The 57,671-nt window shown below is 72.9% G+C and carries 47 protein-coding genes (2 of these 47 running past the window's edge); 23 read left to right on the plus strand and 24 right to left on the minus strand.

Translation table 11 applies throughout. The features are described 5' to 3' along the window. The 4 genes in view from ACTEI_RS36835 to ACTEI_RS09705 are tightly spaced (at most 31 nt apart) and all read left to right on the plus strand, a layout consistent with a single transcriptional unit that may run on beyond the window. On the plus strand, positions 1-88 hold the end of the coding sequence (locus ACTEI_RS36835) for a YbaB/EbfC family nucleoid-associated protein (protein ID WP_164465890.1). 299 nt of this gene lie to the left of the window's left edge; 88 of the gene's 387 nt are visible here — the last part of the coding sequence; the start codon falls outside the window, past its left edge; it ends in the stop codon at positions 86-88. Next, complete coding sequence (locus tag ACTEI_RS36840; protein ID WP_164465891.1) at positions 82-489, plus strand: hypothetical protein; 408 nt, start codon at positions 82-84, stop codon at positions 487-489. The genes ACTEI_RS36835 and ACTEI_RS36840 overlap by 7 nt, the downstream gene beginning before the upstream one ends. Before the next feature lie 4 nt (positions 490-493). Continuing rightward, positions 494-1,477: a WXG100-like domain-containing protein gene (locus tag ACTEI_RS09700; RefSeq protein ID WP_122977343.1), complete on the plus strand. Its 984-nt coding sequence runs from the start codon at positions 494-496 to the stop codon at positions 1,475-1,477. Positions 1,478-1,508: 31 nt separating this feature from the next. Then, entirely contained in the window at positions 1,509-1,811 is a 303-nt protein-coding gene (locus ACTEI_RS09705) for a hypothetical protein (protein ID WP_122977344.1), read from the plus strand. A gap of 88 nt (positions 1,812-1,899) precedes the next feature. Here the strand turns inward: ACTEI_RS09705 and ACTEI_RS09710 are convergent, their stop codons facing one another. Both ACTEI_RS09710 and ACTEI_RS09715 read right to left on the minus strand, forming a co-directional pair. Beyond that, positions 1,900-2,892 (minus strand): radical SAM protein, encoded by a 993-nt coding sequence (locus ACTEI_RS09710; RefSeq protein WP_122977345.1) that lies wholly within the window; start codon positions 2,890-2,892, stop codon positions 1,900-1,902. 216 nt (positions 2,893-3,108) lie between these two features. Further along, positions 3,109-5,070 carry a PAS domain S-box protein gene (locus tag ACTEI_RS09715; RefSeq protein WP_239082335.1) on the minus strand — a complete coding sequence of 654 codons (1,962 nt, stop codon included), beginning with the start codon at positions 5,068-5,070 and terminating at the stop codon, positions 3,109-3,111. A gap of 185 nt (positions 5,071-5,255) precedes the next feature. On the opposite strand from ACTEI_RS09715, the gene ACTEI_RS09720 reads away from it, so the two are divergent. The 3 genes from ACTEI_RS09720 to ACTEI_RS09730 all read left to right on the plus strand — a co-directional run bounded on the left by ACTEI_RS09720 (position 5,256) and on the right by ACTEI_RS09730 (position 11,664). After that, positions 5,256-7,259, plus strand: a complete 2,004-nt coding sequence (locus ACTEI_RS09720) for an endo-1,4-beta-xylanase (protein WP_122977346.1) — start codon at positions 5,256-5,258, stop codon at positions 7,257-7,259. 164 nt (positions 7,260-7,423) lie between these two features. Continuing rightward, positions 7,424-10,420 carry a glycosyl hydrolase 115 family protein gene (locus ACTEI_RS09725; RefSeq protein ID WP_122977347.1) on the plus strand — a complete coding sequence of 999 codons (2,997 nt, stop codon included), beginning with the start codon at positions 7,424-7,426 and terminating at the stop codon, positions 10,418-10,420. Positions 10,421-10,422: 2 nt separating this feature from the next. Continuing rightward, positions 10,423-11,664 carry an SGNH/GDSL hydrolase family protein gene (locus ACTEI_RS09730; RefSeq protein WP_122977348.1) on the plus strand — a complete coding sequence of 414 codons (1,242 nt, stop codon included), beginning with the start codon at positions 10,423-10,425 and terminating at the stop codon, positions 11,662-11,664. A gap of 119 nt (positions 11,665-11,783) precedes the next feature. On the opposite strand, the gene ACTEI_RS09735 is transcribed toward ACTEI_RS09730, so the two are convergent. From ACTEI_RS09735 to ACTEI_RS09815, 17 genes are all read right to left on the minus strand, one after another. Then, positions 11,784-11,975, minus strand: a complete 192-nt coding sequence (locus tag ACTEI_RS09735) for a Flp family type IVb pilin (protein WP_122977349.1) — start codon at positions 11,973-11,975, stop codon at positions 11,784-11,786. A gap of 142 nt (positions 11,976-12,117) precedes the next feature. Continuing rightward, positions 12,118-13,299, minus strand: a complete 1,182-nt coding sequence (locus ACTEI_RS09740; RefSeq protein ID WP_122977350.1) for an MFS transporter — start codon at positions 13,297-13,299, stop codon at positions 12,118-12,120. Between the two features lie 144 nt (positions 13,300-13,443). Further along, positions 13,444-14,223 (minus strand): thioesterase domain-containing protein, encoded by a 780-nt coding sequence (locus tag ACTEI_RS09745; protein WP_122977351.1) that lies wholly within the window; start codon positions 14,221-14,223, stop codon positions 13,444-13,446. Then, positions 14,220-16,037, minus strand: coding sequence for a condensation domain-containing protein (locus ACTEI_RS09750; RefSeq protein ID WP_122977352.1), 1,818 nt, complete (start codon positions 16,035-16,037; stop codon positions 14,220-14,222). Before ACTEI_RS09750 ends, ACTEI_RS09745 begins: the two co-directional genes overlap by 4 nt. A gap of 40 nt (positions 16,038-16,077) precedes the next feature. Next, a complete protein-coding gene (locus ACTEI_RS09755) occupies positions 16,078-17,346 on the minus strand; it encodes an MFS transporter (protein ID WP_122977353.1) in 1,269 nt (422 codons plus the stop codon). Next, a complete protein-coding gene (locus ACTEI_RS09760; RefSeq protein WP_122977354.1) occupies positions 17,343-17,984 on the minus strand; it encodes a thioesterase II family protein in 642 nt (213 codons plus the stop codon). Before ACTEI_RS09760 ends, ACTEI_RS09755 begins: the two co-directional genes overlap by 4 nt. Continuing rightward, positions 17,981-19,249 (minus strand): APC family permease, encoded by a 1,269-nt coding sequence (locus ACTEI_RS09765; protein ID WP_122977355.1) that lies wholly within the window; start codon positions 19,247-19,249, stop codon positions 17,981-17,983. Before ACTEI_RS09765 ends, ACTEI_RS09760 begins: the two co-directional genes overlap by 4 nt. Further along, a complete protein-coding gene (locus tag ACTEI_RS09770) occupies positions 19,246-19,959 on the minus strand; it encodes an alpha/beta fold hydrolase (RefSeq protein ID WP_122977356.1) in 714 nt (237 codons plus the stop codon). Before ACTEI_RS09770 ends, ACTEI_RS09765 begins: the two co-directional genes overlap by 4 nt. Then, complete coding sequence (locus ACTEI_RS09775; RefSeq protein ID WP_122977357.1) at positions 19,956-21,185, minus strand: cytochrome P450; 1,230 nt, start codon at positions 21,183-21,185, stop codon at positions 19,956-19,958. The genes ACTEI_RS09770 and ACTEI_RS09775 overlap by 4 nt, the downstream gene beginning before the upstream one ends. Beyond that, positions 21,172-21,423, minus strand: a complete 252-nt coding sequence (locus ACTEI_RS09780; protein ID WP_122977358.1) for an acyl carrier protein — start codon at positions 21,421-21,423, stop codon at positions 21,172-21,174. Before ACTEI_RS09780 ends, ACTEI_RS09775 begins: the two co-directional genes overlap by 14 nt. After that, a complete protein-coding gene (locus tag ACTEI_RS09785; protein WP_122977359.1) occupies positions 21,420-22,793 on the minus strand; it encodes an AMP-binding protein in 1,374 nt (457 codons plus the stop codon). The genes ACTEI_RS09780 and ACTEI_RS09785 overlap by 4 nt, the downstream gene beginning before the upstream one ends. After that, entirely contained in the window at positions 22,790-24,565 is a 1,776-nt protein-coding gene (gene asnB, locus ACTEI_RS09790; RefSeq protein ID WP_122977360.1) for an asparagine synthase (glutamine-hydrolyzing), read from the minus strand. Before asnB ends, ACTEI_RS09785 begins: the two co-directional genes overlap by 4 nt. 2 nt (positions 24,566-24,567) lie before the next feature. Beyond that, a complete protein-coding gene (locus tag ACTEI_RS09795; RefSeq protein ID WP_203723622.1) occupies positions 24,568-26,226 on the minus strand; it encodes a non-ribosomal peptide synthetase in 1,659 nt (552 codons plus the stop codon). A gap of 37 nt (positions 26,227-26,263) precedes the next feature. Beyond that, on the minus strand, positions 26,264-27,043 hold the full coding sequence (locus ACTEI_RS09800) for an SDR family oxidoreductase (RefSeq protein WP_122977361.1): 780 nt from the start codon (positions 27,041-27,043) through the stop codon (positions 26,264-26,266). A 5-nt stretch (positions 27,044-27,048) separates the two neighbouring features. Next, positions 27,049-27,879: a fumarylacetoacetate hydrolase family protein gene (locus tag ACTEI_RS09805; RefSeq protein WP_122977362.1), complete on the minus strand. Its 831-nt coding sequence runs from the start codon at positions 27,877-27,879 to the stop codon at positions 27,049-27,051. A gap of 23 nt (positions 27,880-27,902) precedes the next feature. Continuing rightward, positions 27,903-29,054, minus strand: coding sequence for a beta/alpha barrel domain-containing protein (locus ACTEI_RS09810; protein WP_122977363.1), 1,152 nt, complete (start codon positions 29,052-29,054; stop codon positions 27,903-27,905). Between the two features lie 450 nt (positions 29,055-29,504). Next, the gene (locus tag ACTEI_RS09815) at positions 29,505-30,560 is read right to left on the minus strand and encodes a class I SAM-dependent methyltransferase (protein WP_122977364.1); all 1,056 of its coding nucleotides are present in this window, start codon (positions 30,558-30,560) and stop codon (positions 29,505-29,507) included. 317 nt (positions 30,561-30,877) lie between these two features. On the opposite strand from ACTEI_RS09815, the gene ACTEI_RS09820 reads away from it, so the two are divergent. From ACTEI_RS09820 to ACTEI_RS09845, 6 genes are all read left to right on the plus strand, one after another. Further along, entirely contained in the window at positions 30,878-31,621 is a 744-nt protein-coding gene (locus ACTEI_RS09820) for a sulfite exporter TauE/SafE family protein (protein ID WP_122977365.1), read from the plus strand. A 193-nt stretch (positions 31,622-31,814) separates the two neighbouring features. Continuing rightward, on the plus strand, positions 31,815-32,639 hold the full coding sequence (locus ACTEI_RS09825) for an arylamine N-acetyltransferase family protein (RefSeq protein WP_211344346.1): 825 nt from the start codon (positions 31,815-31,817) through the stop codon (positions 32,637-32,639). A gap of 31 nt (positions 32,640-32,670) precedes the next feature. Then, positions 32,671-33,456: a 2,3-dihydro-2,3-dihydroxybenzoate dehydrogenase gene (locus ACTEI_RS09830; RefSeq protein ID WP_122977367.1), complete on the plus strand. Its 786-nt coding sequence runs from the start codon at positions 32,671-32,673 to the stop codon at positions 33,454-33,456. Positions 33,457-33,492: 36 nt separating this feature from the next. Further along, positions 33,493-34,152, plus strand: coding sequence for an isochorismatase family protein (locus ACTEI_RS09835; RefSeq protein ID WP_187645932.1), 660 nt, complete (start codon positions 33,493-33,495; stop codon positions 34,150-34,152). Beyond that, on the plus strand, positions 34,149-36,044 hold the full coding sequence (locus ACTEI_RS09840) for an anthranilate synthase family protein (RefSeq protein WP_122977369.1): 1,896 nt from the start codon (positions 34,149-34,151) through the stop codon (positions 36,042-36,044). Before ACTEI_RS09835 ends, ACTEI_RS09840 begins: the two co-directional genes overlap by 4 nt. Then, positions 36,041-37,225: a 3-hydroxybenzoate 6-monooxygenase gene (locus tag ACTEI_RS09845; RefSeq protein ID WP_122977370.1), complete on the plus strand. Its 1,185-nt coding sequence runs from the start codon at positions 36,041-36,043 to the stop codon at positions 37,223-37,225. The genes ACTEI_RS09840 and ACTEI_RS09845 overlap by 4 nt, the downstream gene beginning before the upstream one ends. A gap of 20 nt (positions 37,226-37,245) precedes the next feature. Here ACTEI_RS09845 and ACTEI_RS09850 read toward each other — a convergent pair whose 3' ends face one another. From ACTEI_RS09850 to ACTEI_RS09865, 4 genes are all read right to left on the minus strand, one after another. Beyond that, entirely contained in the window at positions 37,246-37,578 is a 333-nt protein-coding gene (locus ACTEI_RS09850; protein ID WP_122977371.1) for an STAS domain-containing protein, read from the minus strand. A 68-nt stretch (positions 37,579-37,646) separates the two neighbouring features. Continuing rightward, the gene (locus ACTEI_RS09855; RefSeq protein ID WP_122977372.1) at positions 37,647-38,180 is read right to left on the minus strand and encodes a GNAT family N-acetyltransferase; all 534 of its coding nucleotides are present in this window, start codon (positions 38,178-38,180) and stop codon (positions 37,647-37,649) included. A gap of 41 nt (positions 38,181-38,221) precedes the next feature. Continuing rightward, complete coding sequence (locus ACTEI_RS09860; protein ID WP_164465892.1) at positions 38,222-39,664, minus strand: GGDEF domain-containing protein; 1,443 nt, start codon at positions 39,662-39,664, stop codon at positions 38,222-38,224. A gap of 92 nt (positions 39,665-39,756) precedes the next feature. After that, the gene (locus ACTEI_RS09865) at positions 39,757-40,506 is read right to left on the minus strand and encodes a M23 family metallopeptidase (protein WP_122977374.1); all 750 of its coding nucleotides are present in this window, start codon (positions 40,504-40,506) and stop codon (positions 39,757-39,759) included. Between the two features lie 278 nt (positions 40,507-40,784). Between ACTEI_RS09865 and ACTEI_RS09870 the strand changes: the two genes are divergently transcribed. The 4 genes from ACTEI_RS09870 (at position 40,785) to ACTEI_RS09885 (ending at position 46,061) form a co-directional block, all read left to right on the plus strand. Next, positions 40,785-42,992, plus strand: a complete 2,208-nt coding sequence (locus ACTEI_RS09870; RefSeq protein WP_122977375.1) for a molybdopterin oxidoreductase family protein — start codon at positions 40,785-40,787, stop codon at positions 42,990-42,992. 76 nt (positions 42,993-43,068) lie between these two features. Continuing rightward, a complete protein-coding gene (locus ACTEI_RS09875; protein WP_122982033.1) occupies positions 43,069-43,617 on the plus strand; it encodes a PadR family transcriptional regulator in 549 nt (182 codons plus the stop codon). A 3-nt stretch (positions 43,618-43,620) separates the two neighbouring features. Then, complete coding sequence (locus ACTEI_RS09880; protein ID WP_122977376.1) at positions 43,621-45,303, plus strand: acyl-CoA dehydrogenase family protein; 1,683 nt, start codon at positions 43,621-43,623, stop codon at positions 45,301-45,303. Between the two features lie 80 nt (positions 45,304-45,383). Beyond that, positions 45,384-46,061: a DUF4232 domain-containing protein gene (locus tag ACTEI_RS09885; RefSeq protein ID WP_203723621.1), complete on the plus strand. Its 678-nt coding sequence runs from the start codon at positions 45,384-45,386 to the stop codon at positions 46,059-46,061. A gap of 96 nt (positions 46,062-46,157) precedes the next feature. Here ACTEI_RS09885 and ACTEI_RS09890 read toward each other — a convergent pair whose 3' ends face one another. After that, positions 46,158-51,608, minus strand: a complete 5,451-nt coding sequence (locus ACTEI_RS09890; RefSeq protein WP_122977377.1) for an ATP-binding protein — start codon at positions 51,606-51,608, stop codon at positions 46,158-46,160. Between the two features lie 383 nt (positions 51,609-51,991). Here ACTEI_RS09890 and ACTEI_RS09895 point away from each other — a divergent pair, with 383 nt between their 5' ends. The 6 genes from ACTEI_RS09895 to ACTEI_RS09920 form a co-directional block, all read left to right on the plus strand. Continuing rightward, positions 51,992-54,295: a sensor histidine kinase gene (locus ACTEI_RS09895; RefSeq protein WP_122977378.1), complete on the plus strand. Its 2,304-nt coding sequence runs from the start codon at positions 51,992-51,994 to the stop codon at positions 54,293-54,295. Beyond that, positions 54,295-54,723, plus strand: a complete 429-nt coding sequence (locus ACTEI_RS09900) for a roadblock/LC7 domain-containing protein (RefSeq protein WP_122977379.1) — start codon at positions 54,295-54,297, stop codon at positions 54,721-54,723. Before ACTEI_RS09895 ends, ACTEI_RS09900 begins: the two co-directional genes overlap by 1 nt. Next, the gene (locus tag ACTEI_RS09905; RefSeq protein WP_122977380.1) at positions 54,720-55,070 is read left to right on the plus strand and encodes a DUF742 domain-containing protein; all 351 of its coding nucleotides are present in this window, start codon (positions 54,720-54,722) and stop codon (positions 55,068-55,070) included. Before ACTEI_RS09900 ends, ACTEI_RS09905 begins: the two co-directional genes overlap by 4 nt. Beyond that, a complete protein-coding gene (locus ACTEI_RS09910) occupies positions 55,054-55,647 on the plus strand; it encodes a GTP-binding protein (RefSeq protein ID WP_122977381.1) in 594 nt (197 codons plus the stop codon). Before ACTEI_RS09905 ends, ACTEI_RS09910 begins: the two co-directional genes overlap by 17 nt. 574 nt (positions 55,648-56,221) lie before the next feature. Beyond that, complete coding sequence (locus ACTEI_RS09915; protein WP_164465893.1) at positions 56,222-57,523, plus strand: YcaO-like family protein; 1,302 nt, start codon at positions 56,222-56,224, stop codon at positions 57,521-57,523. A gap of 19 nt (positions 57,524-57,542) precedes the next feature. Beyond that, positions 57,543-57,671 carry the start of a TOMM precursor leader peptide-binding protein gene (locus ACTEI_RS09920; RefSeq protein WP_122977383.1) on the plus strand. It continues 516 nt past the right edge of the window, so only the first 129 of its 645 coding nucleotides appear in the window; it begins with the start codon at positions 57,543-57,545; the stop codon falls past the right edge of the window.

Here is a 57,671-nt window from a genome sequence, read left to right on the forward strand (position 1 = left end):
CGAGGCGTCGGAGACCGCGGAACGCCGGTTCGCCGAGGTGTGCACCGCCCTGTCCGACCTGAACCGCAGGGCGGCCCGGCCGTGGTGACCGGGGGGTCGCTGCCCGGTCCGGGGCAGCTGCGACTCGACCCGGACAGCGTCGCCGCGGCCGGGCGTGACCTGGCCGCGGTCGCGCAGCGGCTGGCCGACGACGTGGCCGGGTTGCAGAGCGCGGTGGGCGCCTCCGACCCGTTCGGCACGGGGGAGAGCACGCTCGTGGTGGCGGCGGCGTACCGGGCGGTGGTGGAGACCGCGCTGGACGCGCTCGGCTCGTACACCGAACAGCTCGGCTTCGCCGCGGCGACGCTGGTGATGCAGGCGCGGTCGGTCGCGGCGGCGGACGCCGACGGCGCCGCCGCGCTGTCCGCCGCGGCCGCCGGGGCCGCCGGGGCCGTGAGTCTCCCGGGCGGGGTGGCCGGGACCGGCGGATCCGCGGGTGGCGGGGAGTAGTCCGATGACCATCACGCTGCCCGCCGAGCTCGCCGAGCCGCTGAGCTGGATCGGCCTGGAGTGGCCGGAGGCCGACGAGGACCGCCTCCAGGCCGACGGCCAGGTGTGGATCGACCACGCCACCCGGTTGCGGGCGCACGCCGAGCGGTCCACCGCGACCGCCCGCCGGGTGTGGCTGGACAACGAGGGCGCCACCGTCGAGGCCTTCGAGCGCTGGTGGAACGGCGCCGACGGTCCCGGCCGTCACCTCCAGGAGGCGGCCACCGCCGCGGAACTCGTCGGCGGCGCCCTGATCGCCATGGCCGGCGTCACCATCGGCCTGAAGGCGGCGCTGATCGCCCAGCTCACCGCCCTGGCCGTGGAGGTCGGCCAGGCGATCGCCACGGCGACGGTCACCGCGGGGGCGACCCTCGCCGAGATCCCGGTCTGGATCGCGCTGGCCCGCACGGCCTGCCGCAAGCTGATCCACGAGGCGATGGCGCTGATCGAGCGGGAGATCGCCGCCATGCTCCGCCGGGCCGCCACCATGCTGGAGCGGGCCGGTGCCCGCAGGTTCGCGGAGACCACCGTCCGGGGCAGCCAGCGGACCGCGTTCAAGGGCCTGATGCACGAGGTGGAGACGGCCGACGTGCGCAGCCCGGTCGATGGAGCCACCTTCTACTCCGGCAGGCAACCCGACGACGAGAAGATGCGGACGTACGCCGAGAAGCAGGTCGACGGGGTTGCTTCGGTCACGCTGGAGATGACGCCGGGCGGCAGGAGGTTCGATGACATGAGACTCTTCGAAGCGGGGTCACCGGTCAGCCGGGTACAGGCGAACGGTGTCTGGGAGCGGCTGTCCGAGCGTTACGCGCAGGCTGCGTCGGGCGAAGCCACGGCGTGGACACACAATCCCTGGTCGGAGAGTGTCTGGTCGAGGAAGGAGCGGCCCGCGTTGCAGGTGAACCCCAACGTCACCAAGATCACCGAGATCGATCCGTTCTGGTGACCGGCGTCGAGTCGCTGAGGAGGTCCTCCGCATGACGGTGCAGGAGTTGCTGTCGCAGAAGGCATTGCACGTCGAGAGTGGTGTGACGCTGGCCGGCGCGGGCCGTGAGGACATGCTCCTTCAGCTCGGCGAGCACACGCTGATGATCCCGGTGGACCCCGGGCTGAAGCGGATGCGCTTCACGCTTCCGTCCGATCCGCGCTGGGACGACAACGGCGAGCCGCTTCCGCGTGAGGTGGCCGAGAATCTGCGGGCGATCATCACCGAGATCGCCTTGTTCTGGGACCTGGAGCCGGAATTCCAGATCGTCGGTCCGGGTCGCCGAAACAGTTGACCGAGACGGCCCGGCGGGTGTGCCGCCGGCGGCCATCACGCACGCGTAGTCCTGGGTGCCGCGTGGCGGTCCGGTCGGTCCGGTGCGGTCAGAAGGTGTGGCGGTAGAGCGAGCAGCCCCGGCAGACCTCCGGCGGGTCGGCGCTGTCCAGGCGGCGACGGAAGTCCCGGTACGCCGGCCCGTGCCAGATCTCGGCGAAGCTCGACGCGCCCAGGTCACCGAGGTTCACCCGGTCGTCGCCCATCACCATGCAGCACGGCTGGACCAGCCCGGCGCTGGTCACGTACGCCGCGTCCCACGGCCACGTGCAGTTGCCGCCGCCCTCGTCGGCCAGGCTCGGCAGCCGCAACCGCAGGTCGCTGTCCCGGGCGGCCCGGGTGGCGGCCGTGAACGCCGCCCGCGCCCGGTCCCGGTCGGCGCCGGTCCACAGCGCCTGCCCCGCGGTGAACTCCCGGATCTCCGCGTAGCCGTCGGCCGGCCCGGTGTCGTCGAAGCTGTGCGACAGGTTCTGCACCCGCAGCTCGTTCACGCCGATCCCGGAGAGGAGCCGGACCAGCGCGGGCAGCTCGGTGACGTTGTCGCGCATCGCCACGAACACCACCCGGATCCACGGGGTCGCGCTGCCCGCCGCCTGTTTCGCGGCGACCAGCCCGGCCAGGTTGCCCAGCACGGTGTCGAAGCGCGCGCCCTCGCGGATCGACTCGTACACCGCGGGCCCGGCGCCGTCCAGCGACACGTGCAGCCAGTCCACCCGGCTGGCCACGAGTTCCTCGGCACGGCGCCGGGTGAGCAGGGTGGCGTTGGTGTTGAAACCGACCCGCACCCGGCGGTCCACCGCCGCCGCGATCATCGCCGGAAGGTACGGCGACAGCAGCGGCTCCCCGAGCCCCTGCAGGGTGAGCTGGCGCAGCGGCAGCTCCGCGACGAGCCGGTGGAACAGTTCCGGTCGCATCGCCCCGGCCAGCTTGTTGACCGGCGGCCGATACCGGACGAGACACATCGTGCAGCGCAGGTTGCACGCCGAGGTCACTTCCAGTTGCAGATGGCTCGGCAGGGGCGGGTCCTCCACGAAAGCGGACATGCGCGCCGGATTCCCGCTCGCCCCGGTGGCAAACCCACGCCCACCGGCGGGGAACCGTCCACGGCGACCGGCGTCACCGGCCCGGACACCACGCACCCTCCGCCGCCGTCCGGCACCCCGGCCCGCACGCTCCGCGCCAGCCCGCCACCGGACGCGCTGTCGCGGTAGGGGTGGACGGTCAGCCGGGACGGCGACGTGCCGGCGGGCAGCGTCGCGTCAGCTGACCGGGGCGGCGCGGCGCGCGTCGGCCACCTTGCGCAGCAGGTCCGCCGCGGTGAACGGCTTCTCGATGAAGGCGATGTCGCCGTCCAGCACATGGGTGCTGCCGAGCAGGCCGTTGCTGTACCCCGACATGTAGAGCACCGGCAGGCCGGGCTGGCGCTCGGTGAGCAGCTCGGCCAGCCGGGGCCCGGACATCTCCGGCATGATCACGTCGGTCAGCAGCAGGTCGCAGCCGTGCTGCTCGTACAGGGCGAGCGCGTGCCGGCCGTCGGCGGCGACCACCACGTGGTACCCGTTCTCGGTCAGGATCCGGGTGATGATCCGGGCCAGGGCCACCTCGTCCTCGACGACCAGCACCGTGCTGCCGTCGCCGCGGGGCGGGGCGGCCGGCCGGGTGGCGTCGTCCGCCCCGTCCACCGGCGTCTCGACCAGCGGCAGGTAGATCCGGAAGGTGGTGCCGATGCCGGCCTCCGAGTACAGGTTGATGCTGCCGCCGGCCTCGGTCACGATGCCGTAGACGGTCGCCAGGCCCAGCCCGGTGCCCTTGCCCCGGGGCTTGGTGGTGAAGAACGGCTCGAAGACCCGGGCGGCGACCTCCGGGGGCATTCCCTCACCGGTGTCGCTGATCAGCAGCCGGGCGTACCGGCCGGCCGGCAGCGGCGGCTGCATGTTCAGCTCGTCGCCGTCGAGCTCGGCGGTGCCCGCCTCCAGGACCAGGGTGCCGCCGTCCGGCATCGCGTCGCGCGCGTTGATCGCCAGGTTGAGCAGCACCTGCTGGAGCTGGCCCGGGTCGGCGCGGACCGTCAGCGGTGTCGGCGAGGGCCGGGTGACCAGCCGGATGTGCTCACCGATGGTGCGTTCCAGCATCGCCTGGACCTCGGCCAGCGCCGCGTTGAGCGCGACGTTGCGCGGCTGGATCGTGTCGCCGCGGGTGAAGGTGAGCAGCTGCCGGGTCAGGTTCGCGGCGCGCTCCGTGGCGGCGCGCACCTGGATCAGGTCCGCCCGTACGTCCGGCCGGTCGGCGGTCTCCTCGATCGCGAACTCGGTGTAGTTCGCGATGATCGCCAGAATGTTGTTGAAGTCGTGCGCCACGCCGCCGGCCAGGTTGCCCAGGCTCTCCATCCGCTGCGCCTGCTGGGTGCGCTCCTGGATGGCGCGCTGGCGTTCGGCGTTCTCCTTGGCGGCGGTGATGTCCCGGGCGACCGCGGAGATGCCGGTGACCGTGCCGGTGCGGTCGCGGATCGGCGTGACCACCATGGAGACGTCCACCGGCGTGCCGTCCTTGCGCAGCCGCCGGGCCTCGTAGGCGAGGTGATGCGCGCCGTCGCGGATCCGGGCCAGCACGTCCTCCTGCTGGTTCACGGCCGCCTCGTTGCCGGTCAGGATGGCGGCCGGCTGTCCCAGGACCTCGGCCGCGGTGTACCCGAAGAGCCGCTCGGCGCCACCGTTCCAGGCGGTGATCCGGCCGTCCGGGCTCAGGCCGGCGACCGCGTCGTCGCTGTGCTCGACCACCGTCGCCAGGGTGATGCGGTGCGCCTCGGCCAGGTCGCGGGCGGCGCGTTCGCGGGCGTCCGCCTCGTCGAGCCGGTTGCGGCTCCACGGGTCGACGTAGATGGCGCCCTTGCCGAGCAGCACGCCGTAGCTGCGGCGCAGGGTCCAGTAGTAGACCGCCACGGTGGCGGTCAGCGTGTCCCAGAGCGCCGAGGTCCAGATCCAGTCCGGGTTGGCGAGGTGTTCCAGGTGCCCGACGCTCGCCCGGGTGGCCGCGAACAGCGCGGCCAGCGCGTGCAGACCGTGCCCGACCGAGCAGCTGAAGAAGATCAGGGCGGTGGCGGTGGCCAGCTTGTTGCTGCGCAGCTGCCCGGCCCGGATCACCGGCACCATGATGGCCGCGGTGATCGCGGCATAGGCGACCATGATCACGAGATTGCCCAGCAGGAAGATCTGGTCCGGCACGTTCGTCCTATCGGACGGGCGTGGGCTCACCTGAGCCTCTTGCCGGCAATGCGGCGGTCACACCGTTGTAATGGGAGCGCTCCCATGCAACGATGTCCATCACTGTTCCGGCTCGGCGTCCGGGACGGCCTCCGCAACCCGCCCCGGGCGCCGGGCCGGCCTCCCCGGCCCCCGAAGGAACGCAGATGCGCGCATTCGCACGGCTGGCCGTGGCCACCCTGGTGGCCGCCGCCCCGCTCACCGGCGTGATGGCCGCCCAGGCGGCCGACGACCCCACCCCGGTCACGGTGCTGACCAGCGACTTCGAGGACGCGACGGTGCAGGGCTGGACCGGCCGCTCGGCCGAGACCCTGGCGGTGAGCACCGCCGTCGCGCACGGCGGGACGCACAGCCTGGCGGTCAGCGGCCGTACCGCCGGCTGGCAGGGGCCGTCGCTCAGCGTGCTCGGCACGTTCGAGAAGGGCATCTCGTACACCGTCTCGGCGTGGGTCCGGCTGGCCGAGGGCTCGGACCTCGCCCGGCTCAGCGTGGAACGGCGCGCCGGCGGGACGGCGAGCTACGAGACCGTGGTCGGCGACACCGCGGTCAGCGCCACCGGCTGGGTCAATCTGACCGGCCGGTACACCCTCTCCGCCGACGCCGAGTCCCTCAGCGTCTACGTCGAGACGGCGTCCACCACCGGCGGCCTCTACCTCGACGACGTGACCGCGAGCTACGTGCCCACGCTGCCGATCCAGACCGGGATCCCGGCGGTCAAGGACGTGGTCACCGAGTTCCCGGTCGGTGCGGCGATCACCGGCGCCGAGATCACCGGTACGCACGGCGACCTGCTGGCCCGGCACTTCACCTCGGTCACCCCGGGCAACGCGCTGAAGTGGGACGCGACCGAGCCGACCGAGAACGCCTTCAGCTACGCCCAGGCGGACCCGCTGATCGCATTCGCCCGCTCGCACGGGATGCGGGTGCGCGGGCACACCCTGGTCTGGCACAACCAGACCCCGGCCTGGGTCTTCCAGGACGCCGACCGGGAGACGCTGCTGGCCCGGCTGGAGAACCACATCCGTAACGTCGCGGCGCACTACGGCGACACCGTCGGCACCTGGGACGTGGTCAACGAGGTGATCGACGAGAGCCAGCCGGACGGGATGCGGCGCAGCGCCTGGTACACGCTGACCGGGCTGGACTACATCCGCACCGCGTTCCGGGTGGCCCGCGAGGCGGCGCCGGCCGCGCGGCTGTGCATCAACGACTACAACACCAACGTGGCCGCCAAGCGGGACGCGCTGTACGCCCTGGTGGTCAAGCTGCGCGGCGAGGGCGTGCCGATCGACTGCGTGGGCCACCAGATGCACGTCAACGTCAGCTGGCCGTCGATCGCGGAGACCGAGGCGATGCTGAAGAAGTTCCAGGGGATCGGGGTGCAGCAGCAGATCACCGAGATGGACGTGAGCATCTACACCTCCAGCGGGGAGTCGTACCCCACGCCGCCCGCCGAGCGGCTGCTGGCCCAGGCGTACGCGTACCGGGACATGTTCGCGCTGTTCCGCCGGTACGCGGCCGACCTCGGCTCGGTGACGCTGTGGGGCCTGGCCGACGACAACACCTGGCTGGACACGTTCCCGGTGACCCGCAAGGACGCGCCGCTGCTGTTCGACACCCGGCTGCAGGCCAAGAGCGCCTACTGGGGCGTCGTCGACCCGTCGCGGATCTCCTCGCCGAGCGCCTCCACCTCGCCGAGCGCCTCCACCTCGCCGAGCGCCTCCACCTCGCCGAGCGCCTCCACCTCGCCGAGCGCCTCCACCTCGCCGAGCGCCTCCGCGTCGCCGAGCGCCTCCACGTCGCCGAGCGCCTCCACCTCGCCCGGCAAGTCGTCCTGCGCGGTGAGTTACCGGGTGACCGGCAGCTGGCCGGGCGGCTTCCAGGCGGACGTCCGGATCGTCAACACCGGGTCGGCGCCGCTCCGCGGGTGGAAGCTGACCTGGCAGTTCACCGGGGGGCAGACGATCGCCCAGCTGTGGAACGGCTCGGTGACCCAGTCCGGCGGCGCGGTCACCGTGACCGCCGCCTCGTGGAACGGCACGGTCGCGCCGGGCGCGGCGGCCTCGGTCGGCTTCCTCGGCGCATCCACCGGCGGCAACCCGGCCCCGGCGGCGTTCGCCGTCAACGGGGCCACCTGCGACATCGTGTGAGGCCGGGGCGCGCGGGCGGGGCGGCTCCGAAACTTCCGGAATCCCGGTCATGATGATGGCGGGTCACGGCCATTGACTCGATAGATACATGGCTATACGTTTCCGGTACCGAATCGGCATGTTTCCGAAAGTTTCGGAGCGCTTCGTCCACCGGAGGCGTACCCATGCGAAGTCACCTCGCGGCCGCGCTGGCCGCGCTGGCCGTCCTCACCGCGACCCCGGCCCCCGCCGCGGCGGTCGGCAGCGCGGCCGGCAAGGCCGCCGGCCGGGCCGCCGCGGACCACGGCTACCTGTCCACCCGGCCCGGCCCGGGCCGGTTCCCGCTGGTCGCCCGAGGCGCCGCCGCACCGATCGTGACCAGCGGCGACGACCACCCCGGCGTGCTGCGCGTCGCCGGCGACCTGAGCTCCGACCTCGGCGCCGCGACCGGCGTCACGCCGGGGCTGAGCCGCGACACCATCCCGGCCGGGCGGGACCCGATCATCGTCGGCACCATCGGCCGCTCCGCGCTGATCGACCGGATGGTGGCGGCCGGCCGGCTCGACACCCGAGGCGTCGCCGGGCGGTGGGAGACCTCGCTGCAGCAGATCGTCGAGCACCCGCTGCCGGGTGTGCGCCGGGCCTTCGTGATCGCCGGCAGCGACCAGCGCGGCACCATCTACGGCGTCTACGACGTGTCCCGGCGGATCGGCGTGTCACCCTGGCACTTCTTCGACGACGTGCCGGTTCCGCACGCGGACGCGCTCTACGCCCTGCCCGGCCGGCACAGCCAGGGCACCCCGAAAGTGAAGTACCGCGGCTTCTTCATCAACGACGAGAACCCGGCCACCGGCACCTGGGCGCCCGGCTTCTTCGGTCCGGGCAAGGCCCCCGGCCACCCGGGCGGGCTCAACGCCGAGTACTACGCCAAGGTCTTCGAGACCATGCTGCGGCTCAGGGCGAACTACCTGTGGCCGGCGGTCTGGGGGCGGGCGTTCGCCGAGGACGACCCGGCCAACCACGCCACCGCGAGCTACTACGGCGTGGTCATGGGCACCTCGCACGAGGCGCCGATGATGCGCGGCATCGAGGAGTGGAACCGGCACCCGGCCGGGACCGGGGAGTGGAGCTTCCGGCGCAACCCCGAGGCGGTCAAGGCGTACTGGCGGGCCGGTGTCGAACGGATGCGCGAGCAGAACATCGAGGGCGTGGTCACCCTCGGGATGCGCGGTAACGGCGACGTCAGCCTGCCCGACGGCGACGGCATCGACCTGATGAGCTCCATCATCGAGACCCAGCGGCAGATCCTCGGCGAGGCCGGGATGCTCGGCGCGCCCCAGGTGCAAACCCTCTACAAGGAGGTGCAGCGTTACTGGGACGCCGGTTACCGGCCGCCGGACGACGTGACCGTGGTGTTCTGCGACGACAACTGGGGCAACATGCGCAAGCTGCCCGACCCGTCGCTGCCGGCGCGCAGCGGCGGCTACGGCCTCTACTACCACTTCGACTACGTCGGCGACGGCCGCAACTACAAGTGGGTGGACACCGCCAACCTCACCAACACCTGGGAGCAGCTGCACCGCGCCTACACCTCCGGTGTGGACCGGCTCTGGGTGGCCAACGTCGGCGACCTGAAGAACGAGGAGGAGCCCACCCAGTTCTTCCTGGACTACGCGTGGAACCCGGACGCGATCCCGCTGAGCGGCATCGACGACTGGGAGCGCCGGTACGCGGCGGAGAACTTCGGCGGGCCGCTGTCCGCGGAGATCGCCGAGGTGCTCGCCACGTACGGCGTCCTGCAGTCGCGCCGCAAGCCCGAACTGCTCAACCGCCGGATCACCGTGGACCCGGCCAAGGATGTGCGGACCGACCCGAGCGCGGTGGTCTACGACGATCAGGGCAACCCGTTCAGCCTCACCGACTACCGGGAGATGGACCGGGTGGTCGCGCAGTGGCAGGCGCTCGCCGCGCGCGCCGAGCGGATCAAGCGGCGGGTGCCGGACGCCTGGCAGGACGCCTACTTCCAGCTCGTGTACTACCAGGTCGCCGCGACCGCGAACCTGTACGAGCTGCGCCGCGCCGAGTTCACCAACATCATGTACGCCGCGCAGGGCCGGGCCGCCACCAACGACCTGGCCGCCGAGGCGGAGGCCCGGTTCGCGCGTGACCAGGCGCTCAACGCGTACTACAACACCGCCCTGGCCGGCGGGAAGTGGAAGGACTGGCAGCTCCAGCCCAAGATCGGGTACGGGAACGTGGCCCGTTACGGCTCGAACGCCGGCTGGCAGCAACCCGAGCTGAACAACGTGGCGCTGCCCGACGAGATCTACCCGTACCTGAAGCGGATCGAGGTGCCGGCGGGCGCGGCGATGGGTGTCGCCCTCGACGGCGGGGACGCCTCGACGCTGCCGGAGTTCAGCCCCTGGCAGGCCCAGCCGCAGCAGTACCTGGAGGTCTACAACCGCGGCGCCACGCCGTTCCGCTACACGATCACCCCCGGCCGGCCGTGGGTGCACGTCACCCCGGCGGCCGGGACGGTCGGCAAGCAGGTGCGCGCCACCGTGTCGGTGGACTGGCGGCGGGCGCCGGCCGGGGTCACCGACGTGCCGATCCGGATCGAGGGCGCGGGCCGCACCGTCGTGGTGCACGCGCCGATCCGCAAGCCGGAGGTCACCCCGCGCGGGTACGCCGAGGCCAACGGGTACGTGTCGATCCCGGCCACCGGATCCGACCGCAGGACCGGCGACTGGCAGGTGCTGCCCGGCATCGGCAAGGCCGGGGACGGGGTGACGCCGCTGCGCGCCGCCGGGGCCCGGCTCGACTACCGGGTGACGCTGACCAGCACCGGGCCGGTGCGGATCGCCGCGCTGGTGTCGCCGCGCAACAACGTGCTGCCCACCCCCGGGCTGCGGTACGCGATCTCGGTGGACGGCGCCGAGCCGCAGATCGTCGACGTGATCGCGGCGACCGGCGCCAACGACACCACGATGAACCGCCAGTGGGCGCGCAACACCTCGGACAACATCAACGTCACCACCACCACGCACCGCATCGACCGGCCCGGCACGCACACCGTGACGTTCTGGGCGGTCGACCCGACGGTGATCCTGCAACGGTTGATCGTGGACACCGGCGGGGTCCGATACAGCTATCTCGGCCCGCCGACCAGCCGGAGGTTCTGATCATGAAACGGCGTGCTCTGCTGGCCGGCTCGGCCGGCGTCGTGGGCGCGGGCCTGGTCGCGTCGCCGGCCCCCGCCACCGCCCCCCGCTCCTCGTGGGTGCACACCTGGACCGCGATGCCCCAGCTCACCGAGCCGGGGAACATGCCGCCGGCGCCGTTCACCGGCAACGACGCGGTGCTCGTGGACACCACGATCCGGCAGACCGTGCACCTCTCGATCGGCGGGCCGCGGCTGCGGGTGCGGTTCTCCAACGCGTTCGGGACCACCGACCTGCCGCTGACCGCGGCCGCGGTGGCGCTGCCCCGAAACGGCGCGGCCGGCACCGGCGCCATCGTGCCGGGCAGCTCACGCCCGCTGACCTTCGGCGGGCAGCCGTCCGTGGTGGTGCCGGCCGGGGCGCAGATCGTTTCCGACCCGGTTCCGATGACCGTCGCGCCCCGCTCGAACCTGACCGTCTCGGCCTACCTCGCCGACGGCCAGGCCGGGCTGAACCTGACCTCCCACCCCGGCTCCCGGACGACGTCGTGGCTCATCCGCGGGGACCGGCACGCCGATGCGGAGGTGGCCGGGACCCCGGTCGACCACTGGTACCTGCTCAGCGGCGTGGAGGTGACCGCCACCGGCGCGGCCGGGCTGGTGATCCTCGGCGACTCGCTGACCGACGGGCGGGGATCCACCACCAACGGCAACGACCGCTGGCCGGACCAGCTGGCGGCCCGGCTGCGCGACCCACGGCTGGCCGTGCTGAACCAGGCGGCCGGCGGCAACCGGGTGTTGCACGACGGGCTCGGGCCGAACGTGCTGGCCCGCTTCGACCGGGACGTGCTCGGCGTCAGCGGGGCCGCGTGGGTGCTGGTCTTCGAAGGGGTCAACGACATCGGCACCGCCGAGGCGACCGAGGCCGGGCAGCGGCAGGTGATCGCCGCGCTGACCGGGGCGTACCGGCAGATCGTGCAGCGCGCGCACGCGCAGGACCTGCGGGTGTACGGGGCGACGATCACCCCGTTCGGCGGCCACACCGGCTACGACGACCCGGGTGGGCTGCGGGAACGGGCCCGGATCGCGGTGAACGGGGTGATCCGGGGCGGGGTCTTCGACGGGTACCTGGACTTCGCCGCCGCCGTCGCCGACCCGGCCGCCCCGGCCCGCCTCGCGCCGGCCTTCGACGTCGGCGACCACCTGCACCTGAACCCGGCGGGCTATGCGGCGCTGGCCCGCGCCGTCGCGCGCACGCTCTTCTAGAGCGGCGACCGTCCGGGCGGGAGGTCGCCGCGGTGTTCGGTCCCGGCCGGGCATCCGCCGGTCCGGCAGGTGGTCGTCCGGTGAGGACACCCGCCGGACCGGGACCGCCGGCCAGCGGCCTACCAGGCGGCGATCCGGTCGGCCAGACCGGACAGCACCGGGACGGCGTGACCGCCGAGCAGCGACACGGCGGCCAGGCACAGGCCCAGGACGAGGGCGGCCAGCAGGCAGTACTCGACGACCGTGGCGCCCTGGTCGGCGCCCGGGCGGCGGGCGTGCAGGCGCGCCACGATCATCTGCAGCCGGTCCATGACGGGGCTCCTCGGTCGGCGGGCCGCCGGAGGTGGCGGCGGGGAACATCCCTGTGATCGGACCTTTCCGGGTGCCGGTGAAGGCGTGTTCGGGTGCAGAACGGGATCGCCGGGTGTGGGATCGCGGCCGGCGTGGCAGCGGTCACCGTGACCCGGCCGGGCGGGCCGCCGCGGGCTGCCGGGCGGCCGCCGCCGCGGCCAGCCCCAGCAGGCACAGCGCGGCCAGGCCGAGGAAGCCGGCCCGGAACGAGCCGGTGGCGTCCTTCACCGCGCCCAGCAGGTAGACGAACGCGAAGCCGCCCAGGTTGGCGCAGAAGTTGCCGAATCCGCTGAGCAGCCCGGCCCGCCGGGCGCCAAGCACGCTGATCGGCAGGGCGAACAGCGGCCCGAAGTAGACCTGTACGACCACCGAGATCAGCGCGACCACCAGCAGCACCGCCGGCATCCCCGGCACGTAGGTGAGCAGCGACAGGCCGGCGGCCAGGACGGCCAGCGAGCCGCCGATCACCAGCAGCGGACGCCCGATCCGGTCGGAGAGGTACCCGCCGAGGTAGTTGGCCGGCGCGGTGACCGCGGCGCCGAGCGCGGCGACCAGCCCGGCCGCCGCCAGCGACTGGCCGCGGTCGACGACCAGCCAGGTGGGCAGCCAGAAGGTGAAGCCCTGGGCGACGGCGAGCCGGGCGAACTGGATCACCCCGGTCAGCCGGACGATCCGGTGCCGCAGCAGGGCGGGCAGGTCGGTGATCCGGACCGGGTCGTCCGCCGCGGGCCCCGGCGCCGGCGGCCCGGTGACCCGGCGGTAGCCGATCAGGGTGAGCAGGCCGGCCGCCGCGAAGACCGCGAACAGCAGCCGCCAGCCGAGCGGCCCGACCAGCAGCGGGCCGACCGAGCTGAGCAGGATGTTGGAGGAGAAGCCGCCGGCCACGTACAGCCCCATCGCGGTGGCCCGCCGGTCGCTGGGGAACTGCTCGCTGATCAGCAGCAGGCCGGGCGCGAAGACCAGCGCCCGGAAGAACCCGGACAGCGCCTGGTTGATCAGGAGCAGGTCGTACGAGTCGAGCACCGCGAACATCGCCGCGAGCAGATTCGTGCCGAGCAGCCCGGTGAGGAACAGCGTGCGCGGGGCGAACCGGTCGGCCAGGAAGCCGGACGGGACCTGCATCAGCGCGTACGTCAGGCTGCTCGCCGCGGCCAGCGTCCCGGCCTGCCCGAAGCTGAGCCCCAGGTCGGTCCGGATCAGTGGCAGGAACAGCGCGATCCCGCCGAAGATCAGCGCCTGCGCGCTCTGGCAGACCACGAGCAGGGTGATGATCGCGCGACGCACCGCGGGATGATCTCACGCGATGCCGACCGGCGCCCGGTCGCCTTGACATCGTCACATTTCGATCTCCTGTCGACGCCACCCTGGTCCTGGGCGGGCTGAGCACCTCGGCCAGGCGCGATGTCCGGCCGTGACCGACGGGACCGATCAGGCCGGGAGCGCTGTGCTGATCAGCCGTGCCAGTGCCGGGAGGTTCGCGGCGGACCAGATCGAATGGTGCGTGCCGGTCACCGTGTGCTCGGTCAGGTCCTTGGCCATCGGTGACCAGTCCAGGTGCGGCCCCAGCGACTCCGAGGCCATCACGTGCGTCACCGGCCCGTGGTACGGCTGGGTGACCGCGAACCCGTACGACGCCTGCACGAGCGCGCGGAAGACCCCGTACCGCTCGGTCAGCAGTTCGGCGTCCAGCTCCGGCGGCAGCAGGTCCGCCGCCGCCGCGAGCAGCTCGTCGCTGGGCGCGTCGTCCGGCCACCTCTCGAGCAGGCCGGCCGGCGTCGGCGCGCCCAGCGACGCCAGGATCTCGTGCACGAACCGCCGGACGATCGTCTTCTCCGCCGGCAGGGGCGCCACCTCGGGCACGCTGACGTCCACCATGACCACCGCCGGCACCGACTCGCCCAGGTCGGTGAGCCGGCGTGCCATGTCCAGCGCCAGGATGCCGCCCAGCGACCACCCCAGGAGCAGGTACGGCCCGTCGGGGCGGACCTCGCGCAGCGCCGCCACATACTCGGCCGACAGCGCCGGCACCGAGCGGACCGGCTCCCGGGCGCCGTCGAAGCCGGGCGCCTCGATGCCGTACACCGGCCGGTCCAGCGTGCGCGCCAGGCCCAGGTACGAGTACGCCGACCCGGAGCTGGAGTGCACGCAGTACAGCGGCGTCCCTGAATCGCTCGTGTGGAGCGGGATGATGCGGTCGAGGTCGGTCACGACAGCTCCGCCAGTTTCTGCTCGACCGCGGCCGAGATGGCCCGCACCGACGCGTTGCCGTAGAGGCTGCGCACGCTGAGTTTGATGCCGAACCCCTTGTTGACCCGGCTGATCACGCGCATGGCCTGCAGCGAGTTGCCGCCGATGTCGAAGAAGTTGTCGTCGGCGCCGACGGCGGGCAGCGTCAGCACCTCGCCGAAGATCGCGGCCACCTTCTGCTCGGTCTCGGACAGCTCAGCGGGGCTCGCCTGCCGTACGGAAGCCGGGGTCGTCTCCTGCGGCGCCGGCACCCTCTCCAGGCGCAGGTCGGGTGTCCAGCGTCCGCGCTCGCCGGTGCGCGGCGCGTCCTCGGCCAGGGCGGGCACCAGGTCGCCGGGCACGCCGCGGGGCATCAGGTTGAGCGCCCCGTCGACGACGTAGGCGCCGGCCGCCTCGCCGGCCGCCAGCAGGGCGTCGCGCTCGGCGCCGGTGACCAGCGGGATGGCGGAAACCCGGACCGACGGGTCGGCGGCCGCCCGGCGCAGCACCGTCTCCAGATGGTCGAGCATCGCCTCCATGCGCCAGCGGTCGAACAGCTCCGAGGAGTACTCCACGTTGGCGCGCAGCGTGCTGCCGGTGTCGATGACGTTGATCGCCATGTCGAACCGGGAGGTGCGCGAGGACTGCGGCAGGTACTCGGCGGCCACGCCCGGCAGGCGCAGGTTCTCCCCCGAGTTGTTGCCGCCGAGCAGCTGGATGCTGACGTCGAACAGCGGGTTGCGGTCCGCGTCGCGCGCCGGGGCGACCGCCTCGACGATCTGGTGGAACGCCACCTCCTGATGCTCGTACAGGTCCAGCGTGCCGTCGGCGATCCGGTCGATCAGCTCGGCGAAGGACGGGTCACCGGACAGGTCGGCGCGCAGCACCGACATGGTGACGAACATGCCGACCACCGATTCCAGCTCGGGCTCGGGCCGGCCCAGCATCGGCACCCCGAGCGGCACGTCCACGCCGGCGGTGTAGCGGCTGAGCAGCACGGTGCACGCGGCGGTCAGCACCATGAACGCGGAGGCGCCGTGCTGTTCGGCGAGCCGGTGCACCAGCTCGCGCAGCTCGGCCGGGTACTCACGGATGACCGTGTCGCCGGCGTGCCGGCCGCCGACCGGGCGGGGCCGGTCGGCAGGCAGGTCGAGGACCGGCAGGCCGGCCAGGCGCTCCTTCCAGAACGCCAGCTCCTGCGTGAGCGTCGCACCGGTCAGACGGGCGCGCTGGCTCGCGGCGTACGTGGTGAAGTCCAGCTCGACGGCGGGCAGGTCCGGCTCGGCCCCGTCGACAAGGCTGCGGTACGCGGCGGACAGCTCGTCGTTGATCAGCGCGGCCGACCAGCCGTCGATGATGGTGTGGTGATAGCCCTGGCAGAGGATGTGCTCGTCGTCGGCCAGCCGCAGCAGCCGGAACCGGTACAGCGGCCCGGTCTCCAGGTCGTACGGCTGGTCGTACAGCGCCTCGACCTCGGCCTCGGCGCGCCGCTGTCGCTCGGCCGGCGGCAGGTCGCTCAGGTCGACGACCGGCAGCGCCACGTCGGCGGCCGGCGCGGCGATCTGGTACGGGGCGCCCTCGTCGCTGCCGAAGGTGACCCGCAGCGACTCGTGCCGGGCCACGATCAGGTTCAGCGCGCGGTGCAGCAGGCCGGTGCGCAGCCGCCCGCGCAGCCGCCACACCATCAGGATGGTGTACGTGGCCTCGCCGGGCGCGAGCTGGTCGAGGAACCACAGCTGCTCCTGCGCCAGCGACAGCGGCCGGGCCCGCAGGTCCCGCTCGGTCTCAACGGTCATGGTCGGTTTCCTCCAAGCAAGCCGGGGGTCGGAAAGAGGGTCAGGAGACGACGTCGGGCATGTGCCGCAGGCGCAGCACCGGGGACAGGGCCAGGGGCACCACCAGCGCGGCCGACCCGATCACCACGACGGTCATCGCGGTCTGCAGGGCCAGCGCCCCGCCGATCATCCCGGCGGCCAGCCCGCCGAGCGCGGCGCCGCCGAACAGCAGGGTGCGGAACACCGCGGTCATCCGGCCCATCAGCCGCGCCGGCGTGCAGGTCTGACGCAGGGTGAGCTGGATGACGTTGGACAGCCCGCCACCGAGGTACGAGATCGCGAACGAGAGCCCGAGCAGGGCGACCGTCACGGGCCGCGGTCCGTGCGCGGCGAGCAGCAGCAGCGGGCCCGCGTAGAGCACGCCCAGCGCGACGCCGTAGACCAGCCCGATCCGGAACCGCGGCATGATCCACTTGGAGATCAGCGCGCCGATCATGGCGCCGGCCGCGGAGCACGACATGATCAGGCCGACGGCGGCCGCGTCCAGGCCCTTGGCGCGCACCGCGTAGAGCAGGAACAGCGTCTGCACGCAGGTCATCGACAGGTTGGTGATCGGGGCGAGCAGCGCCAGCGGGCGCAGCAGCCGGTGCCCGAAGACGTACTTCGCGCCCTCGACCAGCTCCCGGCCCAGGTGCCGCTCCTGCGCCGGCGGCGCCGGCGGCTCGGGCGTGCGGATCAACAGCAGCGTGATCAGCGACGCCAGGTAGGAGACGGCGTCGACGATCAGCGCCATCGGCGCGGTGAGCCAGCCGACCAGCACCCCGGCCAGGCCCGGCCCGGCCATGTCGGTGGCCGACCGGCTCACCAGGGTCTTCCGGTTGGCCTCGGCGAACAGCACCGGATCCTTGACCAGGGTGGGCAGGAACGACATCGAGCTGAGCTCGAAGAGCACCGAGAAGGTGCCGAACACGAACGTCAGCGCGAGCAGCAGGCCGACCGAGAGCCGGTCGAGCGAGGCCAGCAGCGGCACCGCCGCGATCACCAGCATCCGCACCGTGTTGGCCAGCATCATCACCGGCTTGCGCCGGACCCGGTCCACCCAGACGCCGAAGAGCAGGGCGAAGAACAGGTACGGCGCGGATTCCAGGAACCGCAGCCAGCCGACGGTCTCCGCGCTGGTGTCGAAGTAGATCACCGCGGTCAGCGGCAGCGCCAGGGTGGTGACCTGGGTGCCGACCAGCGACAGCGTCTCGCCCGACCAGAACTTGAGGAAGTCGCCGTTGCGCCACAGGCTGCGTGGCGCGGCGGACGTTCCCTCGACAACCGTCATCGTGCCGTCTCCTCGACGTCGAGCGTGTCCGGTGCCAGCGACGGATCGCGCAGCACGGTGGAATGGCCGCCGGGCAGCGTGCGCGCGGTGAACGCGCCGCCGGTGCACGAGCGCCACGCGCCGATGCCCTCGTCGCTGGTGAGCGGGTCGCTCTCGCCGCGCACGGCCAGGACCGGGCAGCTCAGCGGCGCGACGGCGGCCGGGTCGAACTCGGTGAGCAGCCGCAGGTCCTGTGCGGTGGTCTCGGCGACGATGTCGCGCCACTCCGGCGACGGCACGTCGGCCAGCGCCTGCGGGTCGACGCGCTGCAGGTAGCCCGCCGGGTCGCGGAGCGCGTCGGCGGCCACCTCGTGGCGGGCCGGGGCGTTGGCGCCGATCACCACGAGGCCGGCGACCTGCCCCAGGCGGGCCGCGGTCGCGTACGCCACGTACGCGCCGTAGGAGTGCCCGACCAGCGTCGGCGGCGTGCCCGCGCGCCGGGCGAGCTGCGCCAGGCAGGCGTCGACGACCGCGTCGAACGAGGGCGCCGGCACCCCGAAGCCGCGCCCGTAGCGGCCCGGGTAGCGGATCAGCACGGCGCCCGCCGGCGTCTCACCGCCGAACGAGCCGGCGCCCGGAAAGAAGAACGTCACGCTCATCGCACCCGCTCCCGCAGCATGGCCGCCGGGCGCCGGGACAGCGCGAGCATCCCGAGGCAGACGACGGCGAAGACGGCCCAGCACAGCCACATCGGCGGCCCGGCGACGAGGGTCACCGCGAGCACGGTGACCGCGCACAGCACGGTGACCGCCCGGGCGCCGGCGCCGGTGGCGAGCCGGCCGTAGGAGGCGGCCCCGATGCCGTACAGCACGAAGTAGATCCCTCCGGAGAGGATGAACAGCCAGGCGAAGGGCACCAGCCCGGTCCACTGCAGCAGCGCGATCAGCGTGAGCACCGTGCCGACCGCGAACACCGCGACGACCGGGTTGCCGTCGCGCTCGCGCATCCGGCTGAGCCCGCGGGGCAGGTGGCCGCCGCGGGCCATGCCGAACACCAGCCGGGACAGCGCCAGCACCGACGCCACCACGTTCGCCGTGATCGTGGCGGCCACCAGCAGCAGCGTGATCGGGCGGCCCAGCGCGCCGAACGCCGCCTCCGCCGTGATCAGCAGCGGCGCCTGATCGAGCGCCGGGTCGTCCGCGCCGGCCGAGGCGAACAACCCGAACAGCAGCAGTCCGTAGAGCACCACCACGATCACGTACGACGCGGCGAAGATCCGTGGGATCAGGTCCGGCCGTCTGTGCTCCTCGAACGTGAACGCGACGGTCTCCCAGCCGGTGAACGCCACGTACACCGCGGTCAGCACCGCGCCGAACGCGCCGAAGCCGGGCAGCGCGGTGCCCGGGGCCGGCACGCCGTGCCGGCCCAGCGCCAGCACCGTCATCGCCAGCACCAGCGCGAACAGCGCGAGAATCAGCGCGACCTGCAGCCGGCCGGACACGTTGGCGCCGAGCGCGGCGACCAGCGTCGCGCCGACCAGCACTACCAGGGGGAACAGCCAGGCCAGGTAGCCGGCGCCGGAGAACTCGGCGACGTAGCGGCCGCCGGTGATGGCCGTCGCCGGGATGCCGGTGAGCAGCGCGCCGACGGCCAGCAGGCCGGACGCGCGGCCGACGGAGGGGCCGAACGCCACCTCCGAGTAGTGGGCGACTCCGGAAGCCGACGGGTGGTGCCGGCCCAGCCAGGCGTAGCAGTACAGCAGCGGGACGACCGAGACCGCGGCGACCGCCCACGGCATCCACGCCGCCCGGGCCAGCTCGTGGTAGCTGGTGCCGGGCAGGATCATCATGCCGCTGCCGAGGATCGTGGACAGCGCCATGAACGTGCCGACGGTCCCGCCCGTCGCCTTCCGGAGATCAGTCATGCAGGCGCCGCCTTCAGAAAACTCCGGGAGCGGGCCAGCACGCCGTCGAGGACACGCTCCAGAACGTCGACCGACTCCTCGTCGATCGTGTGGCCGCCGTCCGCGACGGTCATCTGGAATTCACCCTGCACCCGGTCCCACCAGCCGGTGCAGGCCCGGGGTGGGATGAAGTGGTCGCCCCGGGTGCTGAGCACGTGCAGCGCCCGGAACCGGCCGGCGCCGGCCACCCACGCGGCGATCGTGTCGGCGACCCGGGCGTCGTCGCGCAGCCCCTCGGCGATCTCGGCGAGCATGTCCTCGTCGTCGAGCAGGTCCTGCGGGAAGCCGTCGTGGGCGAGCACCGTGGCGATCTGGGCATCGGTGAACTCCGACATGGTCGGGATCCGGCCGGCGGGGTCCGGGCACGGAGTGTTGATCGCCAGCACGCTCACCGGTATACCCAATGTGGCGGCCAAACCGTCAGACAGCCGGATTGCCGACAATCCCCCCATGCAGTGACCCACCAGGATCACCTGGTCCGCGCCCGCGCCGGCCCGGCGCAGACGCTCGGCGCACGCCGCCGACCAGCGCCCCGAGTCCAGGTCGGCGATCGAGGGCGGGTTCGGCAGGGCGAGGTAGGTCATCCCGCGCCGCACCGCCAGCTCCTCGAGCACCTGCAGGGTCTTGCCGCCGGAGCCGGCGGCCGGGAAGGAGGCCAGCAGCGCGCTCACCCGTCCTCCCCAGCCTTGATCACCTCGACCTGCAGCTCGGTGAGCCCGAGCATGAAGTTCGAGTGCAGCCGCTGCGGCGGGGCCAGCACGCGGAACGCCTTGTCCCAGGCGGCCAGTTCCTCCAGGAACATCTGGATCTCCAGGGTGGCCACCGGGGCGCCGATGCAGCGGTGCACGCCCGCCCCGAACGCGATCTGCTTGTTGTCCGGGCGGTCGATGATGAACTCGTCGGGCCGGTCGAAGACGCGCGGGTCGCGGTTGGCGGCCATGTTCCACAACGTCACGAAGCTGTTCGCCGGGATGGTCTGCCCGCCGATCTCGACGTCGCGCACGGACAGCCGCTGCACGTAGCTGTTGGTCGACGTCCAGCGCAGGAACTCCTGGGTGGCCACACCGCTGGCGACCTGCCCGTCGACCACCCGTCGCCACTGGGCCCGCTCGTCGTCGATGGTGGCCACGCACAGGCTCGCGGTGTGCGGGGTCGTCTCGTTGCCGCCGACCGCGACGTTCAGGCCGTTGAGCAGCGCCACGTCGCGGCTCATCTCGCCGGCGGCGACCAGCTGCGCCAGGAAGCCGATCATGTCGTCCGAGGAACCGGACCTGATCCGGGCGCTGATCAGGTCGTCCATGAAGTCCAGCACGTTGAGCTGCGCGTCGACCAGCGAGTCCAGCGGCGACTCGCCGACGTACGCCTGATCCCGGTAGCCGATCATGGTGCGGGTCGCCTCCAGCAGCCCGAGCGCGTCCTGCGGGCCGATGCCGAACAGCACCTCCAGTACGCCCTTGGGCAGCTCCGGGGCGACCACCGTGGTGAAGTCGAGCCGGTCGCCGACCGACAGCGCGCCCAGCGCCGTGCGGATGTTGCGGCGTACCGTCTCGCCGATCCGGCCGATCATCTCGCGGTTGAAGCCGCTGTGCTTGACCGGCTTCTTGATCTGAGCGTGCGCCGGCTCGTCGGCCACGATCAGCATCCGCCCGGACGCGGAGTCCTTCTCCGGCCGGTACGAGCCGTCGATCATCGTGCCGTACGAGGAGCTGAGCCCGACGTGGTCGACGTAGGCGGCGTACACGTCGGCGTAGCGGGTCAGCGCGTAGAACTCGTAGCCGTCGGCGCGCCGGTGCACCGAGACGGGGTGGTTCTCGCGCAGGTCGTTGAGGTAGGTGTACGGGTCGCCGGCGGCGAAGAACTCGGCGGAGTAGAGCGGGCTGTCCTCAACGACCAACATGCTGGGCTCCGATCGGGCTCTGCGCGTCGATCATCGCGACGATGCCGGCCGGTGTGCGGCCGCCGAAGAAGACGTGACCGGGCACCTTGACACCGGTCTGCTCCTTGAGCAGCGCCCGGCAGCGCAGCACGGCCAGCGAGTCCACCCCGGCGGAGAAGATGTCGGTGTCGGCGGCCACCTCCTTGTCCGCCGCCTTGCGTACACACTCGATGATCATGGGTACCGAGATCTGGCTCATTGCTCTCCGTCCTTGGCGGTGACGAGCTGGTCGAGGGCGCGGTGCTGGTCCATCAGGGCGGCGAGGTCCACCTTGCCGCCGGGCTTGGTCGGGAAATGCGCGACGAGTTGCACGGCGATCGCCGGGGAGAACCGCTTGACCACCGTCTCCACGTCCGGCTGGACGGCGCGGTCGCCCAGCACGAACGCCACGGTGCGCCGGCCGTCCTGCGCGATGCGGCAGTCGAGCACCGTGGGCAGCTCGGTGACCTGCTGTTCGAGCGCGGCGGCGTCGACGCGCATGCCGTTCACCTTGATCTGGCTGTCGAGCCGGCCGGCGTAGACCAGGTCGGCCTCGCCGCTGACCCGCACGATGTCGCGGGTGCGGTAGACCCCGTCGAAGCGGCGGGTGAGAGCACCCCGCTCGACGTAGCCGAGGCAGACCAGCGGCCCGCCGACGACGAGCTCGTAGGTGCCCGGCTCGGCCAGCTCATCGAGGGTCTGCTCGCAGCCGTCCAGCGGCTGACCGATCGGGATCGTGTCGGCGTCGAAGCCGGCCGGCAGCCGGTAGCCGTGCGTGGCGAACGTCGCCTCGGTCGGACCGTAGAGGTTGACGAACCGGTTGGTCAGCCCGGCGGCGCGGGCCTGGCGCACGGTCGCGGCCCGGAACTGCTCGCCCCCGCTGAAGATCCACGGGATGGCGGCGACGCTGGACGGCAGCGCCTCGACGATCGTGGCGATCACCGCGGCCGGCAGCAGGACCCGCCGGATGCCGTACCGCTCGGCCAGCTCGCTCCAGGCGAACACGTCCTCGTTGACGCTGGGCAGGCAGACCACCGCGCCGCCGGCCGCGACGGTGCGCCAGGTGTCGAACCACCATCCGTCGAAGGTCGGCGTGGCGAAGCTGCCGGCCACCAGGTCGCCGTCGCCGGGCACGTCCAGGCCGCGGCAGGCGAACAGGGCCGCCAGGTTGTCCCGGGTCACCGCAACCACCTTGCGGCTGCCGGTGCTGCCGGAGGTGAGGTTGACCGCGACGACCTCGGCGGGCAGGTCGGCGCGCGGTGCGGTCCTCGCCACCACCTCCGGCGGGGAGACGAGGTCGGTGCGCACCGTGGTGTCCGGCCGGATCCGGTCGATCTCGGCCGGTCCGAGTTTGCCGTCGTCGGCGACCGCGACGCAGCCGGCGCGCCAGGCGGCCAGCTGACCGGCGAAGCAGCCGAGCTTGGACGCGGACCGGATCCGCACCACCCGGGCCGCGCCGATCGCGTCTTCGAGCTGCCGGGCCAGGGTGTCGACCTGGACCCAGGTGTACTCGGTGTCGTCCTCGACCCAGAGCAGCCGTGTCGACCGCCAGTGCGGGCCGTGCAGCAGGTCGTTCCAGATGCCGGTCATAGCGTCAGCCCCAGCTCGTCGATCACCATGCTGATACTGATCACGCTCAGCCGTACGTCCCACTTGTCCGGGGTGCGGTCGGCCGCGAGCGCGCCGAGCACGTCGGCGGTGAACACGCCGGACGCGGCGACCAGGTCGCGCCAGCCGGCGAGGGTGCGCTCGTCGCTGATCGCGTCCAGCCCGTACGCGGTGAAGCCCTGCTTGGCCCGGCTCACCACCTGGCGCGGCACGATCCCGGCGTACGCGGCCTTGAGGCAGGCCTTGCCCTCGAAGTCGGCGACCTTGTCGGCGTCCGCGGTGCGCAGACCCAGATCGACCACCGCGTTACCGAGGAACGGATAGCGGCCCTCGACCGAGTTGGCCATCAGCGCCGTGTCGCCGTGGTCGCCGAGCAGGTGCCCGCCGAGCTGGACGTAGACGTCGGCCACCGAGCGCAGCTGCATCGGGGTGAGCGCGGCGGCCTGCGCGTCGGTGAGCGGGATCAGCCGCTCACGCCAGAACTCCCGGCCGTGCAGCGCGTCGCGGGTCGCCGCGCTCAGGCACATCTGCCGGCGGTGCGCCGCCCGGTCCCAGTCCACCTCCCAGCTGAAGTCCGCCCGGCCCCACGCCTGCTCGTTCTCCGCCCGGGCGGGACGCGGCCGGCGGCGGGCGCCGTCGAAGGCGTACGAGTCGTAGCCGAAGAACAGCTCGTCGGCGCCCTCGCCGGAGATGACGCCCTTGAGCCCGGCGAGGGCGACCTCGCGGGAGAGCATCAGCGCGGCGACGTTGTACGTTTCCCGCTGCGGATAGCAGCAGTGCCGCACCATCTGCTCGAACTGTGCCGCCACGTCCGCGGGCCGGCACCGGATCCGGTGGTGCTCGCTGCGCACCGCCTCGGACACCGCCCGCTGGTAGCCGTCCTCGTCGAGCGCCGCGTCGTCGAACACCACCGAGAACGTCCGGGGCGGTTTCTCGCGCACCGCGCTGGCCTCCATGACCAGGGTGCTGGAGTCGAAGCCGCCGCTGAGATAGGCGCCGATCTCGACGTCGGCCCGGAGCCGGTCGCGCACCGCGCCGCGCACCACGTCGCGGATCTCCTCGGCCGGGGCGGGCTGCGCGCCGGTCGCGAAGTCGCCGTAGCGCCAGTAGCGGACGGTGTGCGGCTCGCCGGCGCCGAATCGCACCACACATCCGGGTCGTACCGCGCAGACGTCGCGGACCAGGGTGCGCGGCGCCACGATGTTGCCCAGCGACAGGTACTGGTCCACCGCGGCGGCGTCCACCCGCCACTGCCGGGGCACGCTGGTGACCAGCGGTTTGAGCTCCGAGCAGAAGTGCACCTGGCCCTCGGCCGTCGTGTAGTACATCGGGCAGATGCCGAATCGGTCCCGGCCCAGGTAAAGGGCGCTCTCGGCCCGGTCGAAGACGGCCGTGGCGAACTGCCCGTCGATGCGTTCCAGCCCGGCCGGGCCGTAGCGGGCGAACAGCTCCGGGATCACCGACACGTCGACCCGGTTCTCGCTGCCGGCCAGGCCCAGATGCCGGCGCAGCTCTTCCTCGTTGTAGATCTCGCCGTTGGTCATCGCGACGAACCGCCCGCTGCGGTCCTCGGCCGGCTGCCAGCCGTCGCGCAGCCCGGTCATGCCCAGCCGGCCCAGCTTCATCGTGATCACCGGGGTGCTCAGCGAGTACGTCTCGTCCGGGCCGCGGTGCACCAGCCGGGTGTGCATGGCGGCCGCGACGCCGCGGTCGGCCACGCCGGCCGGCGCGAAGGTCCCGCACAGTCCGCACATGGCTACCCCCGCCGCGTCTCGAGCGCGTCGGCGAGCTCGCGCAGGTCGTCGGCGCGCAGCACGTCGCGGACCCCGGCGTCCACCCAGCCCAGCTGCTTGAGCTTGGTGACCAGGACCACCGCCGATGCCGAGTCTCCGCCGACGTCGAAGAAGTTGTCGTCGAGCTGCGCGTCGTCGACGCCGGTGAGCGTACGAACCAGCCCCAGCACCTGCTCGGCCGGGCTCGCGGCGGCGCCGGCCGCGGCGTCCGCGGCACGCCGCACCCGCAGCGCGTCGCGGTCCACCTTGCCGTTCGGCGTGTACGGCAGCGCGTCGACCTGCCGGAACACCGAGGGCACCTTGTACGGGTCGAGAATGCCCTCCAGGTGCTCGCGCATCGCCCGTGGATCGAGGTCGCCCTGGTAATAGCAGACCAGCGCGTCGGCGGCCGCGCCGGCGGTCGCGTCGTGCGCCTCGGCCAGCACCACCGCGTCGCGCACCGAGGTCATCCGGCAGATCGCGTTCTCCACCTCGCCCGGGTCGATCCGGTACCCGCGGACCTTGACCTGCCGGTCCAGGCGCTCGACGAAGTACAGCTGCCCGTCGCGCAGTTCGACGACGTCACCGGTCGGGTGTCCGGCGGGGGTGAACGGCTGCACGCCGTGCTCGGTCAGGTAGCCGGCCGCGACGCTGTCGCCGATGATCACCAATTCGCCGCGGGCCGGTCCGCCGGTCGGCCGGATCTCGTACGAGCAGTCACCGACCAGCTCGCCCAGCGGCACGCCCGCGGTGCAGTGCGCCGGATCCAGCGGGCCGGTCAGCAGGTTGCACACGGTCGTCTCGGTCAGCCCGTACGCGTTGTGGAAGCTCGCCACGGCGGACCAGGCGGCCACCACCGCCGGGCGGCACGCGCCGCCGCCGTTGATCACGTGTTCGAGGCTCATCGCGGCGGTCGGCTCGGTGACGGTCAGCGCGAACGGCGTGGTCTTGACGTGCGTGATCCGATGCCGCTCCAGGGTGCCCCGCAGCACCGCGCCGGGCGCGAGCTGCTCCTCCGGCAGGACGACCAGCCGCGCGCCGGCGGTCAGCGTCCACAGGATCTCGGTGATGCAGCCGTCGAACGTCAGCCGGGCGAACTGCAGCGTGCTGCAGCCCGGCCCCAGGCCGAGGCGTTCCACGTGGTCGCGGATCACCGCGGTCAGTGGCGCCTGGCGCACCAGCACACACTTGGGCGTGCCCGTGGAGCCGGAGGTGTAGATGGCGTAGGCCAGGTCGTCGACCTGCGGCGGCGCGACGACCGGTCCGCTGCGCCAGCGCTCGGGCACCTCGGCCAGCTCGGCGCCGCCGTCGGCGCCGGCGCGGGCGAAGGCCCGGATCCCGAGCAGCCGCACCTTGTCGCTGTTGGAGGCGACGCTGTCACGCTCGTCGATGAAGATGAACGGCCTTGCCGCCTTGAAGGATCCGAGCATAGCGACGATCGCGGCCAGCCCGCGGCGGGCGTCGATCCCGACGAATTCCCCCCTTTCCGTACGGTTGGTCAGCTCGCGTACGAACGCGTCGACCAGTTCGCCGAGCCGGGCGTAGCTGACGGTGGCGCCGGCGGTGGTCAGCGCATCGTCGTCGGGGAAGTCGCGCACGGCACGGTCGATACTTCCGCTGATCGACAGCTCCTGAATGTCCATTGACCTCTCTCCTGCAATCGGCCGCGAGGGCGCGAACTCATACCGATCTGATGAAGCCGCCGTCGCAGGGGATTCCCGCGCCGGTCAGGTAGGCCGCCCGTTCGCTGGCGAGGAAGGCCACCAGCTCGCCGACGTCGTCCGGGGTGCCGTACCGGCCCGCCGGGATGGCCCGGACCGTGGCGGCGCGGACCGCCGCCACGTCGGTGCCGGTGCGGGTCGCGGTGGCCGCGTCGACCGTCCGGAGCCGGTCAGTGTCGATCTTCCCGGGGAGCACGTGGTTCACCGTGATCCCCTCCGGTCCGAGCGTCTCGGCCAGCAGTTTCAGGTACACCTGCACCGCCGCGCGGGCCACCGACGAGGCGGCCAGCCCGCTGATCGGGGTGATAAGGGCGCTGGAGGTGATCGCGACGAGCCGGCCCCAGCCGTTCTTGCGCATGCCCGGCAGGACCGCGTCCACCGCGCCGGCCATCGAGACGAGCATCAGATCCACCGCTTCGCGCAGCGCCGCCGGGGACAGCGTGTCCACCGTGCCCGCGGCGGCGCCGGGCGTGTTGAGCAGCACGACGTCGTACGGGCCGGTTCCGGCGACCCGCTCGCCGACCGTGGCCGCCTCGCGCATGTCGCAGGCGAAACCGCTGTGCCCGCGGCCGGGCAGGCCGGCGGCGACCGTGGCCGCCCGGCCGGCGTCGCGGCCGGTGACGGTCACGGTGCTGCCGTAGCGAGCCAGGCACCGGGCGACGCCGTACCCGATCCCGGCGGTCCCGCACAGGACCAGGGACCGCTTGCCGGCCAGCCCGTACACGTCCGCGTCGCTCATCGGTGTCACTTCACCGGGTGGGTGAGCGTGCCGATGCCCTCGACCACGGCGGTGACCGTGTCGCCCGGATTGATCACCGCGGCGCCCGGGGTGCCGGTGCAGATCACCGTGCCGGGCCGTAGGGTGCGCCCCGCGCTGAAGTACTCCACGATGTAGCCGAGGTCGTACTTCATGGCCGCCGGCGTGGCCGAGGCTATCGTCTCGCCGTTGCGGATCGTGCTGATCCGTACCGACCGCAGCGCCTCGTCGTCCACCTCGTCGAGGGTCACCAGCACGGGACCGATGCTGCAGAACGTGTCGAAACCCTTGGCCCACGGGATGTAGCGGGGGTTCTCCCGGATCACGTCCTCGGCGGTCATGTCGAGCACGGTGGTGACCCCGGCGACGACCGAGCGCCAGTCGTCACGGACCACGTTCTTGCAGGTGGTTCCGATGATCAGACCCAGTTCCCCCTCGGCGGTGACGCGCTGGGTCCGGGTGGGCAGCTCGATGTGCTCGCCGTTGCCGATCAGGCAGCCGCCGGGCCGCAGGTACGAGCCGGGGCCGGAGGCCGGGCGGGGGGTGCTGAGGTCGTTCGCGTGGCCCGCGTAGTTGAGCCCGACCCCCCAGATGTCGGCGTCGCGGTCGATCAGGGCCCCGGCGGCGTCCAGGTCGACCGCGACCAGGTCCAGGTCGGTGCTCTGCCGTTCCACGGCCTCGGCCAGTTCACGCAGCCGGTCGGTGGCGACGATGTCGGCGAGCCGGGTGACGCTCTGGAATCCGCTGAGCTGCGGGAGGCGCAGCCATCCGTCCCCGTGCGCGACGGCGATGCCGCCGGCGAACTTCGCGAGTCTCACGGTCAGTCTCCTCGGTGCGGCGGTCAGGCGGCGATCTTGGCGAGGGTGATGGCGTCGGCGGTGACCACGTCGTCGGGATCGACCGGCGTCTGCGGCTGGTCCAGCCGCAGCGTGTCCTTCTGGTGCGGCAGCCGCTGCAGGTCCGCGGCGATCTGCTCGGCGGCCGCCTGGATGTCGGCCGGGCGCGCGCTCTGCTCGGCCAGCCGCACCGCGGTCGCCATCAGGTGGGCCGGCTCGGTGCCGCAGCGCTCGGCCAGTTGCTCCACCAGCGGGAAGTAGCCGGAGTGGATGCCGATGACGCCGCCGAGCACCTGCATCATCCGGTTGTCGACGACCAGTTCGAGGCTGCTGCGGGTGAACTGGGCCAGCTTGGCCATCTCGCGGTAGTCGAAGACGTCGTCGTCGATGAGGTTGACGATGCCGGCCAGCGACTCGACCGGAGCGTTGCCCGAGCCACGGCCGATGCCGTCGAGGGTGCCGTCGACGATCGCCGCGCCGGACTGCCAGGCGCAGACGCTGTTGACCGTGGCCAGGCCGAGGTTGTCGTGGCCGTGGAAGCCGACGGTCGGGAACATCTGGCTCACCGCGGTGACGTAGCGGCGCACGTCGGCGGGCAGCATCGCGCCGTACGAGTCGACCACGTAGACGCCGGCGATGCCCTCCGGGACGCCCTCGAGCATGGTGCGGAAGTCCTCGATCGGCGTCGCACTCGACTTCATCAGGTTCAGGTACACCGCCGGACAGGTCTCGATGGCGCGCCGCAGATAGTCCAGGTTGGCTTGGACCCGGTCGGGTTCCATGCCGACCCGGACGAACGACATCCCCCGGGCGGTCATCTCGGCGATGGTGCTCAGCCGGGTGAACTCGGGCTGCGCGAACATCCCCCACGGCTTCTTCGTCAGCGTTTCGTTGGCCAGTTCGCACCAGCGGAAATGGTCGATGTTGCCGGCCTTGATACCGGCGCGCTCAGCCTCGAGACCGATACCGTGCCCGATCTCCACCATCGGCATCGGCGTCTCGTTGAGCCGCGCCAGCAGGCGGGTCACGAATCCTTCGTCGAATTGGAAGTCGACGGCGTAGGAACCTTCCCGCAGCGTGCAGTCGAGCAATGCCAGGTTCGACTTCTCGGTCAGTTCCTCGGACACGAGGAAAGCACCGTGGTTGACCAACGACATGTCACAGAACCCTTCGAGGAGGACGTTCAGGGTCGTCGCATGCGAACTACTCAGCAATCGACGCGGGCGCCGAAGTCATCGATGGTCGTCACCATCTTGCCGCGACTCAACGTTTCCCCGGCTCCCGGGTGCAAACCTGAACTCTCGAAGATTTTCGGGCGGTATTTTTCATGATCGAATATCGGGTTTCCGCAGCGCACAGCGTGATGGCGGCTTCGTAGTCAATCTGCACGAAGCCGCCCGAGAATGCGAAGAATTGACAGCCGATCCGAGATCGGCTGCCCACTGCCGAATGATCTACCAGACCCCCGCTCCAGTCAGTTCCCCCGGGAGCCTATGGCGGTGCACATAGGACGGCAACCGGAGCGCCCGTAAAATTGCCGCAACATTCCTCGCGGACAGCGTTCCCGCTGGTCAGCCGATATTGCGATCTTGAATGCGAGATCAACATTATCGGCGGCTGATGGTCAGCGTCAGGCTCGACACCTCGGCGGCCCCGCGCTCGCGCAGGCCGTCCAGGTACTCCTGCTCCTTGGCCGGGTGGTCGACAAGCAGCGTGCCCTCCGGCAGCGCCCCCGCGGCGAGATCGTGCGGGGTGAGCGCGAACGGCGAGTCGGTGTGCACCAGGACATCGATCCGCCAGTCGCCGGGGCCGGTGAGCCGGCGCGCCACGTGCTCCGCCCAGTCGCGTTCCGGCGCCAGACGCTCGCCGGAGAGCCACACCTGGGCGTACCCGCCGTCGGCGAGCACATGATCGAGCCCGGCATTGATGAAGTCGAACGCCACCCGCGGGTCCGGGCTGTTGAACGCGACGTGGTCGAACCGCTCGGGTGGGAACGTCTCCCAGCGGTCCACCACGTACTCGGCGTCGACGCCGTTCAGATGAGCGTTCGCCCGGGCGAACGCCACCTGCCGCGTGCCGGGGTCGAACCCGGCGATCCGGGCGTAGTCGGTGGCGAACAGCAGCGACTGGCAGCCGGAGCCGCAGCCGACGTCGAGGAACGAGGTGGCGCCGGCCGGCCGGCGCAACGCGTCCAGCAGCTCCAGGGATGAGGCGTGCGGCGGCATGCAGCTCTGCGGGGTCGCGTGCACCAGGAAATCGGTGCCGGTGTTCTCGAACAACCGGTCCGACAAGAAGATCCGCCCCTGGATCTCGGTCAGCACCGCCGTCGCGCGCAGCAGCTGCGCATCGCCCTCCACCGCAACGATCAGCTTGGTGCGCCGCAATAGTTGTGCCAGTGACGGGTCCAGCGTGTCGATCTCGGCCGCACTGACGTGCCCGCACAGCATGAAGAGGCGGGCGAGCACCGGGAACGGGCCCTCGATCTCGGCCAGCTCGTCGTTGTGGAACAACGAGTACCGGCCGATGTTCTTGATGATCTCGGGCACCGAGTCCGGCAGGTCGAGGATTTCCTTCAACCGCCGTGTCGCGTATCCGCTGTCGCGCAGGTGGACCGCCAACTCTTCCCAGTCGCGCGGAGAAACCGACTCGACGTCAATCTCCATACGTCACTCCTCACCGCATCCCAAAACCGCCGAAAGTTAGACCTTTACAATTATATCCCTCGATGAGCGGTGGGGCCTGATTGACCCTTTCATCCCGCGTGGCGGGTGGCTTCGGCGGGGTGCGGGACGAGGGCGGCCCCTACGATCGCGGTCGCGCTGCGGGGTGCGCACGCTTCCGCGCGGGTCGTGGACCTGCGGCGGGCGGCCCGCTCCGCGGCTTCCACCCAGCGGTGGTCGCGGACACCGGGTTCTCGTAGCCCGGGAGTCGTCCGCCCACGGCCGAGCCGCCCGGCGGGACGGCCGTACGCTGCGGCAGCGTGAATGTCGAACATGCGGTGCTGCTGACCGCCGGGGGAGTCGGCGCCGGGCTGACCGGGTCGATGGCCGGGCTGGCCTCCCTGGTCAGCTACCCGGTTCTGCTCGCCACCGGGATACCGCCGGTCGCGGCGAACATGACCAACACGGTGGCCCTGCTGGCCAGCGCGGTCGGGGCCGGGGCCGGGGCGCGCCGGGAGCTGCGCGGGCAGGGCCGGCGGATCGCCCGGCTGAGCGTCCTCGCCGTCGCGGGCGGGCTGACCGGGGCGCTGCTGCTGATGTGGACCCCGTCGGCGGCGTTCGAGCGGATCGTGCCGGGGCTGATCGTGCTCGGGGCGCTCGCGCTGCTGTTCCGCGGCCCGGTGCGCGACTGGTACCTGCGGCCCGGATGGCGGCCACCGGTCAACCTCGCGGTGTTCCTGATCGCCATCTACGGCGGCTACTTCGGGGCGGCGGCCGGGGTGCTGCTGCTCGCCGTGCTGGTGGTGGCCGTGACGGAGCCGTTCGCCGTCACCAACGCGGTCAAGAGTGTCGTGCTCGGCGCGGCCAACCTGGTCGCCGCGGCGCTGTACGCGGTGACCGGCCCGGTGCACTGGACCGCGGCGGCGCTGCTGGCCGCCGGCTGCCTGGTGGGCAGCGGGATCGGCCCGGCCCTGGTACGCCGCACCCCGGAGCGTCCACTGCGGACGGCCATCGCCGTCGCCGCCCTGTGCCTGGCCACCTACCTGTGGTGGCGCGCCGGCTGAGCCTCGCCGCCGGGGTGGACGGGGGTCGTCGGTTTCGCGGATCGGTGCGGAATCGCCGGTCCGGAGGGCACGTGGCGCAGCGGCGGCGCATGACACGGACGGTCCGTGCCCTATAAGTCCCTTTTATGGGATATAGTCCGATATGGGAAGGGGTGCCGGTCGGCCGAAAGCCGGAAATCGACGAGGGAGCGGTGTGGCCGCAGCGGAACACGACTTCGATCTGGACGGCTATCTGCGCCGGATCGGGTGGGCGGGTGATGCCGTCGCGGACGCCGTCACGCTGCGGTCGCTGCATCGGGCCCACGTCCAGAGCATCCCCTTCGAGAATGTCGACGTCTTCCTGCTGCGCACCGTGCCGTCCCTCGCCCTGTCCGCCGTGGCGGACAAGATGGTGCGCGGCCGTCGGGGCGGGGCCTGCTACGAGCACAACATCCTGCTCGCCGCGGCCCTGCGGGCGATCGGCTTCCGGGTCACCTATCTGACCGGCCGGGTCCTGGCCCGCGCCGTGACCAGGCTGCCGCGCACCCACCTGCTGCTGCGGGTGGACGTGCCCGGCGCGCCGGTGCCGTACATCGCCGACGTGGGCTTCGGGTCGACCACCGCCCTGCTGGAGGCGATTCCGCTGGTGGACGGCGCCGAGTCGGTCCAGAGCGGACGGCGTTTCCGGCTGCGCCGGCGGCCTCGCCCCGAGGCCTCCGACCTGTGGGCGCTGCAAGCCGTCCGGGGCGCCGCCTGGGACGACCAGTACGAGTTCACGCTGGAACCGTTCGAGGAGATCGACATCTTCCCGATGAACTGGCACGTCGCAACGAACCCGCGCTCGCCCGCGCGGCAGAACCTGTACGTCGGCATCGCCAGGCCGCGGGGACATCTGATCGTCATCGGCATGCGGCTGATCGAGGTGACCCCGGACGGGGCCCGCAGGGTCCGTGCGCTGCGCGACCAGCGGGAGCTCGGCCGGGTGCTGGCGGACGACTTCGCCATCGACGTGCCGGCCGGCGCCCGCTGGCCGGCCTGACCGGCGTCGCGGAGATCATGGAGAGGACGGCATGACCACGGTGGACTTCGCCGGCAAGATCGCCCTGGTGACCGGCGCGGCGGGCGGCATCGGCGCGGCGGTGGCCCGGACCCTGGCCGCCCGGGGAGCCACGGTCGCGGCGGTGGACCGCGACCGGGAGGCGCTCCGATCGGCCGGGAGACGGCACCAGGCGGACGGACTGCCGGTCCGGGCGTTCCCGGCGGACGTCTCCTCCAGTGCCGAGGTCGCCGCGGCGGTGACCGCGATCGAACGCGACCTCGGCCCGATCGACCTGTTGGTCAACGCGTCGGGTGTGCTGCGCACGGGCGAGGTGATCTCGTACGCGGAGCAGGACTGGCACGACACCTTCGCGGCCAACGTCAACGGGGTCTTCCTCGTGTCACGGGCCGTGGTGGCCGCGATGGTGCGGCGCGGCTCCGGAGCGGTGGTGACGATCGCGTCGAACGCCGCGGACACGCCACGGACCGGCATGGCGGCCTACGCCGCCTCCAAGGCCGCGGTCGCGATGTTCACCAAATCGCTGGGTCTGGAAGTGGCCCGGCACGGCATCCGGTGCAACGTGGTCGCGCCGGGCTCGACCGGCACGCCGATGCTCAGCCAGCTGTGGAGCGCCGGGCAGGGCCCGCGCACCTCCATCGACGGTACGCCCTCGGAGTACCGCCTCGGCATCCCGCTGGGCAAGATCGCGACGCCCGAGGACGTGGCCGAGGCGACGGCTTTTCTGCTGTCGGACCGGGCCGGACACATCACGCTGCAGACGCTCACCGTCGACGGCGGCGCGACGCTCGGCGTCTGAGCGACGTCCAGCCGGCCCAGAACAAGAGGGAGAACAGTGGCAGGCCTACCAGTCATCGAGTCGTACCCCATGCCCGGCGCCGACGAGCTCCCCGGGCGGATCGCTGCCTGGACACCCGACCCGGCCCGGGCGGTTCTGCTGATCCACGACATGCAGAAGTACTTCCTCCGGGCCTTTCCCACGGACTGCTCGCCGCTGGCCGAGCTGACCGGCAACGTGATCCGGCTGCGGCGGGCCTGCGCGCGTGCGGGGACGCCGGTGGCGTACACGATGCAGCCCGGCGGCATGACCCCACGGCAGCGCGGGCTGCTCGCGGACTTCTGGGGTCCGGGGATGACCGCCGACCCGGCGCATCGCGAGGTCGTCGACGGGCTAGCCCCGGCGCCGGGCGACTGGATCCTCACCAAGTGGCGGTACAGCGCCTTCCACCGCACCGACCTGTTGGCGGGGATGCGCCGCAGCGGGCGCGACCAGCTGCTGGTGTGCGGCGTGTACGCCCACGTAGGCGTCCTGATGACGGCCTGTGAGGCTTTCACCCACGACATCCAGCCGTTCCTGGCCGCGGACGCGGTCGCCGACTTCACGCCGCAGCACCACCGGATGGCCCTGGACTACGCCGCGGGGCGCTGCGCCGTGGTGGCCACCACCGACCGGCTGCTCGCGGACCTCGGCGCGGCGCCGGAGACCCGCGGATGACCGGGCACGACCTGCTGCGCCGGGTCCTGGCGGGCCGGGAGCCGGCGTACGCCCTGCTGCACCGGCCGGAGTCGGCGGCCGCCGGCGACCTGGAGATCCTGCTGGGTGAGCTGTCCGAGGTGGACAGCCTCGACGACCTGCCGGTGCCCTCGGCGCCGGGCGGGCGGCGCGGGCACGAGGTGCTGGCGCTGATCCCGTACCGGCAGGTCCGGGAGCGCGGCTACCTCGCGCCCGACGACGGCGCGCCGCTGCTGGCGATGGCGGTCCGCGAGCAGGGCGCCGTCCCGCTGACCGAGGCGCTGTCCGGGATCGAGGACGTCTCCGTCACCCTGCACGACGCCCGGTTCGAGCCGGACGACGCCGGATACGCCGCGACCGTGCGGCGCGTCATCGACGAGGAGATCGGGCGGGGCGAGGGCGCGAACTTCGTCATCAAGCGATCCTTCCGCGCCGACATCGGCGGCCACACCCCGGGCGCGGCGCTGGCGTTCTTCCGCCGGCTGGTGGCCGGTGAGCAGGGCGCGTACTGGACGTTCCTCGTGCACACCCCGGAACGCATCCTCGTCGGCGCGACTCCGGAGCGGCACCTCAGCCTGGCCGGCGGAGTGGCCGCGATGAACCCGGTCAGCGGCACCTACCGCTACCCGGGTTCCGGACCCGACCTCCGGTCGCTGCTGGAGTTCCTCGCCGACGGCAAGGAGTCCGACGAGCTGTACATGGTGCTCGACGAGGAACTGAAGATGATGGCCCGGATCTGCGACGACGTACGCGCGACCGGCCCCGGCCTGAAGGAGATGGCGCGGCTGGCGCACACCGAGTACCACATCACCGGCCGGACCGGGCGCGACGTGCGGGAGATCCTGCGCGAGACGCTGTTCGCCCCGACGGTCACCGGTAGCCCGGTGGAGAACGCCTGCCGGGTCATCGACCGCCACGAGCCGGAGGGCCGCGGATACTACAGCGGGGTGGCCGCCCTCATCGGCCGGGACGCGGCGGGCGGCCGGCTTCTCGACTCGGCCGTCCTGATCCGGACCGCCGACATCGACCGGGCCGGTCACCTGCGCATCGACGTCGGCGCGACCCTGGTGCGGCATTCCGATCCGCACGCCGAGGTGGCCGAGACCCGGGCGAAGGCGGCGGGACTGCTGGCCGCGCTCAAGCCCCGGAACCGGTTCGCCGCGCATCCCGCGGTCCGGCACGCGCTGGCGCGGCGCAACGAGAGGATCGCCGCGCACTGGCTACGCCCGGCGCCCGCCCCTCGCCCGCACGTGGCCGAGCTCGCCGGTCGCAGCGTCCTGGTGGTGGACGCCGAGGACACCTTCACCGCGATGCTCGATCAGTTGCTGCGCTCGCTCGGCCTGACCGTCCGGGTGCGCCGGTTCGATCAGCCCTACACCTTCGCCGGACACGATCTGGTCCTGATGGGGCCCGGGCCGGGCGATCCACGGCACACCGGCCATCCCAGGATCGCCCGGCTGCGCGACGGCGTGCGGGAACTGCTCGGCACACGCAAGCCGTTCCTCGCGGTCTGCCTGAGCCACCAGATCCTCGGCTCCCTGCTCGGATTCGACCTGATCCGCTGCGACGTCCCGCACCAGGGCGCGCAACGGGAGATCAACCTGTTCGGCCGGCCGGTCCGGGCCGGCTTCTACAACACGTTCGCGCTGCGCTGCCCGCCGCGGATGACCCGCGCCGACACCGTCGCCGGAACGGTCGAGATCAGCCGGGATGCGACCACCGGTGAGATCCACGCATTGCGCGGGCCGTTCTTCGGCTCCATGCAGTTCCACGCCGAATCCGTGCTGACCGAGGACGGCCTGAGCATCCTCCGGGACGCGCTGACCGGACTGACCACCGGCGCACGCCGGCTCCCGTCGCTGGCCGGCACGTGAGCACGGTGCTGATCGCCGGTGGCGGCATCGGCGGGCTGGCCGCCGCGCTGAGCGTGGTCCGCCGGGGTCACCGCGCGGTCGTCCTGGAACGCCGGCCCGCTCTCGGCGAGCTGGGCGCGGGCATCCAGATCGGGCCGAACGGCTTCCACGCGTTGGACCGGCTCGGTGTCGGTGACGCGGTACGGGCCGTGGCGGTCCACATCGACGAGCTGTGCCTCATGGACGGCGTCACCGGCGAGCGGGTCCAGAGCCTGCGCCTGACCGGGCGCTACCGCGAACGGTTCGGCAACCCGTACGCCGTGGTCCGCCGGGCCGACCTCTACGCCCCGCTGCTGGCGGCGTGCCGGGCATCGCCCGGCATCGAGCTGCGCACCGGCAGCGGCGTCACCGGGTTCGTTCAGGAGCCGGGATCGGTCACCGCGGTGCTGCGCTCCGGTGACCGAGTGCGCGGCGCGGGGCTGATCGGCGCGGACGGGCTCCACTCGGCGGTCCGCGCACAGCTGATCGGCGACGGCGCTGCGCGGGTGTCCGGACACACCATCTACCGGTCGGTGATCCCGATCGCGCGGGTGCCCGGCCACCTGCGGCGCAACCGGGTGACCCTGTGGGCCGGGCCCGGATGGCACTTCGTGCACTACCCGATCGAGCGGGGAAACAGCCTCAACCTGGCGGCCACCCGCGATGACGGCGCCCGCGAGGCGGTGGCCGACCGCCCGGCCGGTCACGACGAGGTGCGGGCCGCGCTCGGCTCGCTGGCCCCGGCCGCGCGGACGGTGCTGGATCTCGGCGCGAACTGGCGCCGGTGGGTGCTGTGCGACCGCGATCCGGTGGACGTCTGGACCGACCGGCGGGTGACGCTGCTGGGCGACGCCGCGCACGCCATGCTGCAGTACGCCGCGCAGGGCGCGTGCATGGCGCTCGAGGATGCCGTGGTCCTCGGCGACCTCCTCGACTGCTCCGGCGACGACTTCCCGCAGATGTTCGCGAAGTACAACGTGCTGCGCCGCTCGCGCACCGCCCGGGTGCAGGCGGTGTCCCGGGAGATCGGCCGCGCGCTCTACCATCCCGCCGGGGGCGCCGCTCGGGCGCGCACCGTGATGCTCGCCGGCTTCACACAGCAGCGCCTGCGGGAGACGGTCGCCTGGCTGCACGGCGACCGGACCTTCAGCCGGGACCGGTGACCACTGCGCGCGGGGGCGGCTCAGACCGGGTCCAGGCCGAAGACCTCGGTCAGGCCGGTCACCTCGATGGCCTGCCGGACCGGCGGCGACGGCCGGGTCAGGACCATCGTCAGGCCGGCGGCGGCGGCGCTGTTACGGGCCCCGACCAGCGCGCCCAGCGCGTAGGAGTCGATGAACGTCACCTCGGCCAGGTCCAGGCACAGCTGCCGGCACGACGACGCCGCGGCGGTCTTCTCCAGGCTGTCGCGCAGCTCGTCGGCGACGTCGAAGTCCAGCTCCGGCGCCAGCAGGGTGGCGTGCAGCGTGCTGCCGTCGGCACTGGTCCGGTACGACACGATGGCGTTGGTCGTCATGGCGGGCAACACTACCCACCGCGTCGCGCCGGTACTCATGACCGCCACGGGCGACCGGCCGGCCCGGGTCAGGCGCGGCGCTCCGTGGTCACCAGGATCCCCGTCTCGCCGGGCGCCTCCGGCTCCCGGGCCGTCCGCTCCACCTCCCGGAAGCCGGCCTTCGCGGCGACCGCGGCGGACGCCCGGTTGGCCACGTCGTACCGGATCGCCACCCGCCGCACACCCGGCAGGGTCAGCGCGACCCGGGCCAGCACCCGCACCGCCGCGGTCATGTGCCCGCGACCCGCGTACGGCGTGCGCATCCAGTAGCCGATCTCCAGGGTGCCCGGCCCCATCCGGGTCATCAGGCCGATCGAGCCGACCAGTTCGCCGACCGTGGTGAACAGGGCGTAGTTGAACTCGGTGCCGGCCGCCCAGCTGTCCACCGACATCCGGATGTAGGCGCCGCTCTCGACCGGCCCGTAACCGTCCACGGCCCAGGGCAGGAACGGCTGGAGCTCGGGCAGCGACTCCCGCACGGCGGCCGCCGCCTCCGCGGCCCACTCCGCCTCCCAGCGTTTCAGCACGAGCTCACCGGCGTTGATCATCTCTGGCACTTCCATGCCGGACAGACTGCGGTCCGCCCGCCACGGAACGCAAATACCTAGGCCGCGACGCGGTGCCGGCGGCCGGGCTTCCCGGCGTACATCGCCGCGTCGGCCCGGGCGATCAGCGCGGCCCGGTCGTCGCCGTCGCCGCCCGTGACGGTCCGGGCGGAGCCGATGGTGACGCCCACCGACACCGGGCCGCCGGGCACGGCGATCGGCGAGCGCACCGCGCCGTGGATCCGGTCCCGCAGGGCGGCCATCTCGTCGTCACCGGCGCCCCGGCACAGCACCAGGAACTCGTCACCGCCGAGCCGGCCCACCGCCCGGTCCGGCCCGGCCACCTCGGTCAGCCGCGCGGCGACCGCCCGCAGCACCTCGTCGCCGACCGCGTGGCCGTGCCGGTCGTTGACCGGTTTGAAGCCGTCCAGGTCGCAGAGCAGCACGGTCACCGGCAGCGGCCCGTCCAGCGCCCGGTCGATCTCGGCCATGATCCGCCGCCGGTTGAACAACCCGGTCAACTCGTCGTGCGAGGCCTGATGCGCCAGGATCCGCTCGGCCCGCTCCCGCTGCCCGGACAGCTGCCGGAACCGGGCCAGCACCAGCGGGATCACCAGCAGCATGCTGATCGGCAGCAGCGTGCCGGAGGCGTCGTCGCCGCGCAGCGCCTGCACCGCGGCCAGCACCGGGTGCACACTGAGCGCGACCCCCAGCCAGCCCAGGTGGAACCGGGTGGCGATCCGCTCGGCGGCCGGCGGCGGCTCGATCGCCGCGGGCGCCCCCGGATGCACGGCCGCGGCCGCGATGGTCAGGAAGGCGACGAGCATCAGCGTCCCGGGCCACGTGCCGTGGCCGGGCACCCCGAGCGCTCCGGCGGCCAGGGCGCCGCCGGTCAGCGTCACGGTCAGCAGCAGGTAGCCGATGGCGCCGCGGGCCGCGCCGGTCGCCGCCCCGGTCATCCGCAGCAGGCAGCCGGCCACCCCGCAGAGCACCAGCACGTCGGTCAGCACCTGGACCTGGCCGATCGGGGTGGCCTCGGCCGGCAGGTGCGGCTGGAACACGCACACCCAGAGCACGCCGCCGGCACACACCCCGAACAGGGCCGCCTCGACGATGCCGCCGGCGTCCGCGCTCATCCGGCGGCGTACCGCCATCGCCGCGCCCACCAGGAACAGCCCGTGCGCGGCGGCGAGCAGCAGGTCGGGCAGCCCGCCGGCGCCCCGGCCCAGGTGCCCGTCGATGACCCAGTACGGCCAGAGCAGGTGATCGGCGAGCAGCAGCGCCAGGCCCGTGATCGCCACCAGCCACGGCCGCCGGTGGGCCAGGTGCCCGGTGAGCAGCGCCTGGCCGAACAGCCCGATCGACACGAGCACGACCCCGGTGTAGATGACCGCGCGGGCACCCGGCGCGGCGACGGCGAACCCGCCACCGGCGGCCAGAGCGCACGCCAGGAAGCCGGCGTGAACGATCCACGCCGGCGCGGTGGCTCGGGGCCAGCGCATCCGGTCTCCCCTCTCGGCTCGGCACGCATCCATCGGCGCGGCCCGCGGCCACCTGAGAAGACCGGGCGCCCCGGAGCGCCGGCGGACGCCGGTCAGCCGAACGTGGTCGGTTTCTTCGGGCAGCCGTTCCCGGCCTTCCACCGGCGTACCGCCGCGGCCGGCGACCTGTCCTTGCCGGCCTTCCAGGCGTCCAGGTACGGCCACGGGTAGACGGTGCCGCGCTGGTTCCACCAGTCGCCGACCCGCGCGCACGGCGGGGAGATGCCGAAGTGCAGGTGGCAGGCGCTCGCGTCGCCGGTGTCGCCGACCTCGCCGATCGTCTGGCCGGCGCTGACCCGCGCGCCGACCCGCACCGCGTCGGCGATCACCGACAGGTGTGAGCCGTAGTAGCGTACGCCGTCGTCGCCGAGCATCGAGATGGACAGGCCGCCACGGGTCTCGCCGGCGTTGACCGAGGCCTTCCACCGGTCCACCCGGCTGACCGCCAGGATGGTGCCGTCGGTGACCGCGCGGAACCGGTTGCCGCAGTCCGTGATCAGGTCACTGGCCGGGTAGTCGTGGTGGGTGCGGGCGTACGAGTTGTTGCCGACCACCGGGAAGACGTACCGGAAAGTCTTCCGCGCCGGTGTGGCGCTCGCCGGCGCCGGGGCGCTCGGGCTGCCGCCCGCCGCCGGCGTGCCCGGCGCGGTGGCCGCCTCGGGGGACCGGGCGCCCGCGGTGGCGGCCGGGGGCGCGGACGGCGTCGCCTCGCCGACGAAGTACGGCTCCTCGCTCCCGCCGCCGCAGGCCGTCAGCGCCAGCGCCGCCGTCATGGCCGCGAACCCGGCCACGAAGTTGCGCATCGTGCCGTCCCTCTCCTCGCCGATCGGCCGCCGCGACCGCGGCGCCGAACGCCCACTCTAAGGAACCGGGCCGCCGGGGGCGACCCGGCCGGTTCCGCTCGGTCACGGCCGGGCTGGTTCCGCTCGGTCGCGGCCGGGCCGGTTCTGGTCCGTCGCGGACCCGCCGGTTCCGCGCCACCGGCGCGACGGAGCCGTGCCGACTGTGCCGGGACCGGTTGACGGACCCGCGCCCGCGCCTGTACTCATGGGTAACAAGCCCGGAAGGCTGGTGAGACGTCATGGTCGAGGTGGCCCGGACCGCGTACCGCACCTGTCCGCTCTGCGAAGCCGCCTGCGGGCTCGAACTGACCGTCACCGGCGACTCGGTGACCGCCGCCCGCGGCGACCGGGAGCACGTCTTCAGCCACGGGTTCATCTGCCCGAAGGGCGCCACCTTCGGCCGGCTCGCCGACGACCCGGACCGGCTGCGCCGGCCGTTGATCCGCCGGGACGGGCGGCACCGGGAGGCCACCTGGGACGAGGCGTTCGCGGCGGTCGAGGCCGGCCTGCGGCCGGTCGTCGAGACGTACGGGCCGCAGGCCGTCGCGGCCTACCTGGGCAACCCGAACGTGCACACGATGGCCGGCGGCCTCTACGTCACGCCGCTGCTCAAAGCCCTCGGCACCCGCAACGTGTTCACCGCCAGCACCGTCGACCAGATGCCCAAGCACGTCTCCTGCGGGTACCTCTTCGGCAGCCCCCTGGCCATCCCGGTGCCCGACCTGGACCGCACCGACCTGCTGCTGGTGCTCGGCGCCAACCCGTGGGAGTCCAACGGCAGCCTGGCCACCGCCGCCGACTTCCCGGGACGGCTGCGGGCGATCCAGGCGCGCGGCGGCCGGTTCGTGGTCGTCGACCCGCGCCGCACCCGGACCGCCGAGCACGCCGACGAGCACGTGTTCATCCGGCCGGGCACGGACGCGTTCCTGCTGTTCGGCATCGTGCACACGCTGCTGGCGGAGGAGCTGGCGAATCTCGGGCGGCTCACGCCGTACGTCGTCGGGCTGGACGAGGTGCGCGGCCTGGCCGCGGCGTTCCCGCCGGAGCGCGTCGCCGCGGCCTGCGACATCCCGGCGGAGCGGATCCGCGGCCTGGCCCGCGAGCTCGCCGCCGCGCCGACCGCCGCGGTCTACGGCCGGATCGGCACGTGCACCGTCGAGTTCGGCACCCTGACCAGCTGGCTGGTCGACGTGATCAACGTGCTCACCGGCAACCTGGACCGGCCCGGCGGGGTGATGTTCCCGCTCGCCGCCCACCTGCGGCCGCACCCGGCGCCGGGTGGCCGCGGGTTCACCACCGGGCGCTGGCGCAGCCGGGTGCGCGGGCTGCCCGAGGTCAAGGGCGAGCTGCCGGTCGCCACCCTGGCCGACGAGATCGAGACGCCGGGGGAGGGGCAGGTCCGGGCGTTCCTGACGGTGGCCGGGAACCCGGTGCTGTCCGCCCCGAACAGCGGCCGTCTCGACCGCGCCCTGGCCGGCCTCGACTTCATGGTCAGCGTCGATCCCTATCTGAACGAGACGACCCGGCACGCCGACGTGATCCTGCCGCCGCTCGACGCGACCCGGAAGGGGCACTACGACTTCTCGTTCCTGAGCCTGGCGGTGCGCAACTTCGCGGCGTACTCACCGCCGGTGCTGCCGCCCGACCCGGGTGGCATGGACGAGGTCGACATCCTGGCCCGGCTGATCCTGATCGCCACCGGCCGGGGGGCCGGCGCGGACCCGGCCGTCGTGCACGAGCACCTGCTGCACGAGGCGCTGCGCCGAGCCGTCGGGGACCGTGCCGCCGAGCTGCGGGACCGGGTCAGCGGCGCCGGCCCGGCCGAGCGGCTGCTGGACGTGGCGCTGCGGACCGGGGCGTACGGTGACGGCTTCGGCGCCGTGCCGGACGGCCTGTCCCTGGACCGCCTCCTCGCCGCCCCGCACGGGATCGACCTCGGCCCGCTGCGGCCGCGCATCCCGGAGGTGCTGCGCACCCCGAGCGGGCGGATCGAGCTGTGCGCGCCGGCCCTGGCCGACGAGGCCGGGCGGCTGCGCGCCGCGCTGGACCGGCCGCGCCCCGGTCTGGTGCTGATCGGCCGCCGCCACCTGCGCTCCAACAACAGCTGGATGCACAACGAGCCGGCCCTGGTGAAGGGCCGCGACCGCTGCACCCTGCAGGTCCACCCGGACGACGCGGACCGCCTGACCCTCAGCGACGGTCTGCCGGCCGTGGTGACCGCGCGGGCCGGCACGGTGGTGGCGCCGGTCGAGGTGACCGACCGGGTGATGCCCGGGGTGGTCAGCCTGCCGCACGGCTGGGGGCACGACCTGCCCGGCGTGCGGCTGGCGGTGGCGGCCGCCCACCCCGGCGTCAACTCCAACATCCTGACCGATGAGCTGGTGATCGATCCGCTGTCCGGCAACGCCGTGTTGAACGGAATCCCGGTGGAGGTCAAGCCCGCCTGACGCGGCCGGCCCGTCGGCCGCCCGGGCGGGTGCGTGCCGCTTGCTATGCAACGAGTTGCATAGGATGATGCCGGACATGGCGCTGGAGCATGCGATCCTGGTCTCCCTGCTGGAGCAACCCGGGTCCGGATATGAGCTGGCCCGCCGGTTCGAGCGGTCCATCGGCCGCTTCTGGACCGCCACCCATCAGCAGATCTACCGCGTGCTGAAGCGGATGGAGACGGACGGCTGGGTGACCGCCCGTGAGGTCGGGCAGGACGGGCGGCCGGACAAGCGGACCTTCTCGGTCTCGGCGGCCGGGCGTGCGGCGCTGACCGGGTGGTTGCACGAGCCGGTGCAGCCCGAGGCGGTCCGCCACGACCTGGCGGTCAAGGTGCGCGGCGCGGCGTTCGACGACGCGGCCGGGCGGGCGGCGCTGATCGGCGAGGTGGAGCGCTACCGCGCGGAGCACGAGGAGCTGCTCGCCCGATACCTGGCCGGGGAGAAGCGCGACTTCCCCGACCCCGAGGCGTCGACCACCGGACAGCGGCTTCAGCACGTCGTGCTGCGCGGCGGCATCGCCTACGAGCGGATGCTGCTCGACTGGCTCGACGAGGTCCTGATCGAACTCCGGAAGGAAGCCTGAACGGTGCTGTTCAACCCGCACACCTACGACCCCGCGCACTTCGACCCCGAGACCCGCCGGCTGCTGCGCGCCACCATCGACTTCTTCGAGGAGCGGGGCAAGAAGGCGCTGATCGACAGCTACCTCCACCGCACCTGGTACGCCGACTTCCTGGACTTCGCCGCGAAGCAGGGGCTGTTCGCCACGTTCCTGACCCCGTCCGCCGACGCCGGCGGCAACCCGGACAAGCGCTGGGACACCGCCCGCAACGCGGCACTCAGCGAGATCCTCGGCTTCTACGGGCTGGACTACTGGTACACCTGGCAGGTCACCGTGCTCGGCCTGGGCCCGGTCTGGCAGAGCGCCAACGCGCAGGCCCGCGCGCACGCCGCCCGGCTGCTCGACGACGGGCACGTGATGGCGTTCGGGCTGTCCGAGCGCGGCCACGGCGCGGACATCTACGCCACCGACATGGTGCTGACCCCGGCCACGGACGGCGGCTTCACCGCGAACGGCGCCAAGTACTACATCGGCAACGGCAACGTCGCCGGTCTGGTGTCGGTGTTCGGCCGCACCCCGGACGGCTACGTGTTCTTCGCCGCCGACAGCCGGCACCCGGACTACCACCTGATCAAGAACGTCGTGCACAAGCAGATGTACGTCAGCGCGTTCGAGCTGCGCGACCACCCGGTGCGGCCGGGCGACGTCCTGCACACCGGGCAGGCCGCCTTCGACGCCGCGCTGAACACGGTCAACGTCGGCAAGTTCAACCTGTGCACGGCCGCGATCGGCATCTGCGAGCACGCCATGTACGAGGCGGTCACCCACGCGCACCGCCGGATCCTGTACGGCAAGCCGGTCACCGACTTCCCGCACGTGCGCCGGGAGCTGTCCGACGCGTACGTCCGCCTGGTCGCGATGAAGCTGTTCAGCGACCGCGCCGTCGACTACCTGCGCTGCGCCGGCCCGGACGACCGTCGCTACCTGCTGTTCAACCCGATGACCAAGATGAAGGTCACCACCGAGGGCGAGCGGGTCATCGACCTGATGTGGGACGTGATCGCGGCCAAGGGCTTCGAGGCGGACACGTACTTCGACAAGGCGGCGATCGACATCCGCGGCCTGCCCAAGCTCGAAGGCACGGTGCACGTCAATCTGGCCCTGATCCTCAAGTTCATGCCGAACTACCTGCACCGGCCGGTCGACTGCCCGCCGGTGCCGACCCGGCACGACCCGGCCGACGACGAGTTCCTGTTCCGGCAGGGCCCGGCGCGCGGGCTCGGCGCGATCCGGTTCCACGACTGGCGGATCGCCTACGACCGGTTCGCCGAGCTGCCGAACGTCGCGCGTTTCCGCACCCAGGCCGACGCGCTGTGCGAGCTGTCCCTCGATCCGGAGCAACACGCCGACCTGGACTTCCTGCTCTCCGTCGGGCAGCTGTTCGCGCTGGTCGTCTACGGCCAGCTGATCTGTGAGCAGGCCGAGCTGACCGGTCTCGACCGCTACCTGCTCGACGAGATCTTCGCGGTGCTGGTGCGCGACTTCGCCCAGTACGCTACCGAGCTGCACGGCAAGACCGCGACGACCGACGAGCAGGCGGACTGGGCGCGCGCCCAGGTGCTGCGCCCGGTGGCCGACGAGGCGCGGACGGCGGCCGTCTGGGAGCGGGTGCTGTCGCTGGTCGGGGCGTACGAGATGCGCCCGTGACCGGGGAGCCCGGTGCCGCTGCCCGCCCCGGGTGGTGGCCTCCAGGCTCCCGCCTTGCCGGGGCCGGGCAGGATGGGCGGGTGATCGGATACCGGGCTGTCCTCCCGCTCGCCCTGCTGATGCTGCTCGCCGGGTGTGCGCGGCCGTCGTCGCCGTCCGCCACCGGGCCCTACCCGCCACCGGCGCCGTTCGGTCCCGTCTCCCGCTCACCGGCGCCGCCCGCGCCGCTCGCCTGCCCGCCGGAGGGGGTGCGGATGGAGACCGGCGCCGGCGACGCCGCGATGGGGCTGCGGGTGCTCGGCATCACGATGGTCAACTGCGGTACGGCGACGTACCGGGTGCGGGGGTACCCGGCGGTCCGCGCACTCGACGAGGACCGTGCGGTGCTCGATGTCCGCATCCTGCACGGCGCCAAGGAGATCACCTCGTCGGTGCCGGCCGCGGAGCTCCCGCCACGACCCGTGGTGCTGCGTCCCGGGCAGCGCGCCGGCGCCGCGGTGATCTGGCGCAACACGTACGACGACATCCGGGAGCCACCGGTCAACCCGAGGTATCTGGAGGTCGCCCCGCTGGCCGGCCGCCCGGCACAGGTCATCGACCCGGACGGCGGCCTGGACCTGGGCAGCACCGGCCGGATCGGGGTCGCCCCGTGGACGCTGCTGCCGGACACCCCGGCGGCCCCGGCGTCCCCGATGTACCCGCCGGTGCCCGACTTCCGGTCCTCCGAGCCGGTGGAGACCAGCGGCCCCCTGCCGTGACGCCGGTCCGGCCCGGACGCGGCCCGGTGCCGAACGTCCCGGCGACGCGAGGGGGGACCCCGGCCACCGGCCGGGGTCCCCCCTCGCGTGGAACGATCAGGCGGAGCGCGACGAGATCTCCGCGATGATCCGCGGCCGCAGCTCGGCGGCCGAGATCACCGCGTCCACCGAGCCCACCTCGATGGCGCGCTGGATGCTGTGCACCCGGTCGAACTCGGCCGCCACCTCACCGAGCTTCTCGGCCCGCACCGCGGAGCGCAGCTCGTCCAGCTCGGCGGCGAGCGAGCTGCGGCCCGCCCCGGTGGCCGCCGAGGCCCGGGCCTCCAGCTCGCGCACCCGCGGGTCGGCCGCGGTCCGCGCGTTGACCTCCGCGGTGAAGACCACGGCCGCGGCCGGCGCCCCGCCGAGCACCGACGCGAACGAGCCTTCCAGGGCCAGCACCGTCATGTTCGGGTTGAGCGCCTTGGAGAACACCACGAACGCGCCACCGTGGTACCGGGAGATCACGCAGAAGACGATCGGGCCGCGGAAGTTCACGATGGCCCGGCCGATCTCCGCGCCGTACTCCAGCTGGAGCTTGCGCATCGACTCCGGAGAGCCGTCGAAGCCGGACAGGTTGGCCAGCACCACCAGCGGACGGTTGCCGCTGGCCGCGTTGATCGCCCGGGCCGCCTTCTTCGACGAGCGCGGGAACAGCGTGCCCGCGGTGTACGTGTCCGGCCCGTCGGTGGGCGGGAAGCCCCGCCGCGGCACCGACCGCGACTCGATGCCGAGCAGGCACACCGGCCGGCCGCCCAGGTGCGCGTCCTGCACCACCGCGGTCTCCGCGTCCGCCATCCCGGCCCAGCGCTCCAGCACCGGGTGGTCCTGGTCGGCCAGCGCGCGCATGACCGTGCGGATGTCGAACGGCTTCTTGCGGTCCGGGTTGGCCGTGGCCGAGAAGATCTCGCCGACGGTGGTGAAGTCGCTGCCCTCGATCGCGTGCGGGAAGTCCGAGATGTCCCGGTCGATCGGGTCGGTGGTCAGCGTCGGGCGCGGCCCGGCCTCGCCCGGCACCACGTACGTGTGCTCGTAGTGCGCCATCAGCACGTCCCGGGCGGCCATCAGGTTCGGCGCCCAGTACTGCGCCTGCCCGTTCGGCCCCATCACCCGGTCGTAGCCGCCGATGCCGAAGTTGTCCTCGGCCGACACGCCACCGGAGAAGTCCAGCGACTGCTTGCCGGTCAGCACCATCGCCGAGTCCGGCGTCATCACCAGGATGCCCTTGGTGTGCATCAGCATCGTGGCTTCCGCGTTCCAGTACGGCTGGGCGCCCACGTTGATGCCCGCGACCACGATGTTGATCTCACCGCCGGCCTGGGTGAACTCGACGATGCGCTTCAGCGCGGCGGCCACCCAGTCCATGTTCTCGGTGCCCGAGGTCATCGAGATCCGGGCGCCGGACGACAGCGCGTACCACTCCAGCGGCACCCGCATCCGCTCGGCCAGGTCCAGGGCCGCGATCACCCGGCGGCACTCCGGCTCGGACAGCGCGCCCAGCGACTTGGTCGGGTCGCCGAGCAGCACCACCCGGGAGATGCCCTCGGGGTGGCGGGACGTGACCGTGCGCACCACGCCGGCCACCAGCGCCGCCGAGTTGCTCCCCTTCGGGCGGTCGACCGGCACGAGCGCGTGCCGCTCGTCCAGGTCGTACTCGGTGAACTCGCCGAGGAACTCGGTCAGCTCGTACGGGTAGACGGTGTTGCGGCTGCTGGCCCGCAGCACCTTCTGCCGGTACCCGTCCAGCGGCTCGACCGGCTCGTCGGTCGGCTCGCTGAGGATCAGCTCGGTGCCGCCGGTCGCGCTGAACGTGATCCGCACGTTCACCTTGACCAGCTCGCCGGTGGCCTCGTCACGCCGCCGCGCGATGAACAGGATCTCCTCCAGGCCGGCGCCGGCCGTGGTCGGCGACACCCGGCGGGCGATCATCTCCATCTCGTTGTACGTCAGGCCGAGCACCGGCCACACGTAGATGACGATCCGGTTGGTGTTGAACCGCTTGTCCCGCGACCGCCGCGCCTGTGCCCGCCGGATGCCGTCCAGGCAGGTGGCGATGGTGTCCTCGGTGGTCGGCAGGGCGACCAGCCGGCCGTCCTGCTCGCGCAGCTCGGTCAGGTCGCGGATCTGCGCGAACGCCACCAGCCGGTCGTCGGCCGGGTTCTCCCGGGCGACGCACTGGAACAGGTAGATCTCCTCGTCCGCGGACGGCAGCCGGGTCAGGTCGAACTTGCGCAGCCGCTCCAGCTGCATCCGCTGCGCGATGTACGGGTGCAGCCCCCGGATCAGCCGCTCCTCCTCCATCCCGGTGGTGGACGGCCGGAAGGTGAAGTGGTGGTGCATGACCGCGCCGCTGCGCCCGGCGACCGTCGTGGTCACCCGGCGGATCTGGGCGGGCAGCGGGTGCCGGCTGATCACCTCGTGCAGCGCGGTGGCCATCTCGTCGGAGTCGGCCGGCTGGCCCTCCCAGGCGAGGTAGATGTCGGCGTCGACCGTGCCGTCCTCGGTGGCCAGTCCGGCCAGTCCGGCCAGCGTGCCGCCCAGCCGGTCGAAGCTCTCCGCGGCCGAGACCAGCAGCGAGCCGGACTTCTCGGCGACCACGAAGGAGAAGTCGCCGGACGTGACGGTGCGCACCCCGGTCAGGCCCTTGTTGCCGTAGTAGCGGCGGGTCAGCACCTCGAGCAGCACCGAGTTGTCCACATTGTGCCGGAGCAGGCGCTGGCCGAGCAGCCGGACCAGCGGCTCGGTGCTGCGCACCATCTCGGCGATCCGGTCGGCGCGGTCGCTGGACTGCGGGAACTCGTCCAGGTGGCGCAGGTGCTTGCGGATCTCCGCGTACACCCGGGCCCGGTTGCGGCGCAGCAGCGGCTGGCCGAACCAGGTGAACACCACGCCGCGGGCCAGGTCGGCGATCGCCGGGAAACGTACCTGGGTGGCGGCGACCAGCCGTTCCAGGGCGAGACCGGCCGGCTCGTGCAGGGTGACGTCCGGTGGCGGCTCCTGCAGCCAGGCGCGCAGCAGCGCGGAGACGACCGCGGCCTCGGCCGCGCCGCGCTGCTGGGCCAGGAAGATCCGGAACACCGCGGCCTCCAGGTCCGGGGTGCGCTCCAGGTCGGTGACGCCGTAGTGGCTCAGCGCCTTGGCCAGCTTGGCCTGGAACGACGCCGGCAGCCCGGCCCGCTCCACGTCCAGGCTCTGCAGGTAGGTGTGGAAGAACTCGCGGGCGCTGTGCACGTGCGCGTCGCCGTCCTCGCCGGCCGGCCGGTTGCGGCTCAGCTCGGCCAGGTCGGCGAAGACCTCGATGAGCGCGATCTCCTGCTCCAGGGGCCGGCGCCCCTCCTCGATGGCGGCGCGGCGGGCGGCCAGGTAGTCGTCCAGCACGCGGCGCTCGTCGTGCGGGTCGACGTCGAAGCCGAGCAGCAGGCTGCGCAGGTCCTCCTGGCCGCGGGCGGCGCGCTGGCGGGCCGGCTGGCCGTCCGGCGCCTGCGGCAGGTCGATGGGGGCGGTGGCGCCGGCGGCCTGCTCGGCCTCGTCGCCGCCGGTCGGCTCCAGGCGCAGCAGCGCGGCCCCGGCGTCGACCTTGCCGCCGACCGCGACCAGCACCTCCTTGACCCGGGCCCGGAACGGCGCGCGCAGCACCGCCTCCATCTTCATGGCCTCCAGGACCAGCACCGGCGCGCCGGCCTCGACCTCGGCGCCGGGCTCCAGCGGGGTGGCCACCACCAGCGCCGGCATCGGCGAGCGCAGCACGCCGCCCTCGTCCCGGCTCACCCGGTGGGTGACCCCGTCCACCTCGACCAGCGTGATCGCGCCGTGCGTGCCGGTGAGCAGCCGGTGCCGCACGCCGTTGACCTGGATCCGGCCGCTGTGCCGGTCGAACCGCTCCACCGTGACGTCGGCGAGGCGGACGTCCTCGCCGGCCTCGATGCCGACCCGGAACCGGTGCGCGCCGACCCGGGCCACCCGCACCCGGTACGTCGACCCGCGCAGCTTGAGGTCCAGCGGCGCGCCGCTGTCGTGCCGCACCTGCGGGCGCCCGCCGAACGCGGTGGAGAGCAGCCGCTGCTGCTCGACGCGCTCCTCCTCCTCGTACGCCTCGATCGCGGCCGCCGCCAGGGCGATGCCGGAGTGCCGGTCGGAGACCAGCCGGCCCTCGCCGCGCACCCGGTCGATCCAGCCGGTGTCCGCGCTGCCGTCGATCACCTCGCTCTGGTCGAGCAGGTCGAGCACGAAGCTCTTGTTGGTGGCCCCGCCCTCGATCACCACCGTGGTCTCGGCCATCGCCCGGCGCAGCCGGCCGAGCGCCTCGTCGCGGTCCTTGCCGTACGCGATCACCTTGGCGATCATCGAGTCGAAGTCGCCGGGGATGCTGTCGCCCTCGCTGACCCCGGTGTCCACCCGGATGCCCGGGCCGGCCGGGAAGTCCAGCCGGACGATACGGCCGGGGGAGGGGGCGAAGTCGCGGTCCGGGTCCTCGGCGTTGAGCCGGGCCTCGATGGCGTGGCCGCGCTCGACCGGCGGGGTACCCTCCAGACGGTTGCCCGCGGCGACGTGCAGCTGCGCCTTGACCAGGTCGAAGCCGGTGACCGACTCGGTGATCGGGTGCTCCACCTGCAGGCGCGTGTTGACCTCGAGGAAGGCCAGCAGGTCCTCACCCGGGTGGTAGAGGAACTCGACGGTGGCGGCGCCGCGGTAGCCCACCGCGACCGCGAGTCGCTCGGCGGACGCCTTGAGCTCGGCGGCCCGCTCGGGCCGCAGCACCGGCGACGCCGATTCCTCGATCACCTTCTGGTTGCGCCGCTGCACCGAGCAGTCGCGCACGCCGATCGCCCAGGCGGTGCCCTGCCCGTCCGCGATGACCTGCACCTCGACGTGCCGGGCGCCGGTGACCAGGCGCTCCAGGAAGACGATGCCGCTGCCGAACGCCCGGGCCGCCTCCTGGCTGGTCCGCTCGTACGCGTCGGCGAGCTGGTCGGGGTCGCGGACCACCCGGATGCCGCGCCCGCCGCCACCGGCGGTGGCCTTGAGCATCAGCGGGTAGCCGATCCGCTGCGCCGCCTCCAGCGCGGCCTCCAGCGTCTCCACCGGGCCGCGGCTCCACGGCGCGACCGGAACGCCGACCTCCTCGGCGATCAGCTTCGCGCCGATCTTGTCGCCGAGCTTGCGCATGGCCTCCGGGCCGGGGCCGATGAAGGTGACTCCGATGCGTTCGCACAGCTCCGCGAACGCCGGGTCCTCGGCGACGAAGCCCCAGCCCACCCAGGCCGCGTCGGCGCCGGTCTCGACGAGCGCCTGCTCCAGCAGCTTCAGGTTCAGGTACGGCCGTGCGGCGGCCGGGCCGAGGTCGTACACGATGTCGGCCTCGCGGACGAAGGTGGCGGTCCGGTCGACGTCGGTGAACAGCGCGACGGTCTCGATCCGCACGCCGGTCTCCGCGGCGAGCTCCCGGACGGCATGGATGAGCCGCATCGCGGCCTCACCACGGTTGACGATGGCGATTCGTTTGAACACCCGATCGAGCCCTTACTTCAGGGAAAACCTTCGCCGAGAGACTACAGGTGGTAAAGCGGATTCAGCGGCAACCGCCCTGGTCCGGCCATGTCTCATGGTTACCGGCGGGTATTACCGGCGGGTAGCCGGGCTGGTCACGCGCGGCCTCGCCGCCGGTACGTGATATCGATGACAATCAGTCGCCTCAGGGCTCCGCGGCGCGTCGCGGGCCATCCCTCGTTCGGGGCTCACGTTGCAATTTGCACGCGCCGCGTGCGAGCCCAGCCGCCCTGCGCCATCCGCGTCCCTCGATCGGGGTGTTGACCGGGCGATGACCGACGCCAATCCTGGGCGGCGATCACCGTACGGCTTCGCACCAACACCCGCGGCGAGGAGGCACCGGCATGTGGCGCAGCACCCGGCGCGACCGAACCATCCGCGGCCGCGTGGTCCGGATGCTGGCCCCGCCCCTGGCCGCCATGCTCGCGCTGCTCGCCGTCCTGCACGCCAACGAGATCGCCCGCTACCGCAACGCCGCCGCCACCGAGCGCCGGATCACCGTCGTCCTCGCCCTGCAGAGCCTGGTCCAACAGCTGCAGAACGAGCGCGGCCTGACCGTCGCGGTGCTCGGCGGCAACACCGCCTTCCGGTCCCGGATCGGCGCGGCCCGGCAGCGGGTCGACGCCGAGCGTGCGCGGGTCCGCTCCGTGCTGGCCGCGGGCGACGAGTACGCCGGCGAGGCCGAGAAGTCGCTCGCCGGGCTCGACGAGCTGACCCGCGTCCGCACCGGCGCGGACACCGGCGCGGCCGACCGGGACGCGACCTTCGACCTCTACACCCGGCTGATCGAGGACCTCAGCGACGACACCCGGCACCTGGAGATCATCGAAGATCTCCGGCTGCGCCGCGGCGCCGAGTCGCTGGAGATGCTGACCGAGGTCAAGGAGGCGACCGCCCAGGAATGGGTCTTCCTGGACGGCGTGATCACCGCCGGTGGCTTCCAGCCCGGCGAGTTCTCCGAGCTGCTCACCATCGTCGCGGCCCGGGACCTGGCGCTGGAGGAGTTCGACGAGTTCGCCGACCCGGCCGCCGCAGCGGCCAAGGCGGCACTGTTCGACTCCGGCGCCGCCGCTCAGGCCCGCGCCGTGGAACGGGCCGCGCTGCGCGCTGGCGACCGGCAGAGCCTGCTGGCCGACGCGGGCGCGTGGTGGACCGCGGTGGACACCCTGCTGGACGGGATGACCGGACTGGCCACCCGGATCGGCACGGGCACCCTGGCCCGGGCGGACGACCTGCGCGACCGGGCCACGCTGCGGCTGGCGCTGCTGTCCGCGGTGGTGCTGCTCTGCCTCGCCGGCTCGGCCTTCCTGGCGACCGCGGCCACCCGGTCGCTGGCGGAACCGCTGGCCGAACTGGCCGGCGAGGCGGACCGGCTGGCCGGTGAGCGGCTGCCGGACGCGGTGCGCCGGGCCGCGGCCGGCGAGGACACCGGGCCGCCCGCCGCGCTGCCGGTGCCCCGGGGCGCGAGCGCCGAGGTGCGCCGGGTGGCCGGCGCGTTCGACCGGGTGCGGACCACCGCGTACGCCCTCGCCACCGAACAGGCGCGGCTGCGCCGCGGCACCGCCGAGTCGATGGCCGACCTGGCCCGGCGCAACCAGAACCTGCTGCGCCGCCAGCTCGGCTTCATCACCCGGCTGGAGCGCGAGGAGACCGACCCGACCGGGCTGGCGAACCTGTTCGAGCTCGACCACCTGGCCACCCGGATGCGCCGCACCGCGGAGAGCCTGCTGGTCCTGGTGGGCGCCGCCAGCCCGCGCCAGTGGCCGGGCCCGCTGGCGATGGCCGACGTCATCCGGGCCGCGGTGTCCGAGGTGGAGGAGTACCGCCGGGTGGTGCTACGGCGGCTGGACGACGCGCTCGTGCAGGGCTCGGTCGCCAGCGGCCTGGCGCACATGCTCGCCGAGCTGATCGAGAACGGTCTGACGTTCTCCCCGCCGGACCTGGAGGTCGAGATCCACGGGCGCCGCCTCGGCGACGGCTACCTGATCGCGATCTGCGACCAGGGCGTCGGGATGACCGACGAGGACCTGGACCGCGCCAACCGGCGGCTGCGCGGCGAGGGCGACTTCATGACCGGACCGGCCCGGTTCCTGGGCCACTACGTGGTCGGCCGGCTGGCCGCCGAGATGAAGGCCGGGGTGCGGCTCACCCCGTCGGCGGTGACCGGGGTGACCGCCCGGATCACGCTGCCCGGCGAGCTGCTCGCCGACCCGGCCCCGGTCGGCCCCGCTCCGGCGGCTCCCGGCCCGGCGCCGGTCGGCCCGGGCCCGGCGGCTCCCGGCCCCGCGCCGGTCGGCCCGGCGGCTGCCGCCCCGGCCCATGCCGCCCGGCCGCGCACGGCGGACCGGGTGCGCATCCGGCCGCGGGCCCTGGAGGTCGACTTCGTGGTGGTCACCGAGCGGCCCGCGGCCCCGGCGCTGGACGCGGCGCTCCGGCCGGCGGACTTCGAACGTACGGCGAACGGGCTGCGCAAACGGATTCCCCGGGCGCGCCGCGCCGGACCCGGCGCCGCGCCGGCCCCGCGCGAGGAGCCGACGGGCGAGCTCAGCGACTCACCCGACGCCGTCCGTGACCGTCTGACCGCGTTCCGCGACGGCGTCCGGCGGGGCACCGCCCGCCCCGTCGCGGCGAGCTCCGAGGAGACGTGATGAGTGTGGAAGCGGGCACCGCCGACCGGCACCAGTTCAACTGGATGCTCGGCAACTTCGTCCACCAGACGGACGGGGTCCGCGACGCCGTGGCGGTGTCGTCGGACGGGCTGCTGATCGCCGGATCGGACGGACTGGACCGGGCCGAGGCCGACCAGCTCGCCGCGATCGTGTCCAGCCTGGCGAGCCTGGCCCGGACCGCGTCGCGCCGGTACGACTTCGAGGGCCTGGAACTCATCATGATCGAGATGCGACGCGGGTTCCTGGTGATCTCGGTGATCCCGGGGGGCAGCTGCCTGGGCGTGGTGGCCGGCGGGGACAGCGACCCGGGCCTGGTCGGGTACGAGATCTCCCGGCTCGCCGAGCGGTTCGGCGACCTGCTCACCCCGGCGCTGATCGCCGAGTCCCGGCAGAGGCTCCCGCGATGAGAGGCGCTGCCCGGCCGCCCGACCCCGATCCGGTGGTCCGCCCGTTCATGCTCACCGGTGGGCGTACCCACCCGGTGCGCGACGGCCTGCGGATCGAGACGCAGCTGTCCGCCGCCCCGGCCGCGCTCGGCGCGCCGTTGCGGTTCGAGTCGCGCCGCATCGTCGAGCTGTGCCAGGCGCCGGTGTCGGTGGCGGACCTCGCGTCCGCGCTCGGCGCGCCGCTGGGGGTGGTGCGGGTGATCGTCGCCGACCTGATCACCGAGGGTTTCGTGCTCGTGGAGGACACGCCGGTCGAGCTGCCGGCCACGCTGATCGAGAGGATCCGGGACCGTGTCCGGGCGCTCTGAGACCGCCGCCGCGCCGCCACCGGTCGCCGTCAAGATCGTGGTCAGCGGCGGCTTCGGCGTCGGGAAGACCACCTTCGTCGGCGCCGTCTCCGAGATCGAGCCGCTGGTCACCGAGGCCGAGCTGACCGAACGCTCGATCGGCGTGGACGACACCTCGGCGGTGGCCGCGAAGACCACCACCACGGTCGCCCTCGACTTCGGGCGGATCACCCTGGACGACGCGCTGCTGCTCTACCTGTTCGGCACACCGGGCCAGGACCGCTTCGCCTTCCTCTGGGACGATCTCGTCGACGGCGCGCTCGGGGCCATCGTGCTGGTCGACACCCGCCGTATCGAGGACTGCTTCCCGGCGATCGACTATTTCGAGGACCGCGACATCCCGTTCGTCATCGCCGTCAACACGTTCGACGGCGCGCGCCGCTTCGCCCACGCGGAGATCCGCGAGGCGCTCGGCCTGCCGGACGACCTGCCCCTGGTCGACTGCGACGCCCGCCGTCGCGAGTCGGTCAAGGCCGTCCTGGTCACCCTCACCGAATGCGTCCTCACCCGCCGCCTGGAGCGCGCCGCGGCCTCGTGACCCGCCCGCCGCCACCGGACGCGCCGGCTTGACCGGTCGCCACCGACGCGGCCGGCCTGTCTCGCCACCACCGGACGCGCCGGCCCGACCGTCGCCACCGACGCGGCCGGCCTGTCCCGCCACCACCGGACGCGCCGGTCCGTCCCGCCACCACCGGACGCGCCGGTCCGTCCCGCCACCACCGGACGCGCCGGCCCGGCCTGCCACGGGCCGGGCCGCCGCCGGACGGCGCCCGGTGTGGCGCGGGCCCGGTCCGCCGCCGGATCGGTGTGCCGGCGCCCGCGGCGGTCCGTTGTGGACGGCCCGGCCAGGGCGCCCGCCGGACGCCCTGGCGGGCGAACGCGAATGCTCCGACCATGTCGTCAATGTCGGACAATTCATTCCTATGGGGATCAGGAACACAACTCGGTTGTAGCTTTCGCAAACCACAGCGAATCGTCCGCCGGAGGTCCAGAGTTGAAGGAGCACGGGTAGTCCTCGACGGGCGCCGTCGGACAGCTTTCGCCCGGATCCGACCGGGCAGGGAGAAGCGTGCGCAATGAGCGCGGTTGCCGTGGGAGCAACGCAGCGGAGCGTGGAAACGGCAGATTCGGCCCGGCTGGCGGATCTGGTGTCGCCGCTCGGCGGGCTGGTCGGGCACGTGCTGCGGCTCCCGGTCGAACCCTCCGAGCCGCCGCTCGCGGTGTTCTCGGCCGATCTCGGCGACGTGTCCAGCGTGCTGCCCAACCTGTGCGGACCGGAGTGCCTGGGCAACCTCGACGGCACCGGAACCGGGGTGGACCCGGAGCGCTCGGCGCTGGTCGCCGTCGCCGAGGCGCTGGAACGCTATGCCAACTGCGTGTACGACGAACGCCAGTTCATCTGGGCGACCGCTGACGAGCTGGGCCCCGAGGCCCTCGACCCGGACACCCTGCCGCGCTGCTCGGAGGCCGAGTTCGCGGACCCGGACTGCCCGGTCACCCGGCCGGACCGCGCGGCGCGGATGCGCTGGGTACGCGGCGTGCACCTGGGCACCGGCGAGCCGCGCTGGGTGCCCGCCGTGCTGGTGTACATGCACCTGCCCGCGCACGCCGGGGAGCGCTTCACCAGGCCGATCTCCACCGGCTCGGCGGCGCACCCGGATCCGGCCGTCGCGGTGTGCGGAGCGCTCTGCGAGGTGATCGAGCGCGACGCGATCAGCATCACCTGGCTGCAACGGCTCGCGCTGCCGCGGCTGGAGCTCGACACGGTCAGCCCGCAGCTGCAGCGCTACCTCGACCTCAGCGCCGGCCGGGACGTGACGGTGCACCTCTTCGACGCCACCACCGACGTGGGCATCCCCACCGTCTACGGCGTCTCGGTCGCGCCGGACCACCCCACCTGCCGCACCGTGGTCTCCTGCGCCACCGGGCTGGACCCGCAGGTGGCGGCCGCGAAGGCGATCTGCGAGACGGTCTCCGAGCGGATCGCGCTGCACGGGACCCCGCCGCCGGGCGAGGACGTGCGGGCGTTCGGCGGGGTGTCCGACGGCGCCGCCTACATGTCCGCCCCGCAACGGGCGGCGGCGTTCGACTTCCTGCTCGACAGCCCGGCCCGTCGCCGGATCTCCGCGATGCCGACGCTGTCCACCGGTGATCCGGTCGCCGATCTGCGGCTGGTCTCCGCGCGCCTGGCCGCGTGCGAGCTGGACGCGTACATCGTCGACCTGACCCCGGACGAGGCGCTGCGGACCGGGATGACCGTGGTGCGCGCGGTCGTGCCGGGCCTGCAGCCGCTGTCCTTCAGCTACCTGGCCCGCTACCTCGGGCATCCCCGGCTCTACCAGGCGCCGGTCCGGATGGGCTATCCGAGCAGGCCGGAAGCCGAGCTCAACGCCTGGCCCCAGCCGTTCGCCTGACGTCTACCGGGAGTGGCGCATGTGTCATCTGATCGTTTCCCCCGTCGGCCCGTTCGGCTACGCGGTCGCCGAGCGGCTGCGCGACCTGTGCCGCGACGTGCAGGTCGCCGGGACCGACGCGACCGGCGCCGGGACCGGGCCGCCACCG

The sequence above is a fragment of the Actinoplanes teichomyceticus ATCC 31121 genome (genome assembly GCF_003711105.1).
GTDB classification, from domain to species: Bacteria; Actinomycetota; Actinomycetes; order Mycobacteriales; family Micromonosporaceae; genus Actinoplanes; species Actinoplanes teichomyceticus.

Bases quoted from the DNA above. Each gene is read 5' to 3' on its own strand.
- ACTEI_RS09700 (WP_122977343.1), top strand. From the start codon at position 494: ATGACCATCACGCTGCCCGCCGAGCTCGCCGAGCCGCTGAGCTGGATC.
- ACTEI_RS09705 (WP_122977344.1), top strand. From the start codon at position 1,509: ATGACGGTGCAGGAGTTGCTGTCGCAGAAGGCATTGCACGTCGAGAGT.
- ACTEI_RS09710 (WP_122977345.1), bottom strand. From the start codon at position 2,892: ATGTCCGCTTTCGTGGAGGACCCGCCCCTGCCGAGCCATCTGCAACTG.
- ACTEI_RS09720 (WP_122977346.1), top strand. From the start codon at position 5,256: ATGCGCGCATTCGCACGGCTGGCCGTGGCCACCCTGGTGGCCGCCGCC.
- ACTEI_RS09725 (WP_122977347.1), top strand. From the start codon at position 7,424: ATGCGAAGTCACCTCGCGGCCGCGCTGGCCGCGCTGGCCGTCCTCACC.
- ACTEI_RS09730 (WP_122977348.1), top strand. From the start codon at position 10,423: ATGAAACGGCGTGCTCTGCTGGCCGGCTCGGCCGGCGTCGTGGGCGCG.
- ACTEI_RS09735 (WP_122977349.1), bottom strand. From the start codon at position 11,975: ATGGACCGGCTGCAGATGATCGTGGCGCGCCTGCACGCCCGCCGCCCG.
- ACTEI_RS09750 (WP_122977352.1), bottom strand. From the start codon at position 16,037: ATGACCGTTGAGACCGAGCGGGACCTGCGGGCCCGGCCGCTGTCGCTG.
- ACTEI_RS09755 (WP_122977353.1), bottom strand. From the start codon at position 17,346: ATGACGGTTGTCGAGGGAACGTCCGCCGCGCCACGCAGCCTGTGGCGC.
- ACTEI_RS09760 (WP_122977354.1), bottom strand. From the start codon at position 17,984: ATGAGCGTGACGTTCTTCTTTCCGGGCGCCGGCTCGTTCGGCGGTGAG.
- ACTEI_RS09765 (WP_122977355.1), bottom strand. From the start codon at position 19,249: ATGACTGATCTCCGGAAGGCGACGGGCGGGACCGTCGGCACGTTCATG.
- ACTEI_RS09775 (WP_122977357.1), bottom strand. From the start codon at position 21,185: ATGTTGGTCGTTGAGGACAGCCCGCTCTACTCCGCCGAGTTCTTCGCC.
- ACTEI_RS09780 (WP_122977358.1), bottom strand. From the start codon at position 21,423: ATGAGCCAGATCTCGGTACCCATGATCATCGAGTGTGTACGCAAGGCG.
- ACTEI_RS09785 (WP_122977359.1), bottom strand. From the start codon at position 22,793: ATGACCGGCATCTGGAACGACCTGCTGCACGGCCCGCACTGGCGGTCG.
- asnB (WP_122977360.1), bottom strand. From the start codon at position 24,565: ATGTGCGGACTGTGCGGGACCTTCGCGCCGGCCGGCGTGGCCGACCGC.
- ACTEI_RS09795 (WP_203723622.1), bottom strand. From the start codon at position 26,226: ATGGACATTCAGGAGCTGTCGATCAGCGGAAGTATCGACCGTGCCGTG.
- ACTEI_RS09800 (WP_122977361.1), bottom strand. From the start codon at position 27,043: ATGAGCGACGCGGACGTGTACGGGCTGGCCGGCAAGCGGTCCCTGGTC.
- ACTEI_RS09810 (WP_122977363.1), bottom strand. From the start codon at position 29,054: ATGTCGTTGGTCAACCACGGTGCTTTCCTCGTGTCCGAGGAACTGACC.
- ACTEI_RS09815 (WP_122977364.1), bottom strand. From the start codon at position 30,560: ATGGAGATTGACGTCGAGTCGGTTTCTCCGCGCGACTGGGAAGAGTTG.
- ACTEI_RS09830 (WP_122977367.1), top strand. From the start codon at position 32,671: ATGACCACGGTGGACTTCGCCGGCAAGATCGCCCTGGTGACCGGCGCG.
- ACTEI_RS09840 (WP_122977369.1), top strand. From the start codon at position 34,149: ATGACCGGGCACGACCTGCTGCGCCGGGTCCTGGCGGGCCGGGAGCCG.
- ACTEI_RS09850 (WP_122977371.1), bottom strand. From the start codon at position 37,578: ATGACGACCAACGCCATCGTGTCGTACCGGACCAGTGCCGACGGCAGC.
- ACTEI_RS09855 (WP_122977372.1), bottom strand. From the start codon at position 38,180: ATGGAAGTGCCAGAGATGATCAACGCCGGTGAGCTCGTGCTGAAACGC.
- ACTEI_RS09860 (WP_164465892.1), bottom strand. From the start codon at position 39,664: ATGCGCTGGCCCCGAGCCACCGCGCCGGCGTGGATCGTTCACGCCGGC.
- ACTEI_RS09865 (WP_122977374.1), bottom strand. From the start codon at position 40,506: ATGCGCAACTTCGTGGCCGGGTTCGCGGCCATGACGGCGGCGCTGGCG.
- ACTEI_RS09870 (WP_122977375.1), top strand. From the start codon at position 40,785: ATGGTCGAGGTGGCCCGGACCGCGTACCGCACCTGTCCGCTCTGCGAA.
- ACTEI_RS09875 (WP_122982033.1), top strand. From the start codon at position 43,069: ATGGCGCTGGAGCATGCGATCCTGGTCTCCCTGCTGGAGCAACCCGGG.
- ACTEI_RS09895 (WP_122977378.1), top strand. From the start codon at position 51,992: ATGTGGCGCAGCACCCGGCGCGACCGAACCATCCGCGGCCGCGTGGTC.
- ACTEI_RS09900 (WP_122977379.1), top strand. From the start codon at position 54,295: ATGAGTGTGGAAGCGGGCACCGCCGACCGGCACCAGTTCAACTGGATG.
- ACTEI_RS09905 (WP_122977380.1), top strand. From the start codon at position 54,720: ATGAGAGGCGCTGCCCGGCCGCCCGACCCCGATCCGGTGGTCCGCCCG.